At 61.0% G+C, this 53,640-nt stretch carries 61 protein-coding genes and 1 pseudogene (2 of these 62 cut by a window edge); 30 read left to right on the top strand and 32 right to left on the bottom strand.

Going from position 1 to position 53,640, the window contains the following annotated elements; genetic code table 11:
* Positions 1 to 30 carry the final stretch of a GumC family protein gene (locus V8J81_RS08385; protein ID WP_368475296.1) on the top strand. It extends 2,079 nt beyond the left edge of the window, so 30 of the gene's 2,109 nt are visible here — the last part of the coding sequence; its start codon lies beyond the left edge, outside the window; its stop codon occupies positions 28 to 30.
* A gap of 18 nt (positions 31 to 48) precedes the next feature.
* On the opposite strand, the gene V8J81_RS08390 is transcribed toward V8J81_RS08385, so the two are convergent.
* The 8 genes and pseudogenes from V8J81_RS08390 to V8J81_RS08420 form a co-directional block, all read right to left on the bottom strand.
* Positions 49 to 768: a VIT1/CCC1 transporter family protein gene (locus V8J81_RS08390; protein WP_368475297.1), complete on the bottom strand. Its 720-nt coding sequence runs from the start codon at positions 766 to 768 to the stop codon at positions 49 to 51.
* Positions 768 to 2,177: an FAD-binding oxidoreductase gene (locus V8J81_RS08395; protein WP_368475298.1), complete on the bottom strand. Its 1,410-nt coding sequence runs from the start codon at positions 2,175 to 2,177 to the stop codon at positions 768 to 770. The genes V8J81_RS08390 and V8J81_RS08395 overlap by 1 nt, the downstream gene beginning before the upstream one ends.
* 97 nt (positions 2,178 to 2,274) lie before the next feature.
* Positions 2,275 to 2,652: a rhodanese-like domain-containing protein gene (locus V8J81_RS08400; RefSeq protein WP_368475299.1), complete on the bottom strand. Its 378-nt coding sequence runs from the start codon at positions 2,650 to 2,652 to the stop codon at positions 2,275 to 2,277.
* Between the two features lie 10 nt (positions 2,653 to 2,662).
* On the bottom strand, positions 2,663 to 3,796 hold the full coding sequence (gene ispG / locus V8J81_RS08405) for a flavodoxin-dependent (E)-4-hydroxy-3-methylbut-2-enyl-diphosphate synthase (RefSeq protein ID WP_368475300.1): 1,134 nt from the start codon (positions 3,794 to 3,796) through the stop codon (positions 2,663 to 2,665).
* Positions 3,797 to 3,966: 170 nt separating this feature from the next.
* Positions 3,967 to 4,956: a DUF4115 domain-containing protein gene (locus tag V8J81_RS08410; protein ID WP_439649920.1), complete on the bottom strand. Its 990-nt coding sequence runs from the start codon at positions 4,954 to 4,956 to the stop codon at positions 3,967 to 3,969.
* 138 nt (positions 4,957 to 5,094) lie between these two features.
* Positions 5,095 to 5,400, bottom strand: a pseudogene (locus V8J81_RS20515) (helix-turn-helix domain-containing protein); the annotation flags it as partial.
* Positions 5,401 to 5,666: 266 nt separating this feature from the next.
* Positions 5,667 to 6,890 (bottom strand): 5-aminolevulinate synthase, encoded by a 1,224-nt coding sequence (hemA, locus tag V8J81_RS08415; RefSeq protein ID WP_368475302.1) that lies wholly within the window; start codon positions 6,888 to 6,890, stop codon positions 5,667 to 5,669.
* A gap of 197 nt (positions 6,891 to 7,087) precedes the next feature.
* Positions 7,088 to 7,678 carry a recombinase gene (locus tag V8J81_RS08420; RefSeq protein WP_368475303.1) on the bottom strand — a complete coding sequence of 197 codons (591 nt, stop codon included), beginning with the start codon at positions 7,676 to 7,678 and terminating at the stop codon, positions 7,088 to 7,090.
* Between the two features lie 222 nt (positions 7,679 to 7,900).
* Here V8J81_RS08420 and V8J81_RS08425 point away from each other — a divergent pair, with 222 nt between their 5' ends.
* Complete coding sequence (locus tag V8J81_RS08425; protein ID WP_368475304.1) at positions 7,901 to 9,277, top strand: M20/M25/M40 family metallo-hydrolase; 1,377 nt, start codon at positions 7,901 to 7,903, stop codon at positions 9,275 to 9,277.
* 168 nt (positions 9,278 to 9,445) lie between these two features.
* Here the strand turns inward: V8J81_RS08425 and V8J81_RS08430 are convergent, their stop codons facing one another.
* The 3 genes from V8J81_RS08430 to V8J81_RS08440 are packed head-to-tail and all read right to left on the bottom strand — an operon-like array spanning position 9,446 to position 12,435.
* Positions 9,446 to 10,804 carry an MATE family efflux transporter gene (locus tag V8J81_RS08430; protein ID WP_368475305.1) on the bottom strand — a complete coding sequence of 453 codons (1,359 nt, stop codon included), beginning with the start codon at positions 10,802 to 10,804 and terminating at the stop codon, positions 9,446 to 9,448.
* Positions 10,805 to 10,846: 42 nt separating this feature from the next.
* Positions 10,847 to 11,788, bottom strand: a complete 942-nt coding sequence (locus V8J81_RS08435; protein WP_368475306.1) for a nickel/cobalt transporter — start codon at positions 11,786 to 11,788, stop codon at positions 10,847 to 10,849.
* Positions 11,776 to 12,435, bottom strand: a complete 660-nt coding sequence (locus V8J81_RS08440) for a DUF1007 family protein (protein WP_368475307.1) — start codon at positions 12,433 to 12,435, stop codon at positions 11,776 to 11,778. Before V8J81_RS08440 ends, V8J81_RS08435 begins: the two co-directional genes overlap by 13 nt.
* Positions 12,436 to 12,618: 183 nt before the next feature.
* Here V8J81_RS08440 and V8J81_RS08445 point away from each other — a divergent pair, with 183 nt between their 5' ends.
* Together V8J81_RS08445 and V8J81_RS08450 are read left to right on the top strand one after the other, a co-directional pair.
* The gene (locus V8J81_RS08445) at positions 12,619 to 13,200 is read left to right on the top strand and encodes a hypothetical protein (protein ID WP_368475308.1); all 582 of its coding nucleotides are present in this window, start codon (positions 12,619 to 12,621) and stop codon (positions 13,198 to 13,200) included.
* Entirely contained in the window at positions 13,200 to 13,730 is a 531-nt protein-coding gene (locus tag V8J81_RS08450) for a Flp family type IVb pilin (RefSeq protein WP_368475309.1), read from the top strand. Before V8J81_RS08445 ends, V8J81_RS08450 begins: the two co-directional genes overlap by 1 nt.
* Positions 13,731 to 13,786: 56 nt before the next feature.
* On the opposite strand, the gene V8J81_RS08455 is transcribed toward V8J81_RS08450, so the two are convergent.
* A complete protein-coding gene (locus V8J81_RS08455; RefSeq protein ID WP_368475310.1) occupies positions 13,787 to 14,968 on the bottom strand; it encodes a Hint domain-containing protein in 1,182 nt (393 codons plus the stop codon).
* A 156-nt stretch (positions 14,969 to 15,124) separates the two neighbouring features.
* Here V8J81_RS08455 and parE point away from each other — a divergent pair, with 156 nt between their 5' ends.
* The 3 genes from parE (at position 15,125) to V8J81_RS08470 (ending at position 18,129) form a co-directional block, all read left to right on the top strand.
* Positions 15,125 to 17,086, top strand: a complete 1,962-nt coding sequence (gene parE / locus V8J81_RS08460) for a DNA topoisomerase IV subunit B (RefSeq protein ID WP_368475311.1) — start codon at positions 15,125 to 15,127, stop codon at positions 17,084 to 17,086.
* Positions 17,079 to 17,507: a hypothetical protein gene (locus V8J81_RS08465; RefSeq protein WP_368475312.1), complete on the top strand. Its 429-nt coding sequence runs from the start codon at positions 17,079 to 17,081 to the stop codon at positions 17,505 to 17,507. The genes parE and V8J81_RS08465 overlap by 8 nt, the downstream gene beginning before the upstream one ends.
* A 73-nt stretch (positions 17,508 to 17,580) precedes the next feature.
* Positions 17,581 to 18,129, top strand: a complete 549-nt coding sequence (locus V8J81_RS08470; protein ID WP_368475313.1) for a hypothetical protein — start codon at positions 17,581 to 17,583, stop codon at positions 18,127 to 18,129.
* A 166-nt stretch (positions 18,130 to 18,295) separates the two neighbouring features.
* Here V8J81_RS08470 and V8J81_RS08475 read toward each other — a convergent pair whose 3' ends face one another.
* Entirely contained in the window at positions 18,296 to 18,907 is a 612-nt protein-coding gene (locus tag V8J81_RS08475) for an outer membrane protein (protein WP_368475314.1), read from the bottom strand.
* Between the two features lie 236 nt (positions 18,908 to 19,143).
* On the opposite strand from V8J81_RS08475, the gene V8J81_RS08480 reads away from it, so the two are divergent.
* A complete protein-coding gene (locus V8J81_RS08480; RefSeq protein WP_368475315.1) occupies positions 19,144 to 19,548 on the top strand; it encodes a PaaI family thioesterase in 405 nt (134 codons plus the stop codon).
* 6 nt (positions 19,549 to 19,554) lie between these two features.
* Here V8J81_RS08480 and V8J81_RS08485 read toward each other — a convergent pair whose 3' ends face one another.
* Positions 19,555 to 19,956 carry a c-type cytochrome gene (locus tag V8J81_RS08485; RefSeq protein WP_368475316.1) on the bottom strand — a complete coding sequence of 134 codons (402 nt, stop codon included), beginning with the start codon at positions 19,954 to 19,956 and terminating at the stop codon, positions 19,555 to 19,557.
* A 125-nt stretch (positions 19,957 to 20,081) separates the two neighbouring features.
* On the opposite strand from V8J81_RS08485, the gene V8J81_RS08490 reads away from it, so the two are divergent.
* Together V8J81_RS08490 and V8J81_RS08495 are read left to right on the top strand one after the other, a co-directional pair.
* The gene (locus V8J81_RS08490) at positions 20,082 to 20,768 is read left to right on the top strand and encodes a hypothetical protein (RefSeq protein ID WP_368475317.1); all 687 of its coding nucleotides are present in this window, start codon (positions 20,082 to 20,084) and stop codon (positions 20,766 to 20,768) included.
* Positions 20,768 to 21,208: a DMT family transporter gene (locus V8J81_RS08495; protein WP_368475318.1), complete on the top strand. Its 441-nt coding sequence runs from the start codon at positions 20,768 to 20,770 to the stop codon at positions 21,206 to 21,208. The genes V8J81_RS08490 and V8J81_RS08495 overlap by 1 nt, the downstream gene beginning before the upstream one ends.
* Here the strand turns inward: V8J81_RS08495 and V8J81_RS08500 are convergent.
* The 7 genes from V8J81_RS08500 to V8J81_RS08530 all read right to left on the bottom strand — a co-directional run bounded on the left by V8J81_RS08500 (position 21,205) and on the right by V8J81_RS08530 (position 27,440).
* The gene (locus tag V8J81_RS08500; RefSeq protein WP_368475319.1) at positions 21,205 to 23,016 is read right to left on the bottom strand and encodes an ABC-F family ATP-binding cassette domain-containing protein; all 1,812 of its coding nucleotides are present in this window, start codon (positions 23,014 to 23,016) and stop codon (positions 21,205 to 21,207) included. The genes V8J81_RS08495 and V8J81_RS08500 overlap by 4 nt on opposite strands.
* Positions 23,017 to 23,205: 189 nt before the next feature.
* Positions 23,206 to 24,177 (bottom strand): DUF3179 domain-containing protein, encoded by a 972-nt coding sequence (locus tag V8J81_RS08505; protein WP_368475320.1) that lies wholly within the window; start codon positions 24,175 to 24,177, stop codon positions 23,206 to 23,208.
* Between the two features lie 108 nt (positions 24,178 to 24,285).
* Positions 24,286 to 24,909, bottom strand: a complete 624-nt coding sequence (locus tag V8J81_RS08510) for a peptidylprolyl isomerase (RefSeq protein WP_368475321.1) — start codon at positions 24,907 to 24,909, stop codon at positions 24,286 to 24,288.
* Positions 24,902 to 25,402: a peptidylprolyl isomerase gene (locus V8J81_RS08515; protein ID WP_368475322.1), complete on the bottom strand. Its 501-nt coding sequence runs from the start codon at positions 25,400 to 25,402 to the stop codon at positions 24,902 to 24,904. Before V8J81_RS08515 ends, V8J81_RS08510 begins: the two co-directional genes overlap by 8 nt.
* A gap of 32 nt (positions 25,403 to 25,434) precedes the next feature.
* Positions 25,435 to 25,929 carry a pantetheine-phosphate adenylyltransferase gene (coaD, locus tag V8J81_RS08520; protein WP_368475323.1) on the bottom strand — a complete coding sequence of 165 codons (495 nt, stop codon included), beginning with the start codon at positions 25,927 to 25,929 and terminating at the stop codon, positions 25,435 to 25,437.
* A gap of 90 nt (positions 25,930 to 26,019) precedes the next feature.
* Positions 26,020 to 26,454 (bottom strand): CBS domain-containing protein, encoded by a 435-nt coding sequence (locus V8J81_RS08525; RefSeq protein ID WP_368475324.1) that lies wholly within the window; start codon positions 26,452 to 26,454, stop codon positions 26,020 to 26,022.
* A gap of 92 nt (positions 26,455 to 26,546) precedes the next feature.
* Positions 26,547 to 27,440, bottom strand: coding sequence for a LysR family transcriptional regulator (locus V8J81_RS08530; RefSeq protein ID WP_368475325.1), 894 nt, complete (start codon positions 27,438 to 27,440; stop codon positions 26,547 to 26,549).
* 102 nt (positions 27,441 to 27,542) lie between these two features.
* Between V8J81_RS08530 and V8J81_RS08535 the strand changes: the two genes are divergently transcribed.
* Together V8J81_RS08535 and V8J81_RS08540 are read left to right on the top strand one after the other, a co-directional pair.
* On the top strand, positions 27,543 to 29,042 hold the full coding sequence (locus tag V8J81_RS08535; RefSeq protein ID WP_368475326.1) for a CoA-acylating methylmalonate-semialdehyde dehydrogenase: 1,500 nt from the start codon (positions 27,543 to 27,545) through the stop codon (positions 29,040 to 29,042).
* Positions 29,043 to 29,108: 66 nt separating this feature from the next.
* Entirely contained in the window at positions 29,109 to 29,540 is a 432-nt protein-coding gene (locus V8J81_RS08540; protein ID WP_368475327.1) for a hypothetical protein, read from the top strand.
* Here the strand turns inward: V8J81_RS08540 and V8J81_RS08545 are convergent.
* From V8J81_RS08545 to V8J81_RS08560, 4 genes are all read right to left on the bottom strand, one after another.
* Positions 29,537 to 30,328 (bottom strand): EF-hand domain-containing protein, encoded by a 792-nt coding sequence (locus V8J81_RS08545; RefSeq protein WP_368475328.1) that lies wholly within the window; start codon positions 30,326 to 30,328, stop codon positions 29,537 to 29,539. The two genes, V8J81_RS08540 and V8J81_RS08545, sit on opposite strands and share 4 nt — an antisense overlap.
* Positions 30,329 to 30,532: 204 nt before the next feature.
* Complete coding sequence (locus V8J81_RS08550; protein ID WP_368475329.1) at positions 30,533 to 30,706, bottom strand: hypothetical protein; 174 nt, start codon at positions 30,704 to 30,706, stop codon at positions 30,533 to 30,535.
* Between the two features lie 103 nt (positions 30,707 to 30,809).
* Positions 30,810 to 31,388, bottom strand: a complete 579-nt coding sequence (locus V8J81_RS08555) for a hypothetical protein (protein WP_368475330.1) — start codon at positions 31,386 to 31,388, stop codon at positions 30,810 to 30,812.
* 58 nt (positions 31,389 to 31,446) lie between these two features.
* Positions 31,447 to 32,022: a hypothetical protein gene (locus tag V8J81_RS08560; RefSeq protein ID WP_368475331.1), complete on the bottom strand. Its 576-nt coding sequence runs from the start codon at positions 32,020 to 32,022 to the stop codon at positions 31,447 to 31,449.
* Between the two features lie 193 nt (positions 32,023 to 32,215).
* On the opposite strand from V8J81_RS08560, the gene V8J81_RS08565 reads away from it, so the two are divergent.
* The 5 genes from V8J81_RS08565 (at position 32,216) to mmsB (ending at position 37,047) form a co-directional block, all read left to right on the top strand.
* Positions 32,216 to 33,352, top strand: coding sequence for a carboxylate-amine ligase (locus V8J81_RS08565; RefSeq protein WP_368475332.1), 1,137 nt, complete (start codon positions 32,216 to 32,218; stop codon positions 33,350 to 33,352).
* Between the two features lie 78 nt (positions 33,353 to 33,430).
* Positions 33,431 to 33,649, top strand: coding sequence for a hypothetical protein (locus V8J81_RS08570; protein WP_368475333.1), 219 nt, complete (start codon positions 33,431 to 33,433; stop codon positions 33,647 to 33,649).
* Between the two features lie 5 nt (positions 33,650 to 33,654).
* Positions 33,655 to 34,800, top strand: a complete 1,146-nt coding sequence (locus V8J81_RS08575; protein WP_368475334.1) for an acyl-CoA dehydrogenase family protein — start codon at positions 33,655 to 33,657, stop codon at positions 34,798 to 34,800.
* 349 nt (positions 34,801 to 35,149) lie between these two features.
* Positions 35,150 to 36,190, top strand: coding sequence for an enoyl-CoA hydratase/isomerase family protein (locus V8J81_RS08580; protein ID WP_368475335.1), 1,041 nt, complete (start codon positions 35,150 to 35,152; stop codon positions 36,188 to 36,190).
* Positions 36,187 to 37,047, top strand: a complete 861-nt coding sequence (mmsB, locus tag V8J81_RS08585) for a 3-hydroxyisobutyrate dehydrogenase (RefSeq protein ID WP_368475336.1) — start codon at positions 36,187 to 36,189, stop codon at positions 37,045 to 37,047. Before V8J81_RS08580 ends, mmsB begins: the two co-directional genes overlap by 4 nt.
* An 88-nt stretch (positions 37,048 to 37,135) precedes the next feature.
* Here mmsB and V8J81_RS08590 read toward each other — a convergent pair whose 3' ends face one another.
* Positions 37,136 to 37,480 carry an antibiotic biosynthesis monooxygenase family protein gene (locus V8J81_RS08590; protein WP_368475337.1) on the bottom strand — a complete coding sequence of 115 codons (345 nt, stop codon included), beginning with the start codon at positions 37,478 to 37,480 and terminating at the stop codon, positions 37,136 to 37,138.
* The gene (locus V8J81_RS08595; RefSeq protein ID WP_368475338.1) at positions 37,477 to 37,800 is read right to left on the bottom strand and encodes an NIPSNAP family protein; all 324 of its coding nucleotides are present in this window, start codon (positions 37,798 to 37,800) and stop codon (positions 37,477 to 37,479) included. The genes V8J81_RS08590 and V8J81_RS08595 overlap by 4 nt, the downstream gene beginning before the upstream one ends.
* A gap of 71 nt (positions 37,801 to 37,871) precedes the next feature.
* Between V8J81_RS08595 and V8J81_RS08600 the strand changes: the two genes are divergently transcribed.
* Positions 37,872 to 38,540, top strand: a complete 669-nt coding sequence (locus V8J81_RS08600) for an ArsR/SmtB family transcription factor (RefSeq protein WP_368475339.1) — start codon at positions 37,872 to 37,874, stop codon at positions 38,538 to 38,540.
* Between the two features lie 231 nt (positions 38,541 to 38,771).
* On the opposite strand, the gene V8J81_RS08605 is transcribed toward V8J81_RS08600, so the two are convergent.
* Positions 38,772 to 39,287 carry an SRPBCC domain-containing protein gene (locus V8J81_RS08605; RefSeq protein WP_368475340.1) on the bottom strand — a complete coding sequence of 172 codons (516 nt, stop codon included), beginning with the start codon at positions 39,285 to 39,287 and terminating at the stop codon, positions 38,772 to 38,774.
* A 218-nt stretch (positions 39,288 to 39,505) separates the two neighbouring features.
* Between V8J81_RS08605 and V8J81_RS08610 the strand changes: the two genes are divergently transcribed.
* The 5 genes from V8J81_RS08610 to V8J81_RS08630 all read left to right on the top strand — a co-directional run bounded on the left by V8J81_RS08610 (position 39,506) and on the right by V8J81_RS08630 (position 42,279).
* Complete coding sequence (locus V8J81_RS08610) at positions 39,506 to 39,916, top strand: DUF2852 domain-containing protein (RefSeq protein WP_368475341.1); 411 nt, start codon at positions 39,506 to 39,508, stop codon at positions 39,914 to 39,916.
* A gap of 84 nt (positions 39,917 to 40,000) precedes the next feature.
* The gene (locus tag V8J81_RS08615; RefSeq protein ID WP_368475342.1) at positions 40,001 to 40,432 is read left to right on the top strand and encodes a DUF2852 domain-containing protein; all 432 of its coding nucleotides are present in this window, start codon (positions 40,001 to 40,003) and stop codon (positions 40,430 to 40,432) included.
* A gap of 99 nt (positions 40,433 to 40,531) precedes the next feature.
* Positions 40,532 to 40,963 carry an RDD family protein gene (locus V8J81_RS08620; RefSeq protein WP_368475343.1) on the top strand — a complete coding sequence of 144 codons (432 nt, stop codon included), beginning with the start codon at positions 40,532 to 40,534 and terminating at the stop codon, positions 40,961 to 40,963.
* 89 nt (positions 40,964 to 41,052) lie between these two features.
* Positions 41,053 to 41,874, top strand: a complete 822-nt coding sequence (locus V8J81_RS08625) for an arginyltransferase (RefSeq protein ID WP_368475344.1) — start codon at positions 41,053 to 41,055, stop codon at positions 41,872 to 41,874.
* Positions 41,875 to 42,279 (top strand): VOC family protein, encoded by a 405-nt coding sequence (locus V8J81_RS08630; protein WP_368475345.1) that lies wholly within the window; start codon positions 41,875 to 41,877, stop codon positions 42,277 to 42,279.
* A 224-nt stretch (positions 42,280 to 42,503) separates the two neighbouring features.
* Here V8J81_RS08630 and V8J81_RS08635 read toward each other — a convergent pair whose 3' ends face one another.
* The 3 genes from V8J81_RS08635 to V8J81_RS08645 form a co-directional block, all read right to left on the bottom strand.
* The gene (locus tag V8J81_RS08635) at positions 42,504 to 44,861 is read right to left on the bottom strand and encodes a TRAP transporter large permease (protein ID WP_368475346.1); all 2,358 of its coding nucleotides are present in this window, start codon (positions 44,859 to 44,861) and stop codon (positions 42,504 to 42,506) included.
* A gap of 48 nt (positions 44,862 to 44,909) precedes the next feature.
* Entirely contained in the window at positions 44,910 to 45,824 is a 915-nt protein-coding gene (locus V8J81_RS08640; RefSeq protein ID WP_368475347.1) for a TRAP transporter small permease subunit, read from the bottom strand.
* Positions 45,825 to 45,959: 135 nt separating this feature from the next.
* Complete coding sequence (locus tag V8J81_RS08645) at positions 45,960 to 47,048, bottom strand: TRAP transporter substrate-binding protein (protein WP_368475348.1); 1,089 nt, start codon at positions 47,046 to 47,048, stop codon at positions 45,960 to 45,962.
* A gap of 710 nt (positions 47,049 to 47,758) precedes the next feature.
* Between V8J81_RS08645 and V8J81_RS08650 the strand changes: the two genes are divergently transcribed.
* The 6 genes from V8J81_RS08650 to V8J81_RS08675 are packed head-to-tail and all read left to right on the top strand — an operon-like array spanning position 47,759 to position 52,728.
* Positions 47,759 to 49,516, top strand: coding sequence for an acetolactate synthase 3 large subunit (locus V8J81_RS08650; RefSeq protein ID WP_368475349.1), 1,758 nt, complete (start codon positions 47,759 to 47,761; stop codon positions 49,514 to 49,516).
* A 9-nt stretch (positions 49,517 to 49,525) separates the two neighbouring features.
* Positions 49,526 to 50,263 carry a hypothetical protein gene (locus V8J81_RS08655; RefSeq protein WP_368475350.1) on the top strand — a complete coding sequence of 246 codons (738 nt, stop codon included), beginning with the start codon at positions 49,526 to 49,528 and terminating at the stop codon, positions 50,261 to 50,263.
* Positions 50,256 to 50,885 (top strand): hypothetical protein, encoded by a 630-nt coding sequence (locus V8J81_RS08660; protein WP_368475351.1) that lies wholly within the window; start codon positions 50,256 to 50,258, stop codon positions 50,883 to 50,885. Before V8J81_RS08655 ends, V8J81_RS08660 begins: the two co-directional genes overlap by 8 nt.
* A complete protein-coding gene (locus V8J81_RS08665; RefSeq protein WP_368475352.1) occupies positions 50,882 to 51,526 on the top strand; it encodes a hypothetical protein in 645 nt (214 codons plus the stop codon). The genes V8J81_RS08660 and V8J81_RS08665 overlap by 4 nt, the downstream gene beginning before the upstream one ends.
* A 60-nt stretch (positions 51,527 to 51,586) precedes the next feature.
* Positions 51,587 to 52,144 carry an acetolactate synthase small subunit gene (gene ilvN, locus V8J81_RS08670; protein ID WP_368475353.1) on the top strand — a complete coding sequence of 186 codons (558 nt, stop codon included), beginning with the start codon at positions 51,587 to 51,589 and terminating at the stop codon, positions 52,142 to 52,144.
* A complete protein-coding gene (locus V8J81_RS08675) occupies positions 52,144 to 52,728 on the top strand; it encodes a hypothetical protein (protein ID WP_368475354.1) in 585 nt (194 codons plus the stop codon). The genes ilvN and V8J81_RS08675 overlap by 1 nt, the downstream gene beginning before the upstream one ends.
* Positions 52,729 to 52,816: 88 nt before the next feature.
* On the opposite strand, the gene V8J81_RS08680 is transcribed toward V8J81_RS08675, so the two are convergent.
* Positions 52,817 to 53,086 (bottom strand): EF-hand domain-containing protein, encoded by a 270-nt coding sequence (locus tag V8J81_RS08680; RefSeq protein WP_368475355.1) that lies wholly within the window; start codon positions 53,084 to 53,086, stop codon positions 52,817 to 52,819.
* 337 nt (positions 53,087 to 53,423) lie between these two features.
* Here V8J81_RS08680 and V8J81_RS08685 point away from each other — a divergent pair, with 337 nt between their 5' ends.
* On the top strand, positions 53,424 to 53,640 hold the start of the coding sequence (locus tag V8J81_RS08685) for an RNA polymerase sigma factor (protein ID WP_368475356.1). The gene runs 377 nt beyond the window's last position; 217 of the gene's 594 nt are visible here — the first part of the coding sequence; the start codon lies at positions 53,424 to 53,426; the stop codon falls past the right edge of the window.

Here is a 53,640-nt window from a genome sequence, read left to right on the forward strand (position 1 = left end):
TACGCGTCAGGTTATTACGCAAAAGACTGAAGACTTGATTCAAGGCGCCTAAAGCCCCTGCCCCACCAATGCACCGATCGCACTGGTCGCAGCCATCGCCAGTGCGCCCCATAGTATGACCCGGAACGCGGCTCGGGCCCTTGGCGCTCCGCCGGCCTGTGCACCCAAGGCCCCCAATGCTCCCAAGGCGGCCAAGGTCCCAACGGCCACTGCAAAGATCAGGACAGAGACCGGCGCTACAATTGCCACGCCCAACGGCACGGCCGCGCCCGCAGCAAAAGTTGCCGCTGACACAAGAGCTGCCTGAACAGGCTGGGGCGGCGACAGATCCGTCAATCCAATCTCATCCCTGAGATGCGCGGTCAGTGCATCATGCCGGGTCAATTCTTCGGCCACTTCCGCCGCCAGATCGGGCCTCAGGCCCCGCTCCTCATATATCGCCCGCAGCTCGGCCAATTCCCCCTCGGGATTTCGCTCCAGTTCGGCGCGTTCGCGCGCCACATCAGCCTTTTCCACATCTGCCTGGCTGGAGACAGAGACATATTCACCCGCCGCCATGGACAGCGCACCGGCGACCATACCGGCCAATCCCGCCAGAAGGATGACAGCCTTATCGCCAGACCCAGCGGCCACGCCAGCAATCAGGGAAGCTGTTGACAGAATGCCGTCATTGGCCCCCATGACCGCCGCACGTAACCAACCTGATCGCCCGGAAAGGTGCGGCTCGTCATGGGCCGAAGGAACGTTTGAGGCCGTGGGACGCACCATCAGCCCGGCAACCGCATTTTGCCCGGATTGAAGATGTTCAGCGGATCGACCCCGCGCTTGATGGCCCCCATCATCTCAATCGCAGCAGGGCCAAGCTCTCGCTCCAGATACTTGGCTTTGCCCTGCCCGATCCCGTGCTCGCCGGTGCAAGTGCCATCCATGGAAATCGCCAGATCGTTGAGCCAGCCGACAAAACCTTCGGCCTTGGTGATCTCGTCCGGGTTGTCCATGTCGATCAACAAAAGCGTATGGAAATTCCCGTCGCCCACATGGCCCACAACCGGTGCGGTGAACCCAAGCTCCGCGAGCTTGTCCTGCGCCGCGCCCACACAATCGGCCAGACGCGACAGGGGCACGCAGACATCTGTCGAAATTCCTTGCGCCCCGGGCCTAAGCTGCAGCGCCGCCCAATAGGCATCATGGCGCGCCTGCCAAAGCTTGGTCCGCTCTTCCTCGCGAGTGGTGAAGGTGAAGCCCGTCCCGCCATATTCACCGGCGATCTCACCAAAGACCTCAGCTTGCTCCGTGACCCCAGCCTCTGTCCCATGGAATTCCAGCAACAGAAGCGGCGTCTCGGGCAGCGTCAACTTGGAATAAGCGTTGCAGGCCTTCACCTGCAAAGCGTCGAGCAACTCAATCCGCGCTACCGGCAGCCCGTATTGGAACGTGGCGATCACCGCGTTGCAGGCCGCCTCGACGCTCGGGAACGAACAAGTGGCAGCCGATGTTGCCTCGGGAATACCCTGCAGCTTCAGCGTCAGCTCAGTGATCAGCCCCAACGTCCCCTCGCTACCCACGATAAGCCGTGTCAGGTCATACCCGGCCGAGGTTTTCCGCGCCCGCTTCGCACTGGTCAGGATTTCGCCCGACGGCAGTACGGCCTTCAGAGCCAGCACATTGTCCTTCATCGTCCCGTATCGCACCGCACATGTGCCCGAGGCACTGGTCGCGGCCATGCCCCCCAGCGAAGCATCGGCACCGGGATCAATCGGAAAAAATAGTCCCGTATCGCGCAGATGCGTGTTCAGCGCCTTACGCGTCACGCCGGGCTGAATCGTGACATCCATGTCCTCGGCATGGACGGCAAGGATCTTGTCCATCTGACTGAAATCAAGGCTGATGCCGCCCGCAGGGGCATTCACATGGCCTTCCAGCGAGGTACCCGTGCCAAACGGAATGATCGGTGTCTGGTGCGTGGCGCAAATGCGCACGATCTCCTGCACTTCCTCGGTGCTCTGCGGGAAGATCACCGCATCAGGCGGTTGGTTGCGCAACCAGGTTGTGGTGTGTGCGTGCTGTTCGCGGAGGGCCTGGCCGGTTTCGACCCGAGGGCCGAACCGTTGCGTCAGCACGGCCAAAGCGGTGGCGATACCGTCCTCATTTCGTGGTAAATCAGCGACCAGCGCCATGCGCGCACCCCTCTTGTCTGCCGAGGTATCGTTACCAGCGGGGCAGAAGGCACTCAAGCAAACACAGGAGCATTTGGGATGTCGCTGGGAAGCACCGTCAGTCCTGTGTCGGACCGCCCGCCTCTTTCCAAGCCGCAAAGCCACCGATGTTGGTGACATTGGTGTAGCCCATATCCTGCAGGGTCTTGCCGGCAAGTGCCGCCTGCCCACCCGCACCGCAGATCAGGTAGAGCTCGGCGTCTTTCTGGAAGATCGGATTGTAGAGCGCCTCAACACCCGGATCGGCGCGGAACTCGATCATGCCGCGCGGCACATGGTGCGCCCCTGCAATCGTGCCACTTGCTTTCAGATCAGAACTGTCGCGCACATCGATAAAGACTGCTCCGTCCTTACCATGCCGTGCCACGGCCTCCTCCGCTGACAGGCGTGGGACAGAGGCATTGGCAGCTTCCATGTAATCCTTGGCAGTTTTCATCTCTCTCTCCCTATTCCGCAGCTTGCTCAGCGGCCGTTTTTGCCGCTTCAATCTCTTCGGCCTTCTTCTCGACCTGTTCGACGATGTGCTCGACCATCTGGTCGTTGCTCATCTTGTGGCTCTGCTTGCCCGCCAGGTAGACCATGCCGGACCCGGCCCCACCGCCGGTGAAGCCCACATCGGTCATAAGCGCCTCACCCGGCCCGTTCACCACGCAGCCGATGATGCTGAGGCTCATGGGCGTCTTGATATGCTCCAGCCGCCGCTCCAGCGTCTCGACCGTTTTGATCACATCGAAACCCTGCCGCGCGCAAGACGGGCAGGAGATGATGTTGACGCCGCGGTGCCGCAGCCCAAGAGATTTAAGGATCTCAAATCCGATCTTCACCTCTTCCACAGGATCGGCGCTCAGGCTGACACGCATCGTATCGCCAAGTCCCATCCAAAGCAGATTGCCCAGCCCGATGGCCGATTTCACCGTGCCGCCGACAAAGCCACCGGCCTCGGTGATGCCCAGATGGAACGGCGCGTCGGTCTGCTCGGCCAATTGCTGGTAGGCGGCCATCGTCATGAAGATGTCCGACGCCTTCATCGAAATCTTGAAGTTCAGGAAATCACTGTCTTCAAGGATCTTGATGTGGTCGAGGCCAGACTCGACCATCGCGTCTGGCGTTGGCTCGCCGTATTTCTCAAGCAAGTGTTTCTCAAGCGACCCTGCATTCACCCCGATGCGAATGGAGCAGTTATGATCCCGTGCCGCCTTGATGACCTCCTGCACGCGATCGGATGATCCAATATTGCCGGGATTGATCCGCAGGCAGGCCGCGCCCGCCTCGGCCGCCTCGATTCCGCGTTTGTAGTGGAAATGGATGTCCGCCACGATCGGAACCGGGCTCTCGCGCACAATCTCATGCAGCGCTTTCGAGCTCTCCTGATCCGGCACCGACACCCGCACGATGTCTGCCCCCGCCTCCGCTGCAGCCTGCACTTGCTCAATCGTGGCCTTCGCATCCGTCGTCAGCGTGTTCGTCATCGTCTGGACGCTGATCGGGGCATCGCCACCAACAGGCACGTTCCCCACCATGATCTGGCGCGTCTTGCGCCGGTCGATATTGCGCCAAGGGCGGATGGGATTGTGTGACATCTTCAGGCGGCCTTTTTCCGGTCTTGCCGCCAAGATAGACATGTCAGGCGGGCTGGACAATGCAAGCGACGCGAAATGCCAAAGCAGCGCGGACGCCCGTTCCGATTGAGCCCGCTTGCGCGGCTGCTGACGGCGGGTTTTCGAGGGAAATACGCGCAGATAGAAAAGGTTTAGGGGCGTGGCAGCGGGCGTTCGGTATCCGCATCCGGGGTCAGCACCACGACCGGCAAGGCATTGCTGGCTACGATGGCAGCCGCTTGGTCTGCCGGGATGTCCGGAAACAGCGTCAAAGCCGTCTCAAGCTGACCGCTATTTGCGCCGGTTGGGTCATAGACCACGGCGTCGGGTGTTGGGGTCGGCACAGGCGTGGGCAAGTCTGGAATGGTGTCGATGACGGTCGATGTCACCTCGATCACGACAGGGTCAGTCGTATCGACAATCGTGAAGTCGCGGGTCAGGGCCTCTGCGGTCAGTTCCACATCGCGCACAATTGCACCACTATTTCCGGCCGGGCCAAACGCCACGCCATTCACGGCAAAGTATAGCGATCCGGCATTTCCGGTTCTCAGCACCGGTGTGCCCTGATCGGTCGGGATCACGTAGTAGTCGCCTCGATTGAGCGTGGCTTCGTGGATGAAATCCCCCGCCTGATTGGTAACCCGAACCCATGTGCCGTTGGTGGCGTAGATCATCACCTGATCAAGGGCTTGCGTGACCTGCACAGTGGGGGCTGCCGCATCACCACCGCCCAGTTGTGGCGCAACGCGTGGTGCGGCGTCCGCAAGGGCGCCTACCTCATTCGGGTCCACCGTGCCAATCGCACCATCGCGCGGTGTCAGCACTGGCGCTTCAAGCGCTTGGGGCCGGTACAACCGGTCAGCACTTTCCGGGCCAGGCACCGCGATATCAAAGCCTTGCGCCACATCAAATGCCCCCTCGGAGGCTCCGGCCAACGGATCAAGTTGTGCCAAAGGCACGGCGGGCGCTTCATCAATGGGCGCGATGTTAAGGCGCTGAATGTCGTGCAAGATGGCCCAAGCGCCATAGCCGATCCCGCAAGCCAAAAGGACAAGGACGGCAACGGAGCCAAGCGCGCCGGGTTCAACCCGAGCGAAAAAGCTGTCCTTGACGGGCGCGTACGAGATGCGGGTCGACGACATGACCTCATTCGGGTCAAGGCGGCGCGGCGCTTCGCTGACCTTGCGCTTAACCTCCCCCGCCTGCCCTGCGGCACCGCCGTGAATGCCGCGGAAACCCGTGCCCTCGCAGAAGCGGCGAAAGGTCCATTCCGGGTCGATGCCTAGATAGCGCGCGTAGGAGCGCACATAGCCCGCGATGAAGCCCGGGGATTGGAACGCCCCGACGTCGCCATTCTCAATAGCGGCGATGTAAGTCGCACGGATACGAAGTTCGCGCTCGACATCCAGTAGGCTTTTGCCAAGCGTAGCGCGTTCACCCCTCAGCAAATCGCCAAGCGGCACGTCATGTAGGTCATATCCATCAAAGGCTGGCGTCGGGGTCGGATCGGCATCGGTCGACGGGTCGAACGCGCCGTGCGCATCCCACTGTCCATCGCCCCTATACTGATCGTTGTCATGGCCCATGCGGCCTGCCCCGATTCTATGGGTCCAACCACCACGATTTGTGGTGTGCTGCCCGCTTGTCCCAAGATGTTACCCCAAAACGGATGATTCCCAAAGGACCTCCGCCGACTTTTGTCGTGGATACCATGGGCCGCGCACCAGATGCACCCCGGATGAACGCGAAACGCAGCGTTTCGGCGCGTTTCAGCCCATGATTTCGTAAACAATCCTGAGGGATGCATGATCCTGCGCCACATTGGCGCGGCACCAGGCGTTGGTCGGCGCGCTCAGCCGGCCAATTCCTGACGGTTCAGCGCACAATGCGACCACAAGCCGTCCATTGCGCGAACCAGACCGTCCAGCATGTCTGGCCCATGAACCGGCGACGGCGTGAAGCGCAAACGCTCCGTCCCGCGCGGCACGGTCGGGTAATTGATCGGTTGCACATAGATACCGAAATCGGCCAACAGCATGTCCGAGATCGCCTTGGTGTGCACCGGATCGCCCACCATGACGGGCACGATGTGGCTGCCATGGTCGATGATCGGCAAACCAAGCGCCTTCAGCCGCATCTTGAGCACCTTCGCGCGCTCCTGATGCAAATCGCGCAGCGCCTGATCAGTCTTGAGATGCCGGACAGAGGCCGCAGCCCCCGCCGCAACAACGGGCGGCAGCGAGGTCGTGAAGATGAAGCCCGGCGCGTAAGATCTTACGGCGTCACACATTTTTTCCGATGCTGCGATGTAGCCGCCGTGAACACCAAACGCCTTGCCAAGCGTGCCGTTGATGATGTCGACGCGGTCCAGCAAGCCATCGCGTTCCGCCACGCCGCCGCCGCGCGGGCCGTACATACCTACCGCGTGCACTTCGTCGAGGTAGGTCAGCGCGCCAAACTCATCGGCCAGATCGCAGATTGCTTCAATCGGGCCGAAATCGCCGTCCATCGAATAGATCGACTCAAAGGCAATCAGCTTAGGGGCTTCAGGATCGTCGGCCTCCAACAGCTCCCGCAGATGCGCCACATCATTGTGGCGGAAAATCCGCTTGGCACCACCATTGCGGCGCACGCCTTCGATCATCGAGGCGTGGTTGAGCGCATCGGAGTAAATAATGAGACCCGGGAACAGTTTAGGCAGCGTGCTTAAAGTCGCATCATTGGCGATATAAGCGCTCGTGAAAACCAGCGAGGCCTCTTTCTGGTGCAGATCCGCAAGCTCGGCTTCCAGCGCCTTGTGATAAACGGTGGTGCCGGAAATATTGCGCGTGCCGCCGGAACCCGCGCCCGTCGCCTCAAGCGCCTCATGCATGGCCGCAAGCACAACCGGATGCTGCCCCATGCCCAGATAGTCATTGCCGCACCAAACAGTGATCTCCTGCTTGGAACCATCGGGCTTTTTCCAGACCGCATGGGGGAAGTTGCCCTTGTGCCGTTCAATGTCGATGAACGTGCGGTAGCGGCCTTCCTCGTGCAGTTTGCCCAGGGCAGCGTCGAGCGCATTGTCGTAGTTCACTGGCGGTCTCCTTGAGCGGGCAACTCACCCGGTCAGTTCGATGGCTGTGGGAGTTATCCCCGTTGGCCTGACATATGGCGCAAAGGCCGGTGAGGCCAAGTTACAAAATGCCGCGTTGGAAACTTTGATCTGCGTCAAGCCGTGACGTCAAATGGCAAATGGCCCCCGCGTTTCAGCAGGGGCCACTCAAAAGAGTTTTATTCGGTGCCCAGTCGAACCTCGAAGGCCGGGTAGCCGAGGCTGTCAGAGAAGCTGAACCCACCATGGCAATCATGGCAGAACGACTGGCTGATGTTCATAGGGTTCCCGTTGGGTTGGACGGCAGAGTAGAACCAGCCATCGGTATCCGGGAATTCCTCGGTCGTACCACGCGTCATGATGAACAGCGGCCCACGGCGCGGGGCATTGTCGCGCAGCGTATAGCTTTCCTTGGCAATGACGGTGCCGACGGGCATCTCAAAGCTCTCATCATCTTCCTCGTACTGAATATAGGCCTCATACCCGACCTCATTGACGAAGGTGTTCAGGAACCGCCCACCATGGAAGCCGGGCGCGGCAGGGCCCGTCTGCGCCTGCCCCCATTCGCGGTAGACGGCGGCCACTTCGTTGTCACCGCTCTGGTAATTCTCCAGCAGCTCATCGGCGACGCATTCGTAAAGCGCGTCGATCTGCTCTTGCGTGAAATCGGGGATCTCGGCCTCGAACGTGCAGCTATGCCCATCCGCGGCAGCAGAAGTGGCAAAAAGCGCCGATGCAATGGCGGCGGTGGCGAATAGGCGATGGCTCATCTGGTGTATTTCCCTGGCTGTCTGTTGTCCCTTACGCCCGCAGGCGCGATGACTGCACGCTATCGCATACAGTGGAAAATCCAATCACACGGCCCTTCACATTCGCGGGAGCGGGCCTGGCCCGTCTGCCGGCCCGGGACCGTCCTCGCAGCAAAGGCACTCTGGTTGCGCCCCCGCGCACAAAGGACCAAGTTGCGGGAAAGCCAATCCAACGGAGTGCCCATGTCCCTCGACGCTGTCCTGACCCGCATCGACCAAGACCTCGACGCCGCCACCGAACGCCTGTTTGACCTGTTGCGCATCCAGTCGATCTCCACCGACCCGGCCTTTGAAGGGGAGGTCGCCAAGGCCGCTGACTGGCTCGCGGCTGAGCTGACCGGCCTTGGGTTTGATGCCAGCGTGCGCCCTACTCCGGGCCACCCGATGGTCGTGGCCCACGGCGCGGATGACGGCCCGCATGTGCTGTTCTATGGCCACTACGACGTGCAGCCGGTCGACCCTTTAGAGCTGTGGAACCGCGACCCCTTCGACCCGGTGATCGAAGAGCAGAACGGCGTGCCCGTCATCCGAGCACGCGGCGCGGCTGACGATAAGGGCCAGTTGATGACCTTTATCGAGGCCTGCCGTGCGTGGAAGGCCGAGTTCGGTAAGCTGCCCGCGAAGGTCACCATCTTTCTGGAAGGCGAAGAGGAAAGCGGCTCCCCCTCCTTGGTGCCGTTCCTTGAGGAAAACGCGGACGAGCTGAAGGCCGAGGTAGCCCTTATCTGTGACACAGGCCTCTATGCCGATGGGGTGCCGGGTATCGTGACGCAACTACGCGGCATGTTGCAGGAAGAGATCACCGTCACAGGCCCACGCATCGACTTACATTCCGGCATGTTCGGTGGTGTGGCGATGAACCCGATCCGCGTCCTGAACCGGGTGTTGGCAAACCTGCATGACGATCAAGGTGTCATTCAGGTGCCCGGTTTCTATGACGGCATCCCAGAGTTGGAGCCTGAGCTGAAGGCGCAATGGGACGGGCTCGGATTCGATGCAGAAGCGTTTCTTGGCCCCGTGGGCCTAAGCCATCCGGCGGGCGAAGCGGGCCGCACAGGCCTTGAGATGATCTGGTCGCGTCCGACCGCGGAAGTGAACGGCATCTGGGGCGGCTATACCGGCGCGGGCTTCAAGACCGTGCTGCCGTCCGAGGCCCATGCCAAGATCAGCTTCCGCCTTGTGGCGGGGCAAGACCCGCTGCGCCTACGTGAGAATTTCCGCGACTGGGTTCTGGCGCAAATGCCGCCCGATTGCTCAGTTGATTTCAAGGAACACGGCGCATCGCCGGCAGGCATGATGGACACAAGCCACCCAATCTTCGAGAAAACGCGCGAAGCGTTGTCCGATGAATGGCCTGCAGAGGCCGCCTTTATCGGCTGCGGCGGCTCTATCCCCGTGGCGGGGTATTTCAAGACAATCCTTGGAATGGATTCCGTGTTGGCGGGCTTTGGCAAAGACGATGACGCTATCCATTCCCCCAATGAAAAATACGACGTGGAGAGTTTCCACAAGGGCATCCGGTCTTGGGCGCGGGTCTTGGGCAAGCTGGCCGACGGATAAAGGGATTGCGCCGCGCGTTCCGCGCGTCGCCGGGCGCAGATTTCCAAGGGAAATCTGCGCGACCCTACCGCAGGCATGGCGCGGAGTGGCTGGCGTTGGCGGGGGGCTGTCTGCCCCCTGCGCCAAAGCGCTCCCCCGAAGGATGTTTATGAAGCGACGAAGAGAGGCTCACGCTTTGGCGGCAAACGCCGCGCGCGCGGAGAGGTTTCTGTAGCGGAGGATCAGCACTAGCCCCGCGCCAGCAAGACCGATGGCGAGGCCCGCCCAGATCCCCTCTCCCTCGAAGCCGAGCGGGAAGCCGAGGATATAGGCCAAAGGCACCCCAACGATCCAATAGGCCACAAAAGCATACAGCATCGGCACGGTTGTATCTTGCAGCCCGCGCAAAAGGCCAAGCGCCATGACCTGGGCCGCATCAGCCAGTTGAAAGAAACAGGCCACGATCAGCAGGCTCACGCCAATGGCGATGATTTCAGGGCGCAGTGGATCGGTCGGGTCCACGAAAAGGCCCACAAGCGGGGCTGCGGCGACAATTAGCAGAACGATGGTGGCGGCCACCATAAGGCCTGACAGAAGGAGCGCGGCCCAAGCGGCGCGGCGCAGGCCCGTCGGATCGCCCAAACTCCACGCGCGGCCCACGCGGATCGTGGCAGCGGAACTCAGGCCAATATGGACCATGAACGTCACAGAGATGATCTGCAGCGCAATGCCATGGGCGGCCAATTCCAGCGTTCCGATCCAACCCATCAGCAACATCGTCGCCATAAAGAGGCCTGCCTCGGACACCAGCGTGACCGCAATGGGCGCGCCAAGGCGGAACACCTGCGCCATGGCCTGCGGATCGGGTCGCCAGAAACGGGCGAAAAGCGCGTATTTTGCCATGTCCGGCCCGCGCGCAGCATAGAGCGCGAGGATCGCGAAGATCAGGATATGGGTACCGAGAGAGGCAATAGCCGCCCCTTTCAACCCCAGCTCCGGCGCACCCAGATTACCAAAGATCAGCACCCAATTCATAAACGCGTTCAGCACAAGCCCGCCCAGCCAGGCCCAGAGCACAATGCCGGGACGGTCCAGCGCGCTCAGATGCGAGCGCAGCGCAATCAACAGCACGCCGGGCCAGATCGCCAGCCCCGCGATGCGCAAGTAATCTTGCGCGTCCGCCGCGACCTGCGGGTCTTGTCGGGCTTCCAGAAGGATCGCCTCGGAAAACCAGAAAAGCGGCAGCGCGGCAGCGCCGAAAATGAGGCCGATCCACAGGCCCATCCGGGTGACGCGCCGCACTTGCACTGCGTCATCGCGCGCCGCCGCCGCCGCGACCATCGGCATCACGGCCAGCGAAAAGCCCATGCCCATGATCAGGATCAGGTGGAAATAGCTGGAACCGAGTGCCACGGCCGCCAATTCCTCAACCCCGTACCAACCCATCATCACCGTGTCTGTGACGCCGATGAAGGTTTGGGCCAATTGCCCGCCGATCAGGGGAAGGCCGAGTTTCAGCGTGGCGCGGATATGCTCGGCGAGTGTCATGGGCGCGGCTTACGCCGATGGCACGCCCCCCACAAGCCGCGTTCAAAGGGCTGCTACAGCCAGTTGAGTGGCCAGCAAGGCTACGACTGCGCCCACCGCCAGTTCGATCCATGGTTGAACGCGCGCTAGAGCTGCCCCTCCGGCCAGGCCCGCCAACACGCCCTGCCGCAACCCGACAGAGGCCAGCGCGACAGCAACTGTGACCGACGCCGTGCCCAGCGACATTGCGACGGTTCCTGCAACACCCGCCCAGAACACGCCGAGCTGTGCGGTCAGGATCAGCAGGAAAAGCGCGCCCGTGCAGGGCCTTACGGCAATGGCCGCAATTAGGGCTGCAACCTCCCGGGGGCCGGTTGCCTGCGCCAGCGCCTCTGGGTCCGGGCCATGGGCATGGCCACAAGTGGAGCAGGCATGGCCGTCCCCAGTATGGTCGTGATCGTGGTGGTGTCCGTGGCCATGGTTGTGATCATGGGCGTGGGCGGTCGCCTGCCGCGCCCGCCAGAGCCCCCGTGCACCCCGGAACGCCAGCCAAAGACCGACCAGCGCAATGGCCCCGAAACTCAGTGGCGCAAAAAACCGGTCCGCTGCATCGGTCATCTGCTCCCGGCTCCAGCCGATCAGCCACAGGCCTACGCCCACCAGAACAATCGCTGTCAGCCCCTGCGCCAGGCTGGAAGCCATGGCCACCGCCGACAAACGCCAAGCTCCAACGGCTCGCGCCGCGCCGTAGCCACCGATCAACAGCTTGCCATGGCCGGGACCAGCCGCATGGAAAAAGCCATATCCGAAACAGATCGACATCAGCCCGGCCACCGCAGCAGGCTCCCCGGCGCGCAACCGGCGCAAAGCGCCTGCCATCGCCTCCTGCGCCGTGCGTTGGCCCTCCAGCGCCCAGGCGGTCACAACCCGGTCGCCGCCCGACAGCCAGAACCACAGGCCCGCGCCCAACACGGCCAAGGCGACACCGGCAATCACCCACCGCATGCAAACACGACCCTATCGGCGAAATATGCTCCCACGGCCGGGAAGTTATCCTCTGCCGCGACAGCACCGCCGATCTCTTCCATCGCAGCATCCAGCACGGCATAGGCCGCGTCCAGATCGGCACGCTCCAGGCCCGGCACACAATCTGCGCCGTCTACAACCATCTCACCCGTCATCTCGAAGGCGATGTAGAATTCCGGATCATAGGCCTGTGCCACAAAGACACCGTCGCCACCGGGGTCCACAACCGGGCGGCGATGGACCGTGCGCATCTGCCCCTCACCCACCAACTCCATGGACACAGCCTCTGGCGCGCCAATCTCCAGCGCCACATCGCCCCGGCGCAGCTCCAGCCCGCCCTCGAACCCACTGTTCCAGTTCAGGTCAAAGCCAAGATGCGCCTCAACCTCCGCGTCCGTCAGGGCCAGATCAAAATCCTCATCTAGCCCGTAATCTTCCAGCAAAATCAGCGAATACAGCCCGTCATAAAGCCACGTCACCTCAACGGCTGTCACATATCCGTCTTCCATGATCACCCGAAGGCCCGCATCAATGAAGATATGAGGATGCGCCCCCGATGCGCCCGGCCAAAGGGCCGCCACACAGGCAATCGGCACCACTCGGGTCAGCTTCAAAGGCAATCGCATAACCGTGTGTATCCTTCGGCCATTGAGGCGGAGCAAGGGGCGTTTTGCACGGTTCGGCACACATCCGCCCAGCGATTGTCTCCGAAAAGCACCGCTATTGTTCTCAGCTCGCTGCCAATGCGCCACATTCTTGCCCGCTTCTGGGCGCATACCGATCACTCAGTGTTACGAAGGTAAAGTGTCGTGAGTATCGGAAATCTGTTCCAAACGTTTATTGACGAGGAACTTGGCGCAATCACCACCGATTGGACCGCCCTCACAGGGCTTGCCGTGGGTTTTGCGCTGGCCACAGCAGCTCTCTTCACCGACATCAATGGCATGCTCGCGGGCAATATGAACGAAGAGCTTGCAGATGGCGACATTGCCGATGACTGGCCGCACTACGTCACCGATCACTTTGAGCCTTTGCTGGCCTCCGGCTATCTGAGCGTTGGCCAGGCCGCCTATTTGCACAGCGAAGCGTTCGACATGATGAACCATGAGGTCATCACCCGGCTTGATGCAGGCATTGCAGCCCTCGAAAACGGCACCATCACGGCACCCGAACTGGCTGAACTCGTTTCAATCGCGTCCATCGCGCACCAGCGCAACCTCGTCCCGGACACGCTGCTGAACGAGCATTTCGGATTTGACAACGACACGACCCCTTACATGACAGCCGACAGTGCGCCTGACGCGGGTGACGCGCCTTATTCCGGCCCGTCCTGCACGCAATACGGCAATAATTGCGGGGACGACGTCGCCAACAACGGGACAAGCGGATAATGCGCGTTCAATCCAAATCATTCGTGTCGCTGCTTGCAACGGATTTCGTCCGGGCCGAAGACGGCGTTACCACAACGGATTGGACCGTCCTCGCCTCACTCTGTGTGGGACTTGCTCTGGCAACTTCCGGAGAATTGACGGATGTCTTTAATTTGATTGCCGGTCAGGTCGACGGCGAAATGCGCGACCGTCAGATGCAAGATGATTGGGTAGAATTCTACGCCAGCCATTTCCAGCCGATGCTCGAAGCCGGCGTGCTCGACGAAGCAACCGCCTCCAGCTACCACGATCTTGCCGGCGGAATGATGAACCACACATTGATGTCGGAACTCGAAGCCGGCATCGAGATGTTGGAAAACGATGTACTGACCCAAGAGCAACTTGGTCAGTTAATCTCGGTTGCCTCGATCGCGCATCAACGCAACCTCGTCGATCCGGCCGTTCTCGACTACTATTTTGGGTTCGACGGGTCCGATCCGTATTACATGCAGACCGCCAGCGCCCCGCCGCCTCCGTCACAGACAAGCTGACGGCATTGGTGGGAGGGGGGAGGAAAATTGCTGCGCGCGCGCAGCAACAGCGCAAGTCACGAAACGCGAAGCAACAACGTGTCTTGGGCCGCTTCCGCCTCGGCCACGATCGCACGAACCCGGCGTCCCTCTGCAATGGGATAGGCTGCACTTTCGTGCTCCGTGACCTCATCGGGCATGCCATCAGGGAAAAGCAGCATCAAATCAGCCTGCGCAGCCCGGTCCAGACCGGCCCAAGCTTGCGGCCCCATAAGCAGGCTTTCTGCGGCAATGCCCTCCGCGTCCAGAATATGGTGGCCTTCCAACAGGATATGGACGTAGTGAAAATCGGCGTCCGGTATCCATTCCTCTATGCCAAATTGGCCCACCAAATCCTTGGCCGGGGCCAAGACAGTCTCGGCGCCCAGCCGCGCCGCGATGGAGTCGCCGGACAAAGCCAAACGATGGTGGCGCGATACGCGCAACACGTCCCCAGATGCGGCCGGGATCGAGATCCCGCGCAAAGAAGGGTCCGCCTGCACCTCAGACAGTTTGACATGCCGGGCGAAAACCCAGGCCACAGGCTGCGGTCCGCTGTCGAGCGTGCAGACCGTATCTCCGGGGCGCAGCCTTTCGACCGCCTTGAACCCGTCAGGCGTGCGAATGCGCGTCCCACCCACAAAGCAGATATTGGGCGCGCCGGGTGTGGGTGTCTGATTGTTGTCAAACCCGGTTGAGGTGCGTTGGATCGACCGACCATCAATATCATTTCCGAAGTCTTCGCCACTGCCAGACTGCGTGGCCGTGCTGGAAAAGCCGGTATAGTCATTCGGTGGGTCGTCGAACGTGTCGCCGTTGTAGACGGCCTGAATAAATTCGTCGTTGTCAGGGTCATAGACGACAACGTTGTCTCTGGCGTTATTAAGAACGCCGCTTCCAAAATCCGCATCAAAGGCCAGATTATCGCCAGTCGTCGCGGGCAGGCTGCCCCCGTTCTGCACATTGCGCACGACGACAGCGTGCGCGCCTGCTTCCAGAATTGTGCCCGGTGGAAAGGTGAACCAATTGCCGCGTCCGGCATCCCAAAGCTCTAGCCCCGAGATGTCTATGGCGCTGCCGGAGGTGTTGACCAGCTCCACATATTCGTCACCGCCGCGCGCAACACCATTCACGTCGGTGTCGGTGTTGAACCCGCCCGAGCTATTGGGATCCGCAAGGATCTCGTTGATGGCGATCCCGCCAAGAAGGGTATCCGGCATCTGACTGCCCGCACATTCGAATGATCTTTCAACAGTATAGGCGAACTGGGGTCAGAATATGGCGGGGAGAATGCGCTTAAGCCTCCCACAGCACCTTCCCCCCCTCCCCCAAACCTGCCATTATTGGCAAAAGGGCACACAATATAGAGCAGAGCCATGGCCGACGACCTTCTATCGGGCACCCCCGACGCGCAAGCCTATGACGCCTCCTCCATCGAGGTGTTGGAGGGGCTGGAGCCTGTGCGCAAACGCCCCGGCATGTATATTGGCGGCACCGATGAACGCGCGCTGCACCATCTGGTGGCCGAAGTGCTCGACAATTCCATGGACGAGGCCGTCGCGGGCCACGCCAACCGCATCGAAGTGACGCTCCACGCCGACTACTCCGTCACCATCACCGACAATGGCCGCGGCATCCCGATCGACCCGCACCCCAAATTCCCCGATAAATCCGCCCTCGAAGTGATCCTCTGCACTCTGCACGCGGGCGGCAAATTCTCCGGCAAGGCCTATCAGACGTCGGGCGGCCTCCACGGCGTCGGCGTCTCCGTCGTCAACGCGCTGTCCGATCACGTCCGCGTCGAAGTCGCCCGCAATCGAGAGCTTTTCGCCCAAGACTTCTCCCGCGGCGTCCCCCAAGGCCCCGTCCAGTCGCTCGGCACGACACCCAACCGCCGCGGCACCGCCGTCACCTTCCACGCGGACGAACAAATCTTCGGCTCGCACCGGTTCAAGCCCGCGCGGCTCCACAAGATGGTCCGCTCCAAGGCCTATCTGTTCTCGGGCGTCGAAATCCGCTGGAAGTCCGAGATCGACGATGGCGAAACGCCCACCGAAGCCACCTTCCACTTCCCCGGCGGCCTCGCCGACTACCTCGGCGAAACCCTCGGCACCGCGCCGGTCTATTCCGACAAACCCTTCGCGGGCAAAGTCGACTTCCAGCCCCGCTTCGGCGTGCCCGGCTCCGTCGAATGGGCCATCAACTGGACCCCCACACGCGACGGCTTCATGCAGTCCTACTGCAACACCGTCCCCACCCCCGAAGGCGGCACCCATGTCGCGGGCTTCTTCGGCGCCGTCCTCAAAGGCATCAAGGCGTACGGGGAACTCGCCAACAACAAGAAGGCCGCCAACATCACCCGCGACGACCTCGCCAACGGGGCCTGCGCGCTGGTATCCTGCTTCATCTCCGAGCCTGAATTCGTGGGCCAAACCAAGGACCGCCTGGCGACAACCGAGGCCCAACGCCTCGTCGAAGGCGCCGTCCGCGACCACCTCGACAACTGGCTCGGCCAGAACACCAAAGAGGCGGGCGCGATCCTCGATTTCCTCGTCCTGCGCGCCGAAGAACGCCTGCGGAGAAAGCAGGAGAAAGAAACCGCCCGCAAATCCGCCACCAAGAAACTCCGCCTTCCCGGCAAGCTCGTCGATTGCTCCCAATCCGCCCGCGAAGGCACCGAACTCTTCATCGTCGAAGGCGACAGCGCCGGTGGCTCTGCCAAGATGGCGCGCGACCGCAAGACCCAGGCCCTCCTGCCCCTGCGCGGCAAGATCCTCAACGTCCTTGGTGCGGCCTCCTCGAAACTCTCCTCCAACGCCGAAATCAGTGACCTCACGCAGGCCCTCGGCGTCGGCCTTGGCACCAAATTCAACATCGACGACCTGCGCTACGACAAGATCATCATCATGACCGACGCGGACGTCGACGGCGCCCATATCGCGTCCCTCCTAATGACGTTCTTCTTCACCCAGATGCGCCCGATGATCGACCAGGGCCACCTGTACCTGGCCTGCCCGCCCCTCTTCCGCCTCACCCAAGGCGCGAAACGCGTCTATTGCATTGATGAGGCCGAGCGTGACGAATGGCTCGCCAAGGGTTTGGGCGGCAAAGGAAAAATCGACGTCTCCCGCTTCAAGGGCCTCGGCGAAATGGACGCCAAGGACCTCAAAGAGACAACGATGGACGTCTCAACCCGCAAACTCATCCGCGTCAATGTCGACGACGACGTGCCGGGCGAGACCGGAGACCTCGTCGAACGCCTTATGGGCAAAAAACCCGAACTCCGCTTCCAATACATTCAAGAGAATGCGCGGTTTGTGGAGGAGTTGGATGTTTAGGAAACTAGTTGGGGTTGCGCTTGTCTTCACCCTCACCGCCTGCGGCACGGCCCCCGAAACCCTCATCATGTCCCGCCGCACCGGCCTGACCGGATCCGGCGAAATCACCCAAGGCGTCCTCCGCAATTCCGGCGAGATGCGCATCGAAACCCAATACGAGACCTTCACCGGCCGCTGGGTCGCCGTCCGCGAAGGCGCAAATCAGGGGTTGGAGCTGCTACAGAGCGCCGCCGGAGGCTCCATCCTCCGCGAAACCGCCTCCATCCTCGCCGACACCGAAGCCGGGTTTGGAACGGCGATCTTGACGAGTGATGGAGGCCGCTCCATGCGCTGCGAGTTCCGCTACACGGGCGTCCAGATCACCGCGATTGGCGTGTGCGAGACGACGGATGGGGAAGTGTTTGATTTGCAGGTGTCGTGAGGGGGTGAGACTGTCGTCGGCGGCTGACCACAGGAGCGTTTGATGCGATCAAGAAAGATAGGATTGTTGGAAGATGGCTGATGGAACCTTTTCTAAACTACCTGACGTCTGGTTTGATGTTTACGCTCGTTTGATCCCCGGAGCTACGATCATCGGGCTTGTTCTCTTAAAGTTTGGAATTTTTCCCGACGACACAACTATTGGTAGCGCGACCTGGATAATTTTCTTTGGCTATGTGCTCGGTCACTTAATTCAACCGGCGACAACTTTTTTGACCATTCAACTCATAGAAAGAAATACAGGAGTTTTGTCTGAAAAGGCGGAGGCATACCAAGTTCTCAAACCGGAATCTCGTGGCGCAATGGTTCTGTCAAAACAACACGCTGAAACAGTAGGCTTTTTTGCAGTTGCACTTGGTTGTCTGTTCATTCCGTTCTCCGATGAGATTGCACTATTCTTGCAATTGACAGACCAACCCTCCGCAGAGAGCGCAAATGTAAGGCTTCCAGATCGGCTCTTCTATGCACTGACTATGCTATTTTTGCTGTTTTCGGTCGAGCGTGCATTCGAACAGCTTAGGCGTTCTAGACGGTATCTGAACCAAGCCCGCCCACAAACCTGATAGAGGCTAGGCCGGGCCGAGACACGAACCGGTGGGTCGGGTCGTGATCAGCAATCGCAGAGCAAACATGAAGCAGGTGTTTGTCATTTGCTCCACAAATCTGAAAACAAACCCGGAAAGCGCAAGTTCTCCGGGCCCTCATGTCAGTCCAAAAATCACCCCAATCTCAGAACCGGAAACCAACCCGTAAGGTCGCCGTGTTCAGCGGTCCTTCCAGCCGTGGCACCGCCGGGTCCATCTCCAACTCGCGCGACGTATAGTCAAAGCCCACGAACAGCCGGTCGGTCACGTTAAACTCCGCCCCTGCCCCGAAATTCAGCCCGCTCACCGTCGTATCCACTCCGGCGAACCAGTAGTTCCCCGTCGAGTAGCCCGCCGCTGCATAAACCAGAACGTCATCGCCCAGCGCGTAGCCCGCCCGGGCGCGCAGGTCGATCACGTCTTCCAAGCGCGTGCTGATCGTATCTGCGTCGATGAAATGCAACATCCGCACCTCACCGCCATAGACAAAACCGCCATTCTGGAAGTTGTAGCCCGCGAACCCGCCCCAGGCGTCGCCTTCTTGCGGATAGCGCACGGTGAACACGTTCGCTCCCGCAAGCGTTGCGCTGAATTCGCTGTCGACCAGACCGTATTCGAGGCCCGCATAGAAGCCATCAAATCCACGTTCTTCGGCGATGATCACAGGCGGTGGCGCGGCGGGCGCGTCATAGGGCCCGGCAAATGCGGCACCGGTGGAGGTCAAAAGGGCAAGGGTCGTCAGCGAAAAGCGCATCATGGCAAAAGGTCCTTTGGTAGAATGAGCAGACGCAAATTTGGTGCATGATTCCCCCGCATTCTGTCCAGTCCGGCGCAAAAATGCGGGTCGCCGAACGTGGCGTGGAGTCCACAGAAATTGCGTTAACAAAATCCTAACAAAAACGCCCTTACCAAACAGAAACAACGCCTTAACCCCTCCGCTCACGCGTGAGCAGCCCCTTCCCCTCCGCCCTCATCTCCCCTACCCTCGCTCCCATGACACCTGCTGATGCCCAAGCCCTTCTGGCCGATCATTTCGCCCCTTGGGTTCTCGATCTGAACCTCGCCGTGACCGATATCGGGGCCGAAGCCACCACCACCCGCATGCCCCTCACCCCCCGCCTCGCGCGGGTCGGCGGCATCGTCTCGGGCCAAGCGCTGGCCGCCCAGGCCGACACGACCATGATCCTCGCCCTTGCGGGCTACGTGGGGGATTTCGTGCCCGCAGGCACCGTCACGCTCGACACCCAATTCCTGCGCCCAGGCACCGGCCCGGCCATCCTTTGCCGCGCCACGATCATCCGCGCCGGCAAATCCCTCGCCTTCGCCCGCGCAGACCTCAGCGCCGAGGACAACGGCAAACCCGTCGCCACCGCCACAGCAACCCTCGCCCTGCCTTGAACCGTCTCAGTCCTGCTGCGTGGCGAGATACTCCACGAGGTCGATCACCTCAGGGCTCGTCAGAACCGTATCGCCGCCCGGGCTTGTCATGACCTCGCTCATCTCCGAAAACATGCGGCCAAAGACGGGCATCTCACCACCATGGGACAGAAGCGGGTCGCGCCCATCGATGTGGCCCGCCACGCCCACGCGCGGGAAGTAGCCGCCGTTTTGTCCTTCAATCATGCGCAGATTGGCTGGCGGAACCACCAACACCTCCGCCATCGGCCCGTCGCCAAGCAGCGCCGTTCCATGACAGACCGCGCAATGATCGGTGTAGAGCCGGGCGCCGCGCTCTGTATCCTGGGCGTCGGCAGGCGCGCCCGCAATGAGCCCAAGGGCAGTTAAGATCATACATCGTTTCAGCATGTGACACCTCTGTTTCCGCCGTGAGTGTGCCGACAACGACGTCGTGATGCCTTGATCCCGGTCAAAGCACTTGGCCTCGGCAATATTCGGTTCTATCGCGCTGACGAATCCGTAAAGATGGCGCCATGCGAACCCTCTTCCTTCTTTTTCTGACCCTCCTGCTCGCCACCTGCGGGCGCCCGCTGACCGAGGCCGAAATCGCTTATATGGCGGATATCCAGGGACCAACGTTCAACCCCAGACCCGTGCGGATCGTCCAGAATCCGTTTGTTGGCATCTTCACACAGACCTACCCCACGCGCCCTCCTGTCACCTGCCGCGAGCGCATCTTCCCGCCGCCCGAAAGCCCGACCACCAGTGGCCAAACGGCTGGCATCGTCTTCTTCAACACGCTCCACCTGCGCGAAGATGTTGTTCTGCCCGATTACACGCGGTTCGAGGACGGCACCCGCGGCCTCGTCGCCGCAATGTTCTTCGCCCATGAAATGACCCATATCTGGCAATGGCAGAACCGAGAGGTCACGAACTACCACCCCTTCCGCGCCTTCTGGGAACATGCCGTCATCGAGGATCCGTACCTGTTCGATAACGACGACCCGCGCCCGTTCCTGAGCTACGGATATGAGCAGCAAGCCTCGTTGGTCGAAGAATATGTGTGCTGTCGCGCTCTCGACCCGGACGGCGCCCGCACTGCGCGGCTAGAGGCCCTGATCGGCCAGGTTATGCCCGTCACGCCCCTGCAATCCCGCGCCGACGACACCGACATCCGCATCCCCTGGGCCGATGCCCCCATCGGTGGGATCTGCTCCTGATGCCGGCCCAAGCCCTCATCATGTTCGCCGCTGGTATCGGCATCCCGATCCTTGCAGCCCTAAACGCGCGGCTCGGAGCCAATATCGGCTCCCCCGCCGCTGCCGCGACGATCCTGTTCGTTGTAGCATTGATAACTGCGGGCGTGACCGTCGCCGTCACGGGGTTGGAGCCCCTGCGCGCGCTGCCAGGCCAGCCCAAGCATCTATTCTTAGCGGGCGCTCTGATCGCTTTCTACGTGCTCACGATCACCTATATAGCACCGACATTCGGCGTCGGGAATGCCGTGTTTTTCGTATTGCTCGGGCAGCTCGTCAGTGCCGCTGCCATCGACCATTTCGGGCTATTCGGCGCGCAGGTCAGCCCGATCTCAGGCCTACGTCTACTGGGGATCGCCGTCATGGCATCTGGCGTGGCGCTCACTCAGTTGGCCGCCCGTTAACCGGCCTTTTCTTCCAGTTCCAGCCACTCCATTTCAGCGGCGTCCAGCTTGGCCTGCCGTTCGGCCAAGGCATCGGTCGCCTTCTGCGCCTTCACGGGCTGCGCTGTGTAAATCTCGGGATCTGATAGAAGCTCGGAGAGTTTAGCGATCTCGGCCTCCAGCCGTCCGATTTCGGATGGTAACGTCTCAAGCCGGTGCTTTTCCGTGAACGACAGCCCAGTTTTTTTCGCCTTTTCAGCTGGTTCTGATGCGATCTTCTCGGCCTTCGGCCTGCCCTTATCGGGCTTCACGGGGGCAGCGCCACCCCTTTGAGCGATCATATCCGTCCAACCGCCGGCATAGACGACCGAACGACCCGCACCTTCCAACGCGACCGTGGTGGTCGCTACACGATCCAGAAAATCACGGTCATGGCTCACGAGCAAAACCGTGCCCGGATACTCCCCCAGCAAATCCTGCAGAAGATCGAGCGTTTCGACGTCCAGATCGTTGGTCGGCTCATCAAGCACCAACAGGTTACTCTCACGCGCCATGATCCTCGCCAGCAACAGTCGCGCCTTCTCCCCGCCCGAGAGGGACCGCGCAGGCGCGCGCGCCTGCGCATCGTCGAACAGGAACTCCTTTAGGTAGCCCACGACATGCTTTGGCACGCCACGCACCAGCACCTGATCGGCACGGCCCTTCACGCCAACCTCCGGGTCATTGGCGAGGCTTTCCCATAGGGTCGCATCCGGGTCGAGGGCTGAGCGGGTCTGGTCAAACACCGCCATCTCGATCCCGGTGCCGTGGCTAACGCTGCCCGTATCCGGCGTCAGCTCACCCGTCAGCATCTTCAGAAGCGTCGTCTTACCCGCGCCATTGGGGCCGACAAACGCCACGCGGTCGCCACGCAAAACGCGCAGATCAAACGGCTTCAGGATATCTTTGCCATCGTAAGCCTTTGAAATACCAACGGCTTCAATGACCTTCTTACCGGATTGTGGTCCGGCCTCCAACGCCATCGCGGCCGTGCCTTGCCGCCGGATCATCGCCGAGCGTTCGGCCCGCAACTCGCCCAAGGCACGCACACGGCCCATGTTGCGCTTGCGGCGCGCGCTGATGCCTTCCACGGCCCATCGCGCCTCGGCCTTGATCTTGCGGTCAAGCTTGTGGCGGGCAAGGTCCTCCTCCGCCCAGACCGTGTCGCGCCATTCCTCGAACCGGTCAAAGCCCTTGTCCATCCGCCGCACAACGCCGCGATCGAGCCACAGGACCCCGCGCGCCAAAGCGTTCAGAAACGCCCGGTCATGGGAGATCAGGATGAAGCCTGCCTTGGTCTGCTTCAGTTCGCCCTCAAGCCATTGGATCGCGTCGATATCGAGGTGGTTGGTGGGCTCGTCCAGCAGCATCAGATCCGGGGCTTCCGCCAACAGCCGCGCCAAGGCCGCGCGCCGCCGTTCTCCACCCGAGGCCGCCGAAACCTCTGCGTCGAGTCGCAGCTTGAGGCCCTCAGCTGCCGCTTCCACACGCCATTCCTCGGACGGGCCAAGCGTAGCCAACGCAAAATCGCGTAAGGTCTCGAACCCGGAAAAGTCCGGGTCCTGTTCCAGATAGCCCACGCTCGTACCATCGGGCAGAACGCGACCGCCTGCATCAGCTTCCACCAATCCTGCCATCACCTTCATGAGCGTGGATTTGCCCGAGCCATTGCGGCCCACAAGCGCCATGCGGTCACCTGCCTGAACCACCAGATCCAGATGGGAAAACACCGGATCACCGCCGAAAGTCAGGGCGATATCGTTCAACTGCAAAAGCGGAGGTCTGGCCATGGCGCGGGGCTACGCCACCCCCCAGCAAGTTTCAACCACCCCGGCTTCCACTGGTTCCAAATACTTCCGCCGGAGGCATCCGATCGGAGCCCTTGATGCAAACATCCCCATTCGCGCACCGCCCTTGCCACCTGCGCCGCGTTTTCCCCTGGAAAATGCACCCGGCGGCGCCGAAGGCGGCGCAATCCCCTAGTGCGCCAGCATCCATGTTCCGTCCGGCCAAAACGCGTGGAACGCAAAGGCGAAGATCACGTCATGGGGCACATCCTGCCCCGACGCATTCCTTACCCGGATCTGGCCCACATCCCGGCCTTGCGCGATCTGCGGCGCGTCGAGGGCGGAGGCCGCACCCGCGGCCCAGGTGATCGTCACACCTGCCTCCGTCACCGCACCCTCCCGCGCCAGACGCTCCAAGGTCCATGCCCGGTCGCCTATACGGACGACCCGCGCCAGCGGACTGATGCCGTGGGGAGGTTCTTCCCCGGAATAAAGGAACGGCCAGCCTGAGGTGTCGTAGCCAACATAAGGGTTGCGCCCATACGCCCGTCCGTACCCACGCGGCTCGGCCATGACGATGCCGTCGGGGTAAGCGGCGCGGAAGCTCTCCCAGCTTTCAAGCCAGCCCGGCAATTCGCGCAACTCGGTGCCAGCGTGAACACCCACGATCCCCTCACCCACAGCCTGTTGCCACCAGCTTTCTGTCTCACGGTCATACATGATCATGTCGGAATGGCGCAGGTTGCCCGAAACACCGAAGCTCAGCACCTGACCTTCCACCTCACGGGCGAAGACCATCGCCGAATTGCACAATGGGCAATAGGTCACCGCAAACGGGAAGCCTCCAACCTCATCATTCACGATTTCATGCCAAGTGAGGTAGCGCAGTGGGTAAGCGCGCGCGGCGGTGCCTTCGAAGGCCACGGTCAGGACGGGCTCAGCCGGATCGAGGCCACGTTCCCGCGAAGCGGCAATCATGCGCGGGCCGTCGATGGCTGGAATGCCGTCGCGTGGCACCCCGCCTGAGCGGACCTCGCTCAGGTCAATTGTGGCGGTGCCGAAATCGGTGTTGGGCCAATCGGCGGTTGGGTCGATGCCCTGCGCCATCGCGGCCCCGCCAAGCCAAAGCCAGACCGTCAAAAGCGTCGCAAAAGTCCGTCGCATGTCCCCTCCACAAAAAATGGGCGCCCCGTTACCGGTACGCCCATCCATCTTGTCGATCCGTAAGCAGGCTGCACAGCCCACCTCACGCAGAGTTGCGGGGGTGAGAGGCTATTCCAGCTCCACCTCTTCATCCTCTTCCGGCGGCGGTGCGACCGGATCATCATCGCGCACCCGTAGGGCGGTCATGCGGTCCGGCTCACCCACAACGGCGCCGTTCCGGCCCCGCCCCCGGCGGATCAGGTCCACGATGTCCATACCTTCCACGACCTGGCCCACGATGGTGTAGCCGCCGTCTAGATGGGGCGCAGGCGCGAACATGATGAAGAATTGGCTGTTGGCGGAGTTGGGATCGTTCGACCGTGCCATACCGATCATGCCACGCTCAAACGATATATCGTCCGAGAATTCTGCAGGCAGATCAGGGTATTGCGACCCACCCCGCCCGGCATAGCGCATGTCCTGGCCGAGCCGTCCGAACTCCACATCACCGGTCTGCGCCATGAAGCCGTCAATCACCCGGTGAAACACCACGTCGTCGTAAGCCCCTTCGCCCGCAAGCGTGGTGATCCGCTCTACATGCAAGGGCGCTGACTCTTCGAAGAGGTCGATGATGATTGTGCCTTGCGCTTCACCATCCACGTCAATCTCAAGCCCCGTGGCCCCGACCGGCCCCACAGCCAAAGCTGCGAGGACAGCCGCAGGCCGGAGGAGGGCCAGACCCGCCTTACGCATCGGCAGCCACCTTGACCGAGATCATCGTGTCAGGCTCCGCAGGCGGCTCGCCCCGGGTGATCGCGTCCACATGCTCCATCCCGTCAATGACGTTGCCGTAAACGGTGTATTGGCCGTTCAGGAAATCATTGTCCTTGAAGTTGATGAAGAACTGGCTGTTGGCCGAGTTCGGGTTCGACGAGCGCGCTGCGCCGAGTGAACCGCGCGCGTGCGGGATGCGCGAGAATTCCGCCGGAAGATCAGGCTTGTCCGAACCGCCCGTGCCCGCCATGCGCAGGTTGGAGGCATCTTTGCCGTGCTGCACATCGCCCGTTTGCGCCATGAAGCCGTCGATCACACGGTGAAAGACTACGCCGTCATACGCGCCTTCGCGGGCCAGTTCCTTCATGCGCTCTACATGCTTTGGTGCGACATCGGGCAGAAGCTCGATGGTGACGGTGCCGCCCTTCAGTTCCATCAGGATCGTGTTTTCGGGATCTTTGATATCGGCCAATGTGGCTCTCCTTATGTCAATTCCAGCCCGCTTTAACGCGGGAATTTCTCTTGCAGCGCGGCGTTCACGGGTGACGTCACGAATTGCGACACGTCCCCGCCCAACCGCGCGATTTCCTTCACCAGTTTTGAGGCGATGGCTTGATGTTCGGCCTCCGCCATCAGGAAGACCGTCGTCACAGACGCGTCCAGTTTCCGGTTCATCCCAACCATTTGGTATTCATATTCAAAGTCGGCAACCGCGCGCAGGCCACGGATGATGAATTCCGCCCCCACATCACGGGCGCAATCGATCAACAGGTTCTCAAAGGGATGGGCAACAATCTCGGTCCCGAAGGCTTCGGTCATTGCGGCGCATTCGGCCTCCACCATCGCGACACGTTCTTCCAGCGAGAACAGGGGACCCTTATCGCGATTGATCGCAACGCCGATGACCAGTTTGTCGACCAATTTGCAGGCCCGTTTGATGATATCAACGTGCCCCAAGGTGATCGGGTCAAAAGTGCCGGGATAAAGGCCTGTGCGCATGGGATCCCTCCGCCGTCTTTCCGGGCGGCACGGGAACACGATTGCGGCCCGGTTTGCAACCGGATCGCTGGCAACGATCAGATGAGGGCATCAAAAGCCCTTGATCATGCCTTCCAGCGCTTCTTTTTCCATGGCCAGTTCAGCAAGCTGCGCCTTCACCACATCGCCGATCGAGATCAGGCCGACCATCTGGTTGCCTTCCATCACCGGCATATGGCGGAACCGTCCTTGGGTCATTTTACCCAACACACTGTCGACCGTTTCATCCCTCGTGGCTGAGATGATCTTGGAGGTCATCAGGCTATCGACCGGATCCGCAAGGCAGCCCGGCCCATTGGCGCCGATTGCGCGCACGATATCGCGCTCCGACAAGATACCCGCCATCTGCTTTCCATCAAAGGACACAACGACCGCGCCGATCTTGCGGCTCGAAAGCGTCTTGGCCGCCTCACCCACACTCGATCCAGGCGCTACGGAAACGACGCCATCGTCGGATTTGTCCTTGAGGATTTGTTGAACGAGCATCGGGTGCCTCCTTGTTTGGTCGCGCTTCCCTGTGGCCAAGCGTGGGTCCGAAGGCTGCAATCTGTCAAGTTTTCTGGTGGAAACCTGTGGCTTTAGGCTGCGGCCAGCCCCTCAAGCCGGGCGATTTCGCGCTGCACGCCCTCGCTCAACAACGCCCCAATCCGGTCAAGCCGCGCATCGGTCTGGCCCTTGTGGCGCACCAGCCAGAAGGTGCGGGTAAGCGTGATCTCATTGGGCAAGATCCGTTGCAATTCCGGCGCTGTGGGCAGGGCGAAGTCGTGCACCACAGCAAGGCCACCGCCCGCCCGCGCCAATTGAAGCTGCACCGAGATCGAGGTGGAAGCGAGTGGCACCCGTGTGATCCCGAGCGCGCCAAGGTAGTCGAGTTCGGCGTCAAAGATCATGTCCGGGATATAGCCGATCATCCGCGCACCCTTCAGCGCGGCCCGGTCAGCAGGCGCGCCATGCTTTGCCAACCAGTCCCGGGATGCGGCCAGAGACAAGCGATAATTGCTCAGCCTTTCGGCTTGCAGGCGGGCTGTATCGGGCTTTGAGACGGTGATCGCGAAATCGGCCTCGCGCCGCGACAGGTTCACCACTCGCGGCAGGGCCACGATCTGCAGGTCGAGGTCGGGGTGCTGTTCGCTGATGTCAGCGCAGACCTGCGGCAACAGGTAGGTCGCGCAGCCGTCAGGCGCGCCGATGCGGATGGGGCCGGAGAGTGTTTCGCCCGCCCCAGACAACGCGCCCATGCCCCGGCCAAGCGCGGCCTCGGCCTCCTCTGCGTGGATCAAAAGGCGCTGGCCCGCCTCAGTCAAGCGGTAGCCCTGTGGCGATTTAAGGAACAGGGGTGCGCCAGCCGCCTCCTCCAGCCGCGCGATGCGGCGCGCGATAGTAGCCGGGTCCAGCCGCAGGGCAGACTTCGCCGCAGTCAGGCTTTCGGCCCGCGCAGTGGCGAGGAATACGCGCAAATCATCCCAGTTCATTCTTGTATTTCCGCAAAATGACCCTGCGAACCTGTCGCTTTTCCCGGCGGAAATGCAAGGCTATTGTCCGCGCGAAAGATTTTCGCGCTTGGGAGAGAGCATATGGAACAGATAGGTCACTGGATTAACGGCAAACACGTCGCGGGCACGTCCGGGCGCACAGCGGATGTCTGGAACCCGGCCACGGGAGAGGTGCAGGCGAAGGTGGCCTTGGCCTCCAAGGCCGAACTCGACGCTGCTGTTGCCGACGCCGCCGCCGCACAACCCGCCTGGGCCGCCACCAACCCCCAGCGCCGCGCGCGGGTGATGATGAAGTTCGTGAGCCTCCTGCAGCGCGACATGGACAAGCTCGCCGAAGCGCTGTCGCGCGAGCACGGCAAGACAATCCCAGACGCCAAGGGTGACGTGCAGCGCGGCCTCGAAGTTGTCGAATTCTGCATCGGCGCGCCGCACATGCTGAAGGGCGAATTCACCGACAGCGCGGGGCCCGGCATCGACATGTACTCGTTGCGCCAGCCCGTTGGCGTGGCTGCCGGCATTACGCCCTTCAACTTCCCCGCCATGATCCCGATGTGGAAGATGGCCCCTGCCCTTGTTTGTGGCAACGCCTTCATCCTCAAACCTTCCGAACGTGACCCCTCAGTGCCTTTGATGCTGGCCGAATTGATGCAGGAAGCGGGCTTGCCCGATGGCCTTCTACAGGTCGTTAATGGCGACAAGGAAAGTGTTGACGCGATCCTCGACAATGAGACGATTTCAGGCATCGGCTTTGTCGGCTCCACCCCAATCGCGGCCTATATCTACGAGCGTGGCTGCGCCAACGGGAAGCGCGTGCAGTGCTTTGGCGGCGCGAAGAACCACATGATCATCATGCCTGACGCGGACCTCGACCAAGCCGCCGACGCGCTTGTCGGTGCAGGCTACGGTGCAGCGGGTGAGCGCTGCATGGCGATCTCGGTCGCCGTGCCGGTGGGTGAGGAAACCGCGGATCGCCTGATCGAGAAACTGGTGCCAAAGATCGAAGCGCTGAAAGTCGGTCCCTACACATCCGGCGACGATGTCGATTACGGCCCCGTCGTGACCCCGATGGCCAAGGAAAACATCCAGCGCCTCGTGCAATCGGGCGTTGATGCGGGCGCGGAACTGGTTGTTGATGGCCGTGATTTCTCGCTCCAGGGCTACGAGGATGGCTTCTTCGTTGGCCCGCACCTCTTCGACCGCGTGACCCCGGATATGGAGATCTACCAGAAGGAGATCTTCGGCCCGGTCCTGTCGACCGTCCGCGCGGGGTCTTATGAAGAGGCGCTGAAACTCGCCATGGACCACGAGTACGGCAACGGCACCGCCATCTTCACCCGCGATGGCGACGCGGCCCGCGATTTCGCCAACCGTGTCAACGTGGGCATGGTGGGTATCAACGTGCCGATCCCGGTGCCGCTGGCCTACCACACGTTTGGCGGCTGGAAGAAATCGGTCTTCGGCGACTTGAACCAGCACGGCCCGGACGCCTTCCGTTTCTACACGCGCACCAAGACCGTCACATCACGCTGGCCTTCGGGCATCAAGGAAGGCGGGGAATTCACCATACCCGTGATGGAGTAACCCCGATAGAACGTCGATGGCGGCCCAATCTCGGGCCGTCATCTGTAACAACACCGAAAAAATCCGATGCCCCTATCCTACGAAATTGACGCCAAACGCCGTCTTGTGCTGGTCGAATATTGGGGCCGTGCCGGGATCGACGAAAGCGCCGAGATGTTCGGAAAATACGCGGCTGATCCAAATTTCGCGCCGGGTCAAATCCATCTGTTCGACCTGCGTCGCGTGACGGAGGTTGAACAGAACTTCCCTAAATTCATGCAGTTTCAGGCTGAGGCCGCAAGCGCGGTTGCGCCAGAGGCGATGCCGTCGATGCTGGTCTATTACAGCCCGACAGAGCTTGCCCGCCGCATGGCCGAGATGGTCCGCAAAAGCTGGGACGGGCTCGACGGCCCCACCCTCGCGATCATCGAGGATGAGGCTGAGGCGTTGGCCGTGGCCGGGTGCACCGAGAAAAGCTTTGACGAACTCAAACGCACCTTGGCCAGCGATCCGGCCTAGCGGTTGAGATATTCCAACAAACTGACAGTGCCGGAGCGATCCGCGTCATAGGCCGCCAATTCGGCCCGCCCTTCCGTGTTTAGGTTGCAGGTATCCGCAAGGCCGCGGATCTCCTCAGCCTCGAACTGCGCCAAGCAGGCCGCGGACAGTCGGGCCATCTCGTGCTCTTCGAGCGTTCCGTATTCAAGCGCCCAGTATAGTTCCACCGCAACTATTTCATCGACCGTCAAAAGACCGTTTTCATCGATATCCGCATGCAAGAAATCGTCGGCCCAGTCGCGGATGTTCACGGCCTCAAACTCCGCGTAGGAAACATCGGCGGATGCGTCGACATCGGCGCGGTTGAGTTGAAATTCAGAATAGGCGGCAAGCGTGCACGGCTCACCCTGTTCAGCACAATCCGGGTCGGCCTCCCGATCTTCGGCCAAGAACGTCTCAACCTCGGGCAAAGTGATGCGGCCGTCGCCGTTTTCGTCAACTTCGGCGAAGAAAATGCGAATCTCGGCATTGGCCTGAGCGGGCGCTTGGGCTGAAAGAACATAGACGCTGGCCAAGGCAAGGATCGGCAGCGCGAAGGCAAAGGCGCGCAAAGCGCGCGTGTAAGTGGATCTGAGCATGATGGGCTCTCCGGTATTGGGTTGCGGTTGACCGCGCCCTTCCACCTCACCCTCGATCAGGCTGCGCACCATCTCGGACATCGACCGCCCTTTGCCATCGCTGACCCGCACAAGAGCGCTCTTCAACTCGGGCGACAGGCGGATTTCGATGCTTTCGGTCTTCTTCGACATGTGGTGGCCTCCGGTGATCTGCAGGCAGGTGGATGGGATCGGTGCCGCAAGGCTGTGCCCATCATGCGGATCAATATAGGCCCGTTCGCGCCCTGACGGGACAAGTTTCGTGTCCGGACACGTTGTTTTATTGGCGCCCGGGCAAAAAAAGACCCCCGGAACGGGTCCGGGGGCTAGTCCAACAGGGAGGGAGGGTCGTAAGGGTTAGCGCGTGGTCGCAAGCAAAAGGCGGGTCGCCGTGCGATCATGGAAATCGCCGTCGGGGCTGGTGTTCGCGACAACCTGCGACGCGCCGGACTGTGGTGCGTCAGCATTGGCAGCAGCGCCGAATACAAACGAGCCAAGGACGGCGATGGTCAGGATGGAGCGGATCAACATGAGACAGGACCTTTCGTGTAACTTGCCCCCAAACTAACCCCTGCCCCCAAGTCGCGCGATTGCGGAAAACCCTACGTTTGCAAGGTCTGAGGGCAGGAAAACCTTACACCGTCTCCACCGCCGCATTCAGGCGGAACTGAGCCTGACCGGCCCCGTTCGCGTGCCCAATGCGCGCCCGCAGCGACGTGGCCGGGTGGCCCGCCTGCAAGGCAGCGCCTGAAATGACCGAGGCGATCAAGGCCGCCAAAGTCTGGCCCGGAAACTGGGAAGTGTCTGCCGTCGCGGTGCCCTGATAGGTCTGACCGTCCACCTCAATATCGGCCTGTGCAAAGTCGTCCACGACAGACCGGACACGCCAGATTGTTCGCACGGGGTCTGCGCCATCAATGGTAAAGCGCACCCCGAAGATCAGCCCGCTTTCGGCATTGATCATCTCTGTAATGGCCCGCGAGCCAAACAGCGCGCGCACATCCGGCCCGGAATTGGGCGTGTAACTTATCCCACCACTGTTGTTCGCGCCGTTTTGCGGGATCAACGTATACGAGCCCTGATCGATAATGCTTTGATCCGGCGCCCTAAGAATGACGCGAGAGACGCGCTGCGCGGTGGCTTGCGAGAAGGCGGGCGTTGCCATGAGCGCAGGCGCAGCCAGCGCGCCCAGAAGAAGTGTACGGCGATCCATGGGTTGGGGTCCTTTCATCGTAAATGGGCCTGCACGAAGCAGGCCCGCAGGGTCTTTCTCAGGAAGCTCGAACGGTCACGTCCAGGCCGAAATCTGCGCCCGACGGCGTGGCGCGCGTGCCGATCAGGGCCTGCAACTGCCCCGAAGTAGAGCCGCGGAAAACCGCGCCTGCAGACATCGCCGCCACAATCATCGCAGCCAGGCCAGCGCCCGCATCCTGATCGCCGCCCACCAGGGCCGAGACGTCTGCCGACAATCCGCCGTCCACGCTGAATTCTGCTGTCGCACCGCCCGCGGTCGCGTTGTTTAGCGTCCAGCGAGTCACGTAGCTGTCCAGCCCGTTATGGCCCTCATAATGAATGCCGATCCGGTTGCCTGCGCCTGCCGCCATAATGCGGCTGACGGCATTGGCGCCGAACTGCGCCTGCACGCTGGGGCCATTGGTGAAATCCATCGTCAAGCGGCCATTCCCGGCTGCTCCGAAGCCAGGGATCGTGAAGCTGCCGGTAGAGGAGAAGCCCGGGGCCTCCAACAGCGCCGAGCCGCTGGAGGCCGCAGCGGCAGGAAAGCTGGACAGGGTCAACAGGGCTGGTGCGGCCAGTAGCGAAGAGGAAATAAAAGCACGGCGGTTCATCGGTAAAAGTCCTTAAGTATCAAGTTTCGTCAGATGCCCCGGAAGCGGGGGAACGCCCCTTGATTGCCGCAAATGATCACGCCGCGCGATTGCGGAAAACCGGAACGACGGAAATTACCGGGTACTGCGTGAGGGGCGCTTTTGCTTGCCATACGTCCCCACGCGCCGCACCCTTCCTTTAGGGAGGCGCAATATGGCTCAACACTTCGCCGATGATCACTTCACCCTCGGCATCGAAGAGGAATATTTGCTGGTCAACAGCGAAACCTATGATCTGGCCGAAGCGCCGCCGGGATTGATGGAGGCCTGTACTGACAAACTCGAAGGCCAGGTCAGCCCGGAATTCCTGAAATGCCAGATCGAGGTCGGGACCGGCATCTGCCCCACCATCGCCGACGCCCGCGCGGACCTGAAACGCCTGCGCGGCACGGTGGCAGAGTGCGCCGCGAAGTTCGGCCTCGCGCCCATCGCCGTGTCGTGCCACCCGTTTGCCGATTGGAAGGACCAGAAGAACACCGACCGCGACCGCTACAACCAGCTCGCACGCGATCTGGGCGGTGTGGTGGAGCGGATGCTGATCTGCGGTGCCCATTGCCATGTGGGCCTGCCCGATGAAGACTTGCGCATCGACGTGATGCGGCAGCTCACCTACTTCCTGCCGCACCTCTTGGCGCTCTCGACCTCCTCGCCCTTCTGGCAGGGCCGCGATACGGGGCTGGCGAGTTACCGACTGACGGTGTTCGACAATCTGCCCCGCACCGGCCTGCCACCCAATTTCGGGTCATTCGGCGAGTATAGCCGCACGGTGGACGTGCTGATTGACCTCGGCCTTATCGAGGACACGTCGAAAATCTGGTGGGATTTGCGGCCTTCTGCCAACTTCCCCACGGTGGAGACGCGCATTTGCGATGTCTCACCCCGGCTGGAGGATCAACTGGCCCTGTCCGCGCTCATCCAATGTCTTGTGCGGATGCTCTGCCGCCTGCGGGGCCTAAACCAACGTTGGCGCGTCTATGACCGCTTCCTCGTCAACGAAAACCGCTGGCGCGCGCAGCGATATGGTGTGGCGGAGGGCCTGATCGACTTTGGCGCAGGCGCGGTTGTGCCCATGCGCGAATTGGTCGATGAGTTGATAACGCTCACGGAAGAAGACGCCGACGCCTTGGGATGCGCCGCCGAACTGGAACGCCTGCGCGATATGGCGGTCGAGACCAGCGCAGACCGGCAGCGCAAGGTCCTGAACGGCACGCTCGATGCTGGGGGCGACCGGGGGGCTGCGATGCGATCCGTCGTAGAGCATCTGGTGGATGAATTTCACGCAGATTTATAGCAAGGCAGACGCTTGCAACATTGCTGCAAGACTCGTTAATTAAACGAGCGTTCAATTATTATGGGTGGGGACATTGCAATGAGCGAAGGACAAGTCGCGTTGGTCGCATTTGGCGGTGCCGCCGTGTTGTTGTTCTGGAACCTGACGAACAAAGCGTATGCGAAGGCCTATTTGGATTGGCTTTCGATGCGCGATCCGTTCGGGTGGACACTCTGGCGCGACCATACATTGAGGCACGTGAGCCCATTTCTTTTCGTGTTCTGTGTTTTCTTGGTGGGTCAGGTAATTCAAGGATAGAAATCATGGATTTTGCACTCAGCGAAGAGGCCAATGCCATCTACGACATGGCCCGCGCCTTCGGCGAGGCCGAGATCGCCCCCCATGCGCAAACCTGGGAGCGCGACGGCACGATCCCGAAAGAGCTGTGGCCAAAGTTGGCGGAATTGGGCCTCGCGGGCCTTTACGTATCCGAGGAAAACGGCGGCTCGGGGCTGTCGCGTTTGGAAGCAACGCTGGTGTTCGAGGCGCTGTCGGAATCCTGCGCCTCGGTCGCGGCGTTTCTGTCGATCCACAACATGTGCGCCAAGATGATCGAGAGCTTCGGCTCGGACGATCTGCGCGCGCGCTATCTTCCTGCGGCGCTGAGCATGGACAAGATCTTTTCCTATTGCCTGACCGAGCCGGGGTCTGGATCTGACGCAGCGGCGCTGAAGACCCGCGCCGAGCGGACGAATGAGAGATACAGGCTGAGCGGCACAAAGGCCTTCATCTCGGGCGGCGGCTATTCGGATGCGTACATCGTGATGTGCCGGACGGGTGAGGATGGGCCCCGAGGGATTTCCGCCATGGTCGTGGATAACGGGTCAGACGGGCTGTCCTTTGGTGGGCTGGAAGACAAGATGGGCTGGCGCTCGCAGCCCACGCGGCAGGTGCAGTTGGATGATTGCGCCGTGCCTGCGGGCAACTTGTTGGGCGAGGAAGGCAAAGGGTTTCGCTACGCCATGGCGGGGCTGGATGGCGGGCGGCTCAACATCGCGGCCTGCTCGCTCGGCGCCGCAGCAGCCGGTTTGCGCGCGACACTGGCCTACATGGGCGAGCGCAAAGCGTTCGGGCAAAGCATCGACCAGTTTCAGGCCCTGCAATTCCGACTGGCCGACATGGAGATCGAGCTGGACGCCGCCCGCGTGTTCCTGCGGCAAGCGGCGTGGAAACTCGACACGGGCGCGCCCGACGCGACGAAGGCCTGCGCGATGGCAAAGAAGTTCTGCACCGAGGCCGGATCACGGATCGCGGACCAATGCCTGCAACTGCATGGCGGCTACGGATATCTCGCCGATTACGGGATCGAGAAAATCGTGCGGGACTTGCGGGTGCATCAGATCCTCGAGGGCACCAACGAGATCATGCGCATGATCGTGGCGCGCCAGATGTTGGCAGATCGGGGATGATCTGGCTTCGCGTTATGACGCCGCTTCACACATGGCATCAGAAACAAATGCTTCGCTGTCTGGAACGCGGAGACAGAACCTTTATGCGGTTTGGCCTCAAGCTAGTTGGCTTATTTTTTGCATGTGCGGGCGTTCTGTTTGCATTGGATATAGCTTTGATTGCAAACAACGTACCAATCAGAGGAATGGCTTCTTCGCTTAGCGGCTTGGTGCTCGTACTGCTATTTTTCCTACTTTTCTCATGGACAGTCAGGTTTTGGGATCAATTCAGTGATGGCATTATGGGTAATGTCCAACGCGCGGAAAAGCTTCGGGAATTGAGCGAGCGTTTTGGGGAAGAGAAACACTAATGAGCGACGACATTCATATCCGCATCGAGGGGTGTGCCGGACGGATCACGCTGAACCGGCCCAAGGCGCTGAATGCGGTGACCTATGCGATGTGCCTTGAAATCGAAAAGGCGCTGGATGCCTGGGCCGAGGATGATCGGGTCAAGCTTCTGTTGATTGACGCGATGGGCGAGCGCGCCTTCTCAGCCGGCGGCGACATTCAGGAGATGTATGACACGGGTATGGCGGGGGATTTCGACTATGGGCGCAAGTTCTGGGCGGATGAATACCGGATGAACGCCAAGATGTTCCACTTTCCCAAGCCGGTTGTGACGTTCTTGCAAGGGTTCACGATGGGTGGCGGGGTTGGCGTGGGGTGCCATGGCTCGCACCGGATCGTATCCGAGTCGAGCCAGATCGCCATGCCCGAATGCGGCATCGGGCTGGTGCCGGATGTGGGCGGCACGTTGCTGCTGGCCCGCGCGCCGGGACGGTTGGGCGAATATCTAGGCGTGACGGCTGCGCGGATGGGTCCGGGCGACGCGATCCATGCGGAGTTTGCGGATTACTACGTGCCCGAGGCCGGTTGGGACGCTTTGAAGGTCGAGTTGATTGAAACAGGTGATTGGGAGGCCGTGGACCGCGTTGCGCAGGAGGCTCCGGAGAGCCCGTTGAAGACCGCGCAACCGGTACTTGACCGGCTATTCTCCGGTGAGACGCTGCGCGATGTAGTCTCAGATCTGGCCAATAGCGATGCCGAGGAAGCGCGGGAGGCCATGAAGCTCATGGCGCGGAACTCTCCGCTGGCGATGGCCTGTGCGATTGAGCTGGTGCACCGGGCGCGCGGGGCGGATGACATCGCGATTTCGCTACGCAATGAATACCGGTTCACCGCGCGGTCGATGGAGCACGGCGATTTTCTGGAAGGCATTCGCGCGGCGATTATCGACAAGGACCGCACGCCGAAATGGCGGCATGAGGGGCCGCTTGCCGTCGCAGCGGTGGACGTCGCGAATATGCTGCGCCCGTTAGGCGTGGATGAGTGGAGGATTGGCGCATGAAGATCGGGTTCATCGGACTGGGAAATATGGGTGCGCCAATGGCCGCCAACCTTGCGGAGGCGGGCCATGAGGTCGTGGGCTTTGACACGGCAGAGGGTGTGGGCACGTCGGCCTCGGCGGCGGAAGCGGCATCGGGCGCAGATGTGGTCATCACGATGCTGCCCAATGGCGCGATCCTGCGGGCGGTGGCTTCTGAGGTGATCCCGGCGATGCGTCCGGGCGCAGTTTTTGTGGATTGCTCGACGGTTGAGGTCGATGCGGCGCGTGAGGTTGCTGCGCAGGCGGACGCGGCGGGGCTGGGATGGCTGGATGCGCCTGTCTCGGGCGGTGTTGGCGGCGCGGCTGCAGGGACTTTGACGTTCATGGTGGGCGGTGGTGAAGCGGCGTTTGAGACCGTGACGCCCTTGTTCGACATCATGGGGCAGAAGGCCGTTCTGTGCGGGCCTGCGGGCAATGGACAGGCGGCGAAGATCTGCAACAACATGATCCTGGGCGTTACGATGATTGCAACGTGTGAGGCCTTTGCGATGGCCGACAAGTTGGGATTGTCGCGGCAGAGCATGTTCGATGTCGTCTCCACATCGAGCGGATATTCATGGACGATGAATGCCTATTGCCCGGCGCCGGGGGTTGGCCCGGTCAGCCCAGCCGACAACGACTATCAACCGGGCTTTGCGGCGGAACTGATGCTGAAAGATCTGGACCTCAGCCAAGCCGCGGCGGCAGCTGCGGATGCGGATACACCGATGGGTCAGGCGGCGCTGAAGCTCTACCGGCAGTTCGTGGAGGACGAAGACGGGATGGGGCGGGATTTCTCGGCCATGTTGCCCCGGTTCGAGAGGCGCCAGCGAGAATGATTGGGGTTTTGTGCAAGCTTGCACAACATACCTATCAATCTGAAACCAAAGAAGAAACCGACCTCTGTTAACTTTTGATTAACCACGATCATCCGTGCAAGGTGCGGCTATCCTCCGGAGCTTCATCGCGGTCGAACATCCCATAATCGCGGATCACGCCCGCGATCCGAAGGCGGTAATCATCGAAGATTCCACGCCTGCCCTTCGCCTGAGCGCCGCGATGGGCCGCGAGCGTGCGCCAGCGGGCGACGGCCTCTTCATCCTCGAAAAATGAAAGCGATAGGATTTTGGTCGGGTCCATCAGGCTTTGGAACCGCTCGACGGAGATGAAGCCTTCGACCTCATCAACCATCGGGCGCATCTCGGACGCCAGGTCAAAATACTCGGCCTTACGTTCTTCCTTGGGATGAAATTCGAAGATGACGGCGATCATGAGGGCGCTCCGTGGGGGTCTGATACACGCTTTAACCACGTTCTGTCCTCACGCAGAAGAAAGCGTTCGGCTTGCGCAAACTCATAGTTCTCACGCCCCAATGGGTCCGCCGCCAGCCGTTCGCGGTAGGCTTCGTAGGCTGCGAGGTTTTCAATGTTGTAAATGCCGTAGGCCAAGGTGGAGGAACCTTCGTGGGGCGCGTAGTAGCCCACGAGATCAGCGCCACAGCGCGGGATCGCCTGCCCCCAGTTTTGCGCATATCGGGCGAACGCAGCCTTTTTCGTCGGGTCGATCTGGTAGCGGATGATGCATGTCAGCATGGTGTCTCCTGTCTTTTGCTGCCCCTTGCTACCCGATGGACGCACGCCGATGCTTCGATTACGGTCGAACTATGAAAGATGGACCAGACATTGCCCGCATCGCCGCGCTGATCGGAGACCCTGCCCGCGCCAACATGCTGACCGCGTTGATGAGTGGCAAAGCCCTGACCGCGACAGAGCTGGCACGTGAGGCCGGTGTGACGGCGCAGACGGCCTCAAGCCATTTGGGCAAATTGCACGGCGGTGGGCTGATCGAGGAACGGCGACAGGGGCGGCACAAATACGTGTCGCTGGCCAATGACGATGTGGGCCGGGTGTTGGAAGCGTTGATGGGCGTGGCCGCAGGTGCGGGACATCTGCGCAGCCGAACGGGGCCGCGCGATGATGCGCTGCGGCAGGCGCGGGTTTGCTACAACCATTTGGCAGGCCATCGCGGCACGCAGATGTATGATGGATTGATCGCCGGCGGACATCTGGTGAATGGGGTGCTGACGGACAAGGGCGCGGCATTGGTCACTGGTCTTGGGGTCGATCTGGAGGCCCTTAGCGCACAGCGCGCACCGCTGTGTCGGGACTGCCTCGATTGGAGTGAGCGGCGCGCCCATCTTGCGGGATCGCTTGGACGGGCATTGTTGGCGCGTTTCATTGAAATGGATTGGGCGCGCCGCAACGCACACAGCCGCGCCGTTCACTTCACACCGAAGGGTGTGGCGGGGTTTGAGGCCGCGTTCTGCGGCTGATTCCCAGCCCGTAATGTGGTCGCGCAAGAAAATTATAGCATGGGGTGCTGAATTGTGGCATATATGTCCACGACACTCCAAGATATGTCCGCGTTTCCGGTTCCGGACCCAGCATATTGAAGGTGCACCTCGTACATGCTGCCGGAGCCTTCGGGCACCCCGTGTCAGAGACCGCCCTGTGGCTCGCGCAGGGCGGTTTTCTGTGAGGGGCTGAGTATCGAGGCGGCGCAGTTATTCCGCAGCGGTGGATTGCCTGAGCATGGCCAGGAATTGATCCAACCTGCTGTATGACGCCTCCATGCCAGAGGGCATATCCTGCATCAGCACAAGTTCACGCGTCGCGGCATCTGGGTAGACGATGCGGGTCGTGACCCGTGTGCCGCCATCCAGCACGTCTTCGAATTTGACGGCGTTTCGGGTCTGATCGCCCATCTCCCCCCCGCCATCGCCGAGGTGGAAACTTTGCGTGTCGACCATAACGCGCAGCGGCTTTACCTGTTGATAGACGCCTTTAATCCCCAGCACATCGCCGGTTTCGGGGTTGCGCCAGGACCATTCATAAGACCCGCCCCGCCGTGCATCGACATGACAATGCCGCATCTGCCAGCCATTCGGGCCAAGCAACCAGTGTTTGAGATGAGTCGCATCGGTGAAGGCCTGCCACACATGCACACGCGGTGCTGCGAAATCCCGGGTCACGATGAGCGTGTCCACCCCTTCGCGTTTCACATTCAATGGCTTTTGCACATTATACCTCATCGACCAATGCAGGTGGGCGTTTCTGCCCTATCGCGCGACTTTAGACCTCGCATCGCTAGCATTTGGTTAATGGCTCGACAGGTGGAAAATCAGCGAAATGTAAAAAAGATTTACTTTACCTCTTGCCAGCGCGATGCGGCCTCCCATATGAGTTAATGTGATTAACATTTACATTCACGGCAACACAAAACCCAAGGAGACAGAGCATGACCACGACAACCGCCCCCGCCCTTCCCGCCGAGGCCCAGGGCTGGTTCCGCAAGGCGGAAAATTGGCTTGATGACCGCGGCAAAGGCGCATGGATCGCCGCCATGGTCTTGGGCTTCATCTTTTTCTGGCCGATCGGTCTTGCCCTTCTGGCCTACATGATCTGGAGCAAACGCATGTTCAACGGAAGCTGTTCGTCCCGCCGGTCCCAAGGGGGCCACAAGTTCCGCACCTCTGGCAACAGCGCCTTTGACGCTTACAAGGCCGACACGTTGCGCCGCCTGGAAGATGAGCAGGAGGCATTCGAGAGCTTCCTGAACCGTCTGCGCGAGGCCAAGGACAAGCAGGAATTCGACCAGTTCATGGAAGACCGCAAGAAAAATGCGGACGGTGAAGACGCCGCTGCATGATAGACTGGCTGGGCCTGCACGCGATGTGGGCCCGGCCTTTTCGCAACCCCAAGCGCCCCTGCCGCGCGACCAAGGACAGTTGATATGACACAAGGAAGCTCGCCCAACCACGCCCGCATCCCGACCTCGGTTCAGGTCTTTTCGATCATCCTGTATGCGGGTTTCGCGATTTCCGTGTCGATCACGGCCATGGCAATGTTTGGCCTTGTGGGCCTGGCGCTGGCTGCCCTCTTCGCCTGGCAATGGGGCCGCATCCCGGCGGTGAGCGGACGCTTCGCGTTGGAAACCGGCGTGGCCGCCCTGCGCCCCGATGTGCCGTCTGAGGCGCCGTCTTCGGGCAATAGCAGTTTTGACGCCTACCGCGCGACGCTTTTGGACCGGCTGGAGAAGGAGCAATCCCAGTTCGATGGCTTCCTCGACCGTCTGCGCGACGCCAAGGACAAGCACGAGTTTGACCAATTCATGGATGACCGCGCCCGCGACCAGCGCCGCACAATCACCACCGCTGAGGCCTGAAGCCCCCCGCAGGCCCCAGCCCCTTCCCCCGTGCCTGTCCATCCCTTCGGGCACGGGGCCCTCTTTTCAATTGCTTCGAAAGCCCCCATGTCCACGACCATGACTAATCTGCCCGATCCCTCGTACGATGCCGCCTACTACGATGGCGTTCTGCCCAAGCGTTTCTTTGCATGGGTCATCGACGCAGCCCTGATTTTCGCCGCGATGATCCTGCTGAGCATTTTCACCGCCGGGATCGCGTTCGTGCTGTGGATCCCCGTTCATGCGGTGCTGTCGTTCTTCTATCGCTGGACCACGATCAAGAACCGCTCGGCCACCTTCGGGATGCGCGTGATGAACATCGAGCTGCGCAATCGCGACGGCCAGCAGCTAAGCGATAAGGAGGCCGCGCTGCACACTTTGGTCTTCCTCGCCGGGGCCATGATCCTGATCGTGCAACTCATCTCCATCGCCATGATGATCGGGCGACCTTTGAACCGTGGACTGGCCGATGAGATCACCGGCGCAGTGATGCTGAACCGCCCGGCCTGAGCGCCCCCTGCGGTAACGACGTTTGAGAATTCAGTTGCGGGCAAGGGGCTTATCCGGCACCCTGCCCGCAAAACCTTGGATGCTTATCCATGCGCCACACGCTGCCCATTGCGCCGCAATTCTATGTGACGGCCCCACAAGCCTGCCCCTATCTCGACGGACGGCGGGAGCGGAAGCTGTTTACCGCGCTGCAGGGGGATCAGGCCGAGAAGCTCAATAACTCCCTATCAAAGCAAGGCTTTCGCCGCTCTCAGAACGTCCTCTACCGTCCGTCCTGCACCGATTGTGCGGCCTGCCTGTCGGCGCGTATCCGCGTGGCCGACTTCGCGCCCAAACGCGGCCATAAACGCATCGCTAAACGCAATGCCCATCTGCAGCGCAACCCGCGTTCGGCCTGGGCCACGGAAGAGCAATATGCCCTCTTCCGCTCCTACCTTGATGCGCGCCACGCTGATGGCGGCATGGCGGATATGGACGTCTTCGAATTCGCCGCGATGATCGAGGAAACGCCGGTGAAGACCCGCGTGATCGAATACCGCGATCCCAATGCGGAAGAGGATCTTGCCGCCGTCTGCCTTACCGACATCCTCGATGATGGGCTCAGCCTGGTCTATTCCTTCTTCGCGCCAGAGCTGCACAAGAACTCGCTCGGCACTTACATAATCCTCGATCACATCGACCTCGCGCGTGAGGCTGGCCTCCCCTATGTCTACCTCGGCTATTGGGTGCCTGGCAGCGACAAGATGGGTTACAAGGCCAGCTTCCCGGCGCTTGAGGTCTATGTGGGCGGCCAATGGAAAGCCATCGGCAAGCCGGAAGACTACTCGACGCAGACCCATCCCCTTTCGACCGACCCGATTGCGCAACAAGTGGCACAGATCACGCTGCCGGACCTGCGCGGCGACGACTAGATGCACCTGTCCCTGGTGACGCTTATTGTGCCGTCCTACGACGAGGGCATTCGCTTTTTCGTGGATGGCCTCGGTTGGACGCTGACCGCCGACGAAGATCAGGGTCGCAAACGCTGGGTAACGGTCGCACCCGGCGCCCCCTCCTCGGATCTGGGCCTGTCACAGACGCAGATCCTGCTCGCAGTCGCCACATCCCCAACACAGGAAAGCGCTCTTGGACGCCAAACCGGCGACCGCGTGGGGTTCTTCCTTCAAACGGATTGTTTCGACCGCGATGCGGACCGGATCACCACGGCGGGCGGAACCTTCATCGAAACGCCGCGCCATGAACCCTACGGCAAGGTCGCCCAATGGCGCGATCCGTGGGGCAATCTGTGGGACTTGATCGAACCGGCTCGCGCCTGATCCGAGTTTCCTTGTTTCAAAATACCTCGGGGGCCAGCGTCTTTCCCAGTCCTAAAGGCACGCAAGAGGACAGCGCCCCCTCTTGGCCCATGGCGTGCGCAGCACGCAATGAGCCAACGCCGCCGACAAGGGCGGGCATCGCCCGCGCGCGGAGGCGGCCCCCACCGGCGCATGAAAAAAGGGGCCGTAAGGCCCCTTTTTGAGATGCGCAATACCGGTTCAGATCAGTTCGGAAGCAGGTCCGGCACGATCGTCACGATCCCAGGGAACAGCCACAGCAAGGCCAATCCAAGAACTTGGATGCCGACAAACGGCAGCACCCCGCGGTAGATATGGCCCGTCGTCACGGATTTCGGAGCCACGCCGCGCAAGTAGAACAACGCGAAGCCAAATGGCGGGGTCAGGAACGACGTCTGCAAATTCACCGCGATCATGATCGTCACCCATTTCGGATCGAGCGTGCCGCCATAGATCACAGGCCCCACAATAGGGATCACGATGTAGATGATCTCAAGGAAATCCAGCACGAAGCCGAGGATGAACAGGATCAGCATCACCAGCAGGAAGACGACCATCTCATTGTCGAAAGCGCGCAGGAATTGCTGGATGTAGTGCTCGCCCCCGAAAGAGATCAGCACCAGGTTCAGCAGCTGCGAACCGATCAAGATGGTGAAGACCATGCTTGTGACCTTCGCCGTCTCGCGCACCACCGGTGACAGGACGGACGTCCTGAGCAGCACGTAACAGCCATAAAGCAGGCCGAAGAACGCGAAGTGATAGGCGATCTGCGCCACGATATAGGCGACCCAATCCTGGAATGGCACATCGGCGCGCGTGATCCGCAGGTCGAAGTTCACGCCCGCGAGGATCATGATCACGACGGCAAAGCTGGCCCAGATGATGATCTTCGACAAACCATCTTCTTCCTTCAGCTTGCGGTAGGCCGCCAACATGATGGCCCCTGCAGCACCAAGGGCGGCCGCAGGCGTTGGGTTGGTGATACCGCCGAGGATCGAGCCCAGAACCGCCACGATCAGAACCAGCGGCGGGAAGACCACGCGCAAAAGCTCGTTCTGCGACAGCCGTCCCATCGCCGCCCGGCACCCATAGAGTGCCGCCGCAATCGGGATCGCCAGAAGCAGCATCGTGTTGCCTGACGACGTGGTGGGCGCGATGAAGAGCACATCGACCAGCAAAGCTGCCACCAGACCCAGACCGCCAATGATGAGCGGCGTCGGGCTTGACGAGGGTGAGATGCCACGAGCCACGATCAGGATCAGACCAAGCAGGGTCACAACCACAGCCACACCTGTCCCAATGGGCGCGATGTTGGCCGCGGCAGCGGCACGGGCCTCGACCAATTGCTCTTCGGTCAGCTCAACAGCACCGCCATCATCGCCGGCTTCTGCTTGAGCCGCGGTTTGGGCCACAGCCTCGTCCCAAGTCGATTGGCCGTGCAGGTCAATCATGGCAGCCGCGCATTGATCGGACACGTTGGTCCGCAGGCTTGGGCCAGCCTCCCGTTCCGCATAGTCGGACACGGTGAAGGTCTGATTGCCTACGACCCCGCCCATGCCGCCCACGACCATGGCGAGGATCAGCGCAACCGGTGCGAACAGGTACCAAAGCAGGGCTTCATTGCGGGTGACGACTTCGCCGCCCGACATCTCGCCCATTTGCACCGGCGGGGCCGATGCGGGACGCACCAGTGCGAAGCCAAAGGCATAGGCGCCATAGAGGAAGGCTAGGAACAGACCCGGAAGCAGCGCTGCCTGGAAGAGCGTGCCAACAGACAAGACCGCAGGCTCACCGAGGAAGGTCAGCGCATCGGAGCAGCCCACAAGCTGCGCCCGCGTCTCCTGCCCCGTAGCGTAGAGGTCGCCCACGAGTGTGCCGAGCAGAACGATCACGATTGAAGGCGGGATAATCTGCCCGAGCGTGCCCGATGCAGCGATCACACCAGTGGCCAGTTCCGGCGAATAGTTGTTCCGCAGCATGGTGGGCAGCGCGAGCAGACCCATGGTCACAACGGTTGCGCCCACGATGCCGGTGGAGGCCGCAAGGAACGCACCCACGATCACGATGGACACGGCCAGACCGCCGGGCAACGGGCCAAAGACGCGCGCCATGGTGGTCAGGAGATCTTCGGCAATGCGCGAGCGTTCCAGCGTGATGCCCATCATGACGAACATCGCAACAGCCAGCAGCGTCTCAATCGATTGGCCCGCAATCACACGCTCGTTCATGCGGTTGACGATGAACGACAGGTTGCGATCCATCGCCTGTTCCCAGCCGCCGGGGAACAGATGTTCCTCTATTCGCGGCAATTCCGGGTATCGGAAGACGGATATGGCATCCCTGGCCACGCCTTCCGCCACAAGGGCAGAATACTCAGCCGAACTGGTATCAATCGCCTGGTGGATCAGCAGGCCAGCGCTGTCGAGCGCTGCGATGATCGCAAACGAGATGATCCCCGCCCCGCCGATGGAGAAGGCCACCGGAAAGCCGGTCATGATCCCGGCGAAGAGTGTCAGGAAGACGATGATCAGACCGATCTCGACCCCATCCAAACCAAATAGCATGATGCTGTTCCCTTACTTAAGCCGCGCTAACGGCCCGCTTTGATTTGATCAGGTCGAACCCGAATGGATTGCGTGTTCGATCTCTTCCGCTTCATCGCCAAGGACGTCCTTGTCGACATGCTTGCCCTCGCTTTCGGGCCCTTCGAGCCATTCGAGATAGGAGCGCCAGAAGAAGGCCATCGCCTGCAGGAAGACCAGTACACAGAAGGCGACCAGAAGGATCTTGAACAAGAAGTATGCATTGAAGCCGTTGGGGCTGAACCCGATGGTCTCGACGTTCCAGCGCAGCACGCGGGCCTGCATCAGCATCCGGTCCAGCTCAACCGAGGCAGACGGGCCAGGCACCACCAGATGGCGCCACATGAAGAACCAGGCGTACATGTAGGTCAGCACGATGGCGGGCATCATGAAGACGATGGAGCCGAACATGTCGATCATGCGCTTAGTGCGGAATTTCACCGCCGAGTAGACAAGGTCCACGCGCACATGGCCGCCCTGCACGAACGTGTAGCTGACGCAAAGGCAGACGATGATGGCGTTGTAGAGCTTGAGCCCCTCACCCCACCAGCTGAGATCCTGAACGAACGCGGTGCCAAGTGGCCCAAGCTGGATCTCGGCCACTCGGAAGATGCGTTGCAGAAACACGATCATGACCTGCTGGAGCACCATGATCAGTCCGGCCCAAGCAGCCACACGTCCCATGACGTTTGCAAAGGCCTCAAGCCCGCGCACACACCACCAAAGGATCTCGCGGTTCCAGGCCATGCCGAGCACCGTGATCACAAGGAAAAGGGTAAAGACGACGAAGAAGAACTCAACTGAGCCGCCGTAATAGATGAAACGCGCCAACGCTTCGGGGTTACTCCAGTTCAGCCAATCGCCCGGATTGGTGATGGCCAGAAACAGGTGATAGGGGGCCAATGCAAAATTCTGCAGCACCCAGACAATGAAGTTTTCTTCCATCTTTTGGATTTCCCCCAAACGACGCCAGCCCTGCTCCCTGTGCTGCCGTGTTTTCGTGAGTTGTATTTGAGCTTCGTCCGGCAGCCTTAGCCGGACGAAGCAAGGGCGACTTCGCGCCAGGTCAATGGGTTGCGATTAGCCCGCGTTCACGCGGTTGCGCTGATCCATGTAGTTGCCATCGGCGAGGTCGAACCACGACGCCGACTCGGCCAGCGACCCGAAGTACGATTCGGCGATTTCCGCATAGATCGGATCACCCATGTTCTCTTCGCGAACTTCCGCTGCTGCGGCGCCGAAGGCGTTCCACACATCATCGGGGAATTCGCGGGTCTGAACACCGGCTTCCTGCAGACGGGCCAGCGCGGCACCGTTTTCAGCAAGCGTCAGCGACAGGTTGTCGGCATAGACAGCACGCGTCACGGTATCGACCAGCAGCTGCTGCTGCGGCGTCAGCGATTCAAACACGTCGTTGTTGAACGACAGCGTCAGAACCGAGCCCGGCTCGTGGAAGCCGGAGGTGTAGTAGAGGTTTGTGACTTCCTGGAAGCCCATCCGCTCGTCCGCGTAGGGGCCGATCCACTCCGCACCGTCGATCTGACCCGACGAGAGCGCCTGGTAGATTTCGCCGCCGGGGATGTTCTGGACCGAGGCGCCAAGGCGACCGAGCACCTGACCACCCTGACCGGGCATACGGAAGCGCAGACCCTGGAGGTCTTCTGCCGAGTTGATCTCGGTGTTGAACCAGCCGCCGGGCTGCATCGCGGTACAACCGCATGCGAACGAGCGCAGGTTGAACAGGGATGCGAGGTTGTTGTGATGCTCGTGACCACCGCGATGGTAATACCAGTTGGCGAATTCCTGACCGGTCATGCCGAAGGGCACGGAGGTAAAGAAGGCAAACGCCGGGTGCTGGTTGAGGAAGTAATAGTCTGCCGAGTGGTAGATGTCGGCCTGACCGGACGACACGGCGTCGAACACTTCGAACGCGCCCACAAGGGAGCCTGCGGGCATCTTCTGGATGGTCAGCTGACCGTCCGTCAGGGCCGTGATGCGGTCTGCGGCAAGCTGTGCCGCGTCGTCAAAGATCGCAAACCCGTCTGGCACCGAGGTGACCATGGTAAGGGTGCGGTTGCCCTGAGCGTAAAGTGGTGCGGCCAGCGTCGTGGACGCTGCTGCGGCTGCGCCGCCCACTGTGGAAGTGCGCAGGAATGAACGTCGATCCATTGGTATTATCCTCCCCGTTTGGATCCTCGCCGATGACCCCGCTTGGGTCACCGGTCGGTAGAAGTGGCCGCACGTTAGCGAAGGGAGGGGGTCTCGAAAACAGGTTTTCTTGTCTGAATGGCCACTTTTTGTAAAATTTTCTTACCAATCCCGGCAAAAACGGCGCTTATACACCTGAGATGGTTGTGTTTTGCGCTAACACAACTTTGAGGCAAGTAGTCGCCATTGGCCGGGTTTTCCGCCTATTTTTGAGGCACTTAGCGTATCAATTGCCGATCTTGAGCGAAACTATGTTGCGAATCCCCCGCGCCCTGAGTCGCATTATTTCGCAGCATCGGGCGCGTCGCATTCACTTGCCAATCCGTCGCAAACAAATGCCCTAGCGAGATTCGCAACTGAGCCGCGATTTGAAAGCTGCCCGCCACGTCAATGCCAGATGCCGTTCATTGCGCAAGAGCCCGCGCAAACGACATTTTATTCACACCTACGGGCTTTTCCCTGTTGACGCCCGAAAACCCCCTTCATATCGTCCCGCCCACGCGAACACGAGGAAGCCCGCATGTTGTCGGAAATTGTCGTACTTGTAGGAAACAGGCGCATGGGTCGGTAACACCGGCATCCATATTGGAACCATGCGCCCCCGGATCACCACCGGGGGCTTTTTTGTGTCGCAGCACTAAACCGAAGCGCGGATAAAGAGGACAAGCGCAATGTCAGAGCAAATGACCGGAGCGAAAATGATCGTCGAAGCCCTGAAAGAACAGGGTGTCGACACGGTATTTGGCTATCCCGGTGGCGCTGTCCTACCGATTTATGACGAGATCTTTCAGCAGAACGCGATCCGCCACATTCTGGTGCGCCACGAACAAGGTGCGGTACATGCGGCCGAGGGTTATGCGCGGTCGACTGGCAAACCGGGTGTTGTTCTGGTGACCTCCGGTCCGGGCGCAACGAACGCAGTGACCGGCCTGACCGACGCTTTGATGGACTCGATCCCGATTGTTTGCCTGACGGGCCAGGTGCCGACATTCATGATCGGCTCGGACGCCTTTCAGGAGGCCGACACGGTTGGCATCACGCGTCCCTGCACCAAGATGAACTGGCTGGTGAAAGAGACCGACAAGCTGTCTGACACGATTCACCAAGCCTTTCATATTGCCACCGAAGGCCGGCCCGGCCCGGTTCTGGTCGATATTCCAAAGGACGTGCAATTCGCGACGGGCAGTTACACGACAAAACCCAAGGCGAAGGTCAGCCATTACCAGCCCAAGGTGAAGGGTTCGATCGAGATGATCACCGACCTTGTGCACGCGATGGAAAAGGCCGAACGCCCGGTTTTCTACACAGGCGGCGGCGTCATCAACTCGGGCGACAAGGCAAGCGCTTTGTTGCGGGAGCTGGTGGAGGCCACGGGTTTCCCGATTACATCGACGCTGATGGGCTTGGGTGCCTACCCTGCCTCGGGCGACAAGTGGATCGGCATGCTGGGGATGCACGGCACGTACGAGGCCAATCTGGCGATGCACGGCTGCGATCTGATGATCAACATCGGCGCACGGTTCGATGATCGGATCACCGGGCGGATTGCCGATTTCAGCCCGAATAGCCGCAAGGCCCATATCGATATCGACCCGTCTTCCATCAATAAGGTGATCCATGCCGATTTCCCAATCATCGGCGATGTCGGCCATGTGCTGGAGGATATCCTAAAGGTGTGGAAGGCGCGCGGACGCAAAACGGCAAGCGCGGGCGTGCAGACATGGTGGCAGCAGATCGAGGCGTGGAAGGCCGTCCGCTGCTTGGACTACACTCAGGAAGGCAAGACCATCAAACCGCAATACGCGTTGGAGCGGTTGGAGGCGCTGACCAAGCATCGCAAGGATCGCTATATCTGCACAGAAGTGGGCCAGCACCAGATGTGGGCTGCGCAGTTCCTCGGCTTTGACGACCCGAACCGGTGGATGACCTCCGGTGGCCTCGGCACAATGGGCTATGGCTTCCCGGCCTCGGTCGGGGTGCAGGTCGCACACCCGGAGGCGTTGGTGATCAACGTCGCCGGTGAGGCAAGCTGGCTGATGAACATGCAGGAGATGGGCACTGCGGTGCAGTATCGCCTGCCAGTGAAACAGTTCATTTTGAATAACGAGCGGCTCGGAATGGTCCGCCAATGGCAGGAGTTGCTGCATGGCGAGCGTTATTCGGAAAGCTGGTCTGAAGCCCTGCCAGATTTTGTAAAGCTGGCCGAGGCATTCGGGGCGAAGGGTATCCTTTGCTCGGACCCGGACGATCTGGACGATGCGATCATGGAGATGCTCAACTACGAAGGGCCGGTGATCTTCGACTGTCTCGTTGAGAAGCACGAAAACTGCTTCCCGATGATCCCGTCGGGCAAGGCGCATAACGAGATGCTTCTAGGCGAGGCAGAGACGCAGGGTGTCATTGGCGATGCAGGCGGGGTTCTGGTTTAAACCCGCGCCATGGACATTGACCTCAAGATTGTCGCCACCCGCCGCCCGGATCTTCTTGGGCGCACTCTGGAGTCATTTCTGACGGTCGGACTGCGTGAATTTCGTGTGGCATCCGCGACCATGAACCTCGACCCCGCGCTGGGGTCAGACGACGATGCTGAGGCGTGCCGGGCGATTTTGAGAAGCCATCTTCCCGAAGCAACGATTCACGACCCTCCAACGCCGTCGTTTGGAGGGGCCGTTAAGAGGTTGTGGATGGAAGCGGAGGACCGGCCGATCTTTCATCTTGAGGATGATTGGATTGCGCTTGCCCCGCTGCCATTGGACTATGTTCAGAAAGCTTTTGAGGACGGGTATGGCGCCGTCACACCCCTGTCAAAAGAACATGCGTGGACGAAGCGCGGTTATGAAGCCACCAGGATAAAGCGGATCAGGGTCCTGGGCGTGAAGGTTTGGAAGCACAATACAGGCGTTCATTCTTTTGGAACCTCACCGAAGTTCATCAAAGGCGCACTTGCCCGTCGCATGGGCGAGGTCATGAACCCAGACCTCGACCCTGAAAAGCAAATGGGCGGCGGGCAGATTGGCGAGGTCGTACAATCCTTTCGGTCCGTGTTCGTGACCCGCCCTCGGAAGCGCCCGATTATCGAGGATATCGGCCGCGATTGGCGCGCTGATAAAGGGATTGAGAAGCAAATCGTGGACGGGACCAGCAATTGGGTCAAGCAACAGGTGAACGATGCGTGAAATCAAAATCCATACGGAGTTCACTGCCCCCAAAGCCATGCGGCGTGGCCGGATTGGCAGCGTAGCACTGGCGCTGTGCTGCGCGACCCTTGCTGCTCCGGTCAACGCACAAGGTGCTGTCGATGCTTTGTTCGAATTGCTGTGCGGGCGCACGGTGCATTTCTATGACATTGGCGGCAACCAGATCGAATATACGGCTGGCGATGGCACGGCCTATCTTTGGTTCAACGGCATTGAGGACGTGATCGTGGGCACTTGGGGTGTTTACAGCGATGCCGAGGTGGCCGAGCGCAACAATGATGGCTCAGGTGATATCGGGCGCGACGGTGGGCTTGATAGCTCGGACCTGTTCGAAACGCCGACCTTTGGCGCGCAGGTTTGCTACGAATATGCCCCCGGCGCGTTCGGGCCGCTGGACCCCGGCGGGTTCCATTGCTTCACGGAACAGCGTCTCTTCGAGACAGTCGTGCAAGGCGGCGTCTTTCCCGGCGACCGCTATGGGCTGGCCGATGGCGAGCCACCTTTCCTTCTGCCTGAACATCCGTTTGTGGAGCTTGAAAGCTTTGACGCCGATTTCCCGCAGCTTCCGCCGGAACCGGCGTGCGGGGTCCCGCTCTCATGATCCTGCGCGCGCTTGCCCTTTGCCTACTGACCGCCCTGCCCGTCACGGCGCAGGATTTTCGCGGGTTGCGACCGGGGATGGATGCGTCCGTGTTGGGAGCGATTGGAGAACCGCTTGAGCTCTATTCATCACAAGATGGCACGCAGGCGACTTATCCATTGCCACATGGGCACCGGTTGTTGGTCGATTATTCCCCAACCGGTACGATCGGTTTCGTTGCTAGTTTTGCTGGCCCAGATGCAGGGCCGGTCCCACAAAGCGATGGCCTTCGGGTTGGCGTGATGTCCTTGCGCGACGTACTGAGACGCCTTGGTCGACCGTCGGAGATCCTCTCCACGCGAGGGCTGGTATATGTCGAACCGCTCAGCGAAAGCCGTTTCTCGCTGGTCTTCGACATTGGAGACGATGCGGCCAGTACCCTTATTCTCGATTTCAACGCAGACCCCGCAAGCAACCGCCACGCCTCGGCTGAAGATCGTCTGGATGAATTGGGGAATGCCGTCTTCACAGCGGCCAGCCTTGTCTTGCGCGAAGGGCTGACCGAACTTCGACATCCCGATTTGTTTCCGGATGGCCCCCGCACCGCGCCCATCCCCTTCCCGCTTTCCATCGACGAGGCGTTCCCCTCGCTGATCCCGTAACACTTGCCAATTCATGCGCGGCACGGCACACCCGCCCGCGACGAACGGAGATACCCGCCCATGGCCCTCAATATCGAACAAGGCTCCACCAGCCATTCCGCCTACGACCTGCGCAGCCATATGTCTGACGCGATCGAGACGCACACGCTTGCGATCCTCGTGGAGAACGAGCCGGGCGTGCTGGCCCGTGTGATCGGGCTGTTCTCGGGCCGGGGTTACAACATTGAAAGCCTGACGGTGGCCGAGGTCGATCATGGCGGGCACCGGTCGCGCATTACAATCGTGACGTCGGGCACGCCGCAGGTGATCAACCAGATCAAAATGCAGCTGAGCCGCATGGTGCCGGTCCATGAAGTGGCCGACCTGACCGTTGAAGGCCCGTTCGTGAGCCGTGAATTGGCGCTGATCAAAGTCGTAGCAAAGGGTGAGCACCGGGTTGAGGCGCTGCGGATTGCAGAGATTTTCCGCTGCAACGTGGTCGACAGCACGTTGGAGAGTTTCGTCTTTGAGCTGACGGGTATGCCCGAGAAAATTGACGCCTTCACCGAGTTGATGCGTCCGTTGGGCGACGTAAAGCTGGCCCGTACAGGCGTAGCTGCCATCGCGCGGGGCCTTTGATGCGGCTTGCACTCGCTTTGCTGGCCGCCCTTGCCGGGCCGGTCGCAGCACAGGAATTTCGGGGCGTCACGCTGGGTGAGCCGATCCCCGAAAGTGCGCCGGAGCCTGTCGGCTCAGAGGTCGCGCATCCGTTCGCCTATACGCTTTGGCAATTTGACGATGGCCTTTCGATGTCAGCCACCCGCGATGCGGAGATTGGCGAGGTCCTGTATCTGGAGATGTGGCGATCGGAAGGGCAAGGGCAGCAGCCCACACCAATCGATGGCCTGACCTTTGGTGAGACGACGCGCGGCGATTTGCACGCGCGGTTTGGCTCCGAAGGGATTGTGTTTGAGGGGCGCGGGCGCTTTGCAGAAGCCGGGCCCGTGGCCGTGTACTTCATCAGCTACGAGATTGAGGGGCTGGAAAGCGTGGTGTCGTTCGTCACCATCCAACCTCTCGCAACTGCCAGCGAAGAGGTTGCTGACCAATCCGTTCTCGATGCGGTGATCGTGGCCGATGGCCGGTATCTGGATCAGATCTGGGGTGTGAACCGGGGCCGCTTGCCGGGCTATGCGCCCATCGAAGATCCGTTCGCAGACTAAATCGTATCAAGACGCGGAGGCCGTCTGCCCCGCCCCCGCGCCTTGCCCCTGACCGGTTCAGGGGCGAACCGGTCAGAGAACGTTGCCGTTAGCCGGCCGGAATAAGACCGGCTTCCTCGGCAGCGCCAACTTCATCGGCGCTGAGCAGGCCATCGGCATCTGCATCAAGAGCCTGGAATTCCTCTTCGGTCAGCGCGGGCATAAGCGTCAGCAGCTCTGCGAAGCTGACCATCCCGTCGCCATCAGTGTCCACGGATTCGGCCTGGCCCATGGCCAGAGACGCCCCGCCCACCAGGACGGCGAATGCGCCAGCCAGAGTGACAGCAGCAAGACGAGGAGTTTTGAATTCGGATCGCATGGGAGATTTCCCTCCATATAGGTTGCGTATCGATGCGGCACCGGGATTGGCGACGCATCTACAAGGGAAGAGGGGCTGGGGAGCGGTTTTGATCCGGCCAAGCGCGCGGCCCCTGCCAGATCGGCGACCGCCCGCCCAACACGCGCCAATGCGATGCGCGACGTCCCGCCGAGGCTGAAAACATCGGCAATCGCTTGCCCGAAAAGGCGCGCGATGGGCGGCAAAGGGCGCGTCTTGGGGGGCTGGCGTCGGCGTTGTTGCGAGGCTGGCGCTGCGGGCAGAGCCTTTGGGTCTTACTCACGGAACCTGCCTTTTCCCTTCGAAAGGTCGCCTGCCCATGTCCAATGCTTCTATTTCCCAGACTCCGATATCAATCGGTGAGGATGATGATCCCACCGCCCTGCCCCATACGCGCATCTTCACGGCATTGCTCACCGATTTGCAGCGCAGTGCGCGTCGGTTGGCGCGCACCGGCGATGATGCCGATGATCTTGTGCAAGATACGCTGCTGCGGGTCTGGTCGCGTATGGCGATGATCCTCGACGGCCATAGCG

Source organism: Gymnodinialimonas sp. 202GB13-11, assembly GCF_040932485.1.
GTDB lineage: Bacteria > Pseudomonadota > Alphaproteobacteria > Rhodobacterales > Rhodobacteraceae > Gymnodinialimonas > Gymnodinialimonas hymeniacidonis.

Excerpts from the sequence above, each read along its gene's own strand:
- V8J81_RS08390 (WP_368475297.1), bottom strand. The coding sequence starts at position 768 with ATGGTGCGTCCCACGGCCTCAAACGTTCCTTCGGCCCATGACGAGCCG.
- V8J81_RS08395 (WP_368475298.1), bottom strand. The coding sequence starts at position 2,177 with ATGGCGCTGGTCGCTGATTTACCACGAAATGAGGACGGTATCGCCACC.
- V8J81_RS08400 (WP_368475299.1), bottom strand. The coding sequence starts at position 2,652 with ATGAAAACTGCCAAGGATTACATGGAAGCTGCCAATGCCTCTGTCCCA.
- ispG (WP_368475300.1), bottom strand. The coding sequence starts at position 3,796 with ATGTCACACAATCCCATCCGCCCTTGGCGCAATATCGACCGGCGCAAG.
- V8J81_RS08410 (WP_439649920.1), bottom strand. The coding sequence starts at position 4,956 with ATGTCGTCGACCCGCATCTCGTACGCGCCCGTCAAGGACAGCTTTTTC.
- V8J81_RS08420 (WP_368475303.1), bottom strand. The coding sequence starts at position 7,678 with ATGAGCCATCGCCTATTCGCCACCGCCGCCATTGCATCGGCGCTTTTT.
- V8J81_RS08425 (WP_368475304.1), top strand. The coding sequence starts at position 7,901 with ATGTCCCTCGACGCTGTCCTGACCCGCATCGACCAAGACCTCGACGCC.
- V8J81_RS08430 (WP_368475305.1), bottom strand. The coding sequence starts at position 10,804 with ATGACACTCGCCGAGCATATCCGCGCCACGCTGAAACTCGGCCTTCCC.
- V8J81_RS08435 (WP_368475306.1), bottom strand. The coding sequence starts at position 11,788 with ATGCGGTGGGTGATTGCCGGTGTCGCCTTGGCCGTGTTGGGCGCGGGC.
- V8J81_RS08440 (WP_368475307.1), bottom strand. The coding sequence starts at position 12,435 with ATGCGATTGCCTTTGAAGCTGACCCGAGTGGTGCCGATTGCCTGTGTG.
- V8J81_RS08450 (WP_368475309.1), top strand. The coding sequence starts at position 13,200 with ATGCGCGTTCAATCCAAATCATTCGTGTCGCTGCTTGCAACGGATTTC.
- V8J81_RS08455 (WP_368475310.1), bottom strand. The coding sequence starts at position 14,968 with ATGCCGGATACCCTTCTTGGCGGGATCGCCATCAACGAGATCCTTGCG.
- parE (WP_368475311.1), top strand. The coding sequence starts at position 15,125 with ATGGCCGACGACCTTCTATCGGGCACCCCCGACGCGCAAGCCTATGAC.
- V8J81_RS08465 (WP_368475312.1), top strand. The coding sequence starts at position 17,079 with ATGTTTAGGAAACTAGTTGGGGTTGCGCTTGTCTTCACCCTCACCGCC.
- V8J81_RS08470 (WP_368475313.1), top strand. The coding sequence starts at position 17,581 with ATGGCTGATGGAACCTTTTCTAAACTACCTGACGTCTGGTTTGATGTT.
- V8J81_RS08475 (WP_368475314.1), bottom strand. The coding sequence starts at position 18,907 with ATGATGCGCTTTTCGCTGACGACCCTTGCCCTTTTGACCTCCACCGGT.
- V8J81_RS08480 (WP_368475315.1), top strand. The coding sequence starts at position 19,144 with ATGACACCTGCTGATGCCCAAGCCCTTCTGGCCGATCATTTCGCCCCT.
- V8J81_RS08485 (WP_368475316.1), bottom strand. The coding sequence starts at position 19,956 with ATGCTGAAACGATGTATGATCTTAACTGCCCTTGGGCTCATTGCGGGC.
- V8J81_RS08490 (WP_368475317.1), top strand. The coding sequence starts at position 20,082 with ATGCGAACCCTCTTCCTTCTTTTTCTGACCCTCCTGCTCGCCACCTGC.
- V8J81_RS08495 (WP_368475318.1), top strand. The coding sequence starts at position 20,768 with ATGCCGGCCCAAGCCCTCATCATGTTCGCCGCTGGTATCGGCATCCCG.
- V8J81_RS08500 (WP_368475319.1), bottom strand. The coding sequence starts at position 23,016 with ATGGCCAGACCTCCGCTTTTGCAGTTGAACGATATCGCCCTGACTTTC.
- V8J81_RS08505 (WP_368475320.1), bottom strand. The coding sequence starts at position 24,177 with ATGCGACGGACTTTTGCGACGCTTTTGACGGTCTGGCTTTGGCTTGGC.
- V8J81_RS08510 (WP_368475321.1), bottom strand. The coding sequence starts at position 24,909 with ATGCGTAAGGCGGGTCTGGCCCTCCTCCGGCCTGCGGCTGTCCTCGCA.
- coaD (WP_368475323.1), bottom strand. The coding sequence starts at position 25,929 with ATGCGCACAGGCCTTTATCCCGGCACTTTTGACCCGATCACCTTGGGG.
- V8J81_RS08525 (WP_368475324.1), bottom strand. The coding sequence starts at position 26,454 with ATGCTCGTTCAACAAATCCTCAAGGACAAATCCGACGATGGCGTCGTT.
- V8J81_RS08530 (WP_368475325.1), bottom strand. The coding sequence starts at position 27,440 with ATGAACTGGGATGATTTGCGCGTATTCCTCGCCACTGCGCGGGCCGAA.
- V8J81_RS08535 (WP_368475326.1), top strand. The coding sequence starts at position 27,543 with ATGGAACAGATAGGTCACTGGATTAACGGCAAACACGTCGCGGGCACG.
- V8J81_RS08540 (WP_368475327.1), top strand. The coding sequence starts at position 29,109 with ATGCCCCTATCCTACGAAATTGACGCCAAACGCCGTCTTGTGCTGGTC.
- V8J81_RS08545 (WP_368475328.1), bottom strand. The coding sequence starts at position 30,328 with ATGTCGAAGAAGACCGAAAGCATCGAAATCCGCCTGTCGCCCGAGTTG.
- V8J81_RS08550 (WP_368475329.1), bottom strand. The coding sequence starts at position 30,706 with ATGTTGATCCGCTCCATCCTGACCATCGCCGTCCTTGGCTCGTTTGTA.
- V8J81_RS08555 (WP_368475330.1), bottom strand. The coding sequence starts at position 31,388 with ATGGATCGCCGTACACTTCTTCTGGGCGCGCTGGCTGCGCCTGCGCTC.
- V8J81_RS08560 (WP_368475331.1), bottom strand. The coding sequence starts at position 32,022 with ATGAACCGCCGTGCTTTTATTTCCTCTTCGCTACTGGCCGCACCAGCC.
- V8J81_RS08565 (WP_368475332.1), top strand. The coding sequence starts at position 32,216 with ATGGCTCAACACTTCGCCGATGATCACTTCACCCTCGGCATCGAAGAG.
- V8J81_RS08570 (WP_368475333.1), top strand. The coding sequence starts at position 33,431 with ATGAGCGAAGGACAAGTCGCGTTGGTCGCATTTGGCGGTGCCGCCGTG.
- V8J81_RS08575 (WP_368475334.1), top strand. The coding sequence starts at position 33,655 with ATGGATTTTGCACTCAGCGAAGAGGCCAATGCCATCTACGACATGGCC.
- V8J81_RS08580 (WP_368475335.1), top strand. The coding sequence starts at position 35,150 with ATGAGCGACGACATTCATATCCGCATCGAGGGGTGTGCCGGACGGATC.
- mmsB (WP_368475336.1), top strand. The coding sequence starts at position 36,187 with ATGAAGATCGGGTTCATCGGACTGGGAAATATGGGTGCGCCAATGGCC.
- V8J81_RS08590 (WP_368475337.1), bottom strand. The coding sequence starts at position 37,480 with ATGATCGCCGTCATCTTCGAATTTCATCCCAAGGAAGAACGTAAGGCC.
- V8J81_RS08595 (WP_368475338.1), bottom strand. The coding sequence starts at position 37,800 with ATGCTGACATGCATCATCCGCTACCAGATCGACCCGACGAAAAAGGCT.
- V8J81_RS08600 (WP_368475339.1), top strand. The coding sequence starts at position 37,872 with ATGAAAGATGGACCAGACATTGCCCGCATCGCCGCGCTGATCGGAGAC.
- V8J81_RS08610 (WP_368475341.1), top strand. The coding sequence starts at position 39,506 with ATGACCACGACAACCGCCCCCGCCCTTCCCGCCGAGGCCCAGGGCTGG.
- V8J81_RS08615 (WP_368475342.1), top strand. The coding sequence starts at position 40,001 with ATGACACAAGGAAGCTCGCCCAACCACGCCCGCATCCCGACCTCGGTT.
- V8J81_RS08620 (WP_368475343.1), top strand. The coding sequence starts at position 40,532 with ATGACTAATCTGCCCGATCCCTCGTACGATGCCGCCTACTACGATGGC.
- V8J81_RS08625 (WP_368475344.1), top strand. The coding sequence starts at position 41,053 with ATGCGCCACACGCTGCCCATTGCGCCGCAATTCTATGTGACGGCCCCA.
- V8J81_RS08630 (WP_368475345.1), top strand. The coding sequence starts at position 41,875 with ATGCACCTGTCCCTGGTGACGCTTATTGTGCCGTCCTACGACGAGGGC.
- V8J81_RS08635 (WP_368475346.1), bottom strand. The coding sequence starts at position 44,861 with ATGCTATTTGGTTTGGATGGGGTCGAGATCGGTCTGATCATCGTCTTC.
- V8J81_RS08640 (WP_368475347.1), bottom strand. The coding sequence starts at position 45,824 with ATGGAAGAAAACTTCATTGTCTGGGTGCTGCAGAATTTTGCATTGGCC.
- V8J81_RS08645 (WP_368475348.1), bottom strand. The coding sequence starts at position 47,048 with ATGGATCGACGTTCATTCCTGCGCACTTCCACAGTGGGCGGCGCAGCC.
- V8J81_RS08650 (WP_368475349.1), top strand. The coding sequence starts at position 47,759 with ATGTCAGAGCAAATGACCGGAGCGAAAATGATCGTCGAAGCCCTGAAA.
- V8J81_RS08655 (WP_368475350.1), top strand. The coding sequence starts at position 49,526 with ATGGACATTGACCTCAAGATTGTCGCCACCCGCCGCCCGGATCTTCTT.
- V8J81_RS08660 (WP_368475351.1), top strand. The coding sequence starts at position 50,256 with ATGCGTGAAATCAAAATCCATACGGAGTTCACTGCCCCCAAAGCCATG.
- V8J81_RS08665 (WP_368475352.1), top strand. The coding sequence starts at position 50,882 with ATGATCCTGCGCGCGCTTGCCCTTTGCCTACTGACCGCCCTGCCCGTC.
- ilvN (WP_368475353.1), top strand. The coding sequence starts at position 51,587 with ATGGCCCTCAATATCGAACAAGGCTCCACCAGCCATTCCGCCTACGAC.
- V8J81_RS08675 (WP_368475354.1), top strand. The coding sequence starts at position 52,144 with ATGCGGCTTGCACTCGCTTTGCTGGCCGCCCTTGCCGGGCCGGTCGCA.
- V8J81_RS08680 (WP_368475355.1), bottom strand. The coding sequence starts at position 53,086 with ATGCGATCCGAATTCAAAACTCCTCGTCTTGCTGCTGTCACTCTGGCT.